Origin of the sequence: Pigmentiphaga sp., assembly GCF_033795525.1 — a bacterium.
GTDB lineage: Bacteria > Pseudomonadota > Gammaproteobacteria > Burkholderiales > Burkholderiaceae_B > Pigmentiphaga.
On sequence record NZ_JARYGM010000001.1, the window covers coordinates 790,128 to 846,426 of the forward strand.

Below are 56,299 nucleotides of genomic sequence, written 5' to 3' on the forward strand. Positions count from 1 at the left end.
CGCAATGTGGTGCTCGAGCGTTCCTTCGGCGCCCCCACCGTCACCAAGGACGGCGTCTCGGTCGCCAAGGAAATCGAACTGAAGGACAAGTTCGAGAACCTGGGCGCCCAGCTCGTCAAGGAAGTCGCTTCCAAGACCAGCGACAACGCCGGTGACGGCACCACCACCGCCACCGTGCTGGCCCAGGCCATCGTGCACGAAGGCCAGAAGTACGTGACCGCCGGCCTGAACCCGATGGACCTGAAGCGCGGCATCGACAAGGCCGTGGCCGCCGCCGTCGAAGAACTGAAGAAGCTGAGCAAGCCCTGCAGCTCCAGCAAGGAAATCGCCCAGGTCGGCTCGATCTCGGCCAACAGCGACAACTCCATCGGCCAGATCATCGCCGATGCGATGGAAAAAGTCGGCAAGGAAGGCGTCATCACCGTCGAAGACGGCAAGTCGCTGGAAAACGAACTGGACGTCGTCGAAGGCATGCAGTTCGACCGCGGCTACCTGTCGCCCTACTTCATCAACAACCCCGACAAGCAAGTCGCCGCGCTGGACGACCCGTACATCCTGATCCACGACAAGAAGATCAGCAACATCCGCGAACTGCTGCCGGTGCTCGAACAAGTCGCCAAGGCCAGCCGCCCGCTGCTGATCATCGCTGAAGACGTGGACGGCGAAGCGCTGGCCACCCTGGTGGTCAACAACATCCGCGGCATCCTGAAGACCACCGCCGTCAAGGCTCCCGGCTTCGGCGACCGCCGCAAAGCCATGCTGGAAGACATCGCCATCCTCACGGGCGGCACCGTCATCTCCGAAGAAACCGGCCTCTCGCTCGAAAAAGCCACGCTGCAAGAGCTGGGCCAGGCCAAGCGCGTCGAAGTGGCCAAGGAAAACACCACCATCATCGACGGCGCCGGCGACTCCAAGGCGATCGAAGCCCGCGTCAAGCAGATCCGCGTCCAGATCGAGGAAGCCACCTCGGACTACGACCGTGAGAAGCTGCAGGAACGCGTGGCCAAGCTGGCCGGCGGCGTGGCGGTGATCAAGGTCGGTGCCGCCACCGAAGTCGAAATGAAGGAGAAGAAGGCTCGCGTCGAGGACGCCCTGCACGCCACCCGCGCCGCGGTGGAAGAAGGCATCGTCCCCGGCGGTGGCGTGGCCCTGCTGCGCGCCAAGCAAGCCATCAAGGACCTGAAGGGCGACAACCCCGACCAGGACGCCGGCATCAAGATCGTGCTGCGCGCCATTGAAGAGCCGCTGCGCACCATCGTCGGCAACGCCGGCGACGAGCCCAGCGTGATCGTCAACAACGTGCTGGGCGGCAAGGGCAACTACGGCTACAACGCCGCCACCGGCGAATACGGCGACATGGTCGAATCCGGCGTGCTGGATCCCACCAAGGTCACCCGCACCGCGCTGCAGAACGCCGCTTCCGTCGCGTCCCTGCTGCTGACCACCGAAGCCACCGTGGTCGAGCTGGTCGAAGACAAGCCCGCTGCACCCGCCCCCGGCGGCATGGGCGGCATGGGTGGTATGGGCGGCATGGACTTCTAAGCAAGTCCCGCCCCTGCCTTTTCCGGCTTCGGCCGGGGAGAACCGCGCGGCATTCGCCGCGCGGTTTTTTTATGCTGCGGCTACTCGACCTTGGCGCCGGACGCCTTGACCACGGTCGCCCAGGTATCGACTTCCGACTTGATGAAGGCGCCGAACTCCGCCGGCGTGGTCTTGGCCGTGACCGCCCCGAGGTCCTTGAAACGCTGCTGCACATCGGGTTTGGCCAGCGCCTTCTGGACCGAGGCGTTGAGCTTGTCGACGACATCCTGCGGCGTGCCGGCCGGCGCGATGAGCCCGAACCAGGAGGACACGTCGAACTTGTCGAAACCCGCTTCCTTCATGGTCGGGATGTCCGGGGCAGTGGCGGAACGCTCGGCCGTGGTTACGGCCAGGGCGCGCAGCTTGCCCGCCTGTACGTGGGGCCATGCCGACGGCATGTTGTCGAACATCATCTGTACCTGGTTGCCGATCAGGTCCGTCATGGCCGGCGCGCTGCCCTTGTAGGGAACGTGCATGGCCTCCACGCCGGCCCGCAATTTGAACAGTTCGCCCGCCATGTGGATGGAGGTGCCGCTGCCGGACGACGCGTAGGCGACCTTGCCGGGGTTGGCTTTGATATAGCTCACCAGCTCTTGCACGTTCTTGGCCGGCACCGAGGGGTTGACCACCAGGATATTGGGCACCTTGACCACCAGGGCGACCGGCGCGAAATCCTTGACGATGTCGAAGCTCAGGTTCTTGTACAGGGTCTGGTTGATGGTGCTGGTGACCGCGACCATGTAGAGCGTGTAGCCATCGGGCTTGGCCCGGGCCACCAGTTCGGCGCCGATGTTGCTGCCCGCGCCCGGCTTGTTCTCGACCACGAAACTCTGCCCGAGGTCGTCGCCCAGCTCCTTGGCGATGATTCGCGCGGCGACATCGGTAGTGCCTCCGGCCGAAAAACCGACCACGATACGTACGGGCCGCTCGGGATACGCCGCCGCGGCGGCCGGGCCGGCCAAGCCCAGGGCGGCCAGCACGGCCGCGCAGGCCGGTAGGGGGGAATGCCTCATGAATGCGTCTCCTTGTCGTTCGATGCCTGGGTACCGTCCGGGCGGCTGGCATACAGGCCATTCCAGCCCGGGTTGTGGGCAATCTATGTCAACATTGCCCTCTTGCGCAGGCTATTGTTGCAAACCCCAAGCATGCGCCGCTCGCCCGATTCAAGGTATCCTCCGGGCGATCTTTCCGTCCCGGCGATCTTTCCGATATTCCTCTTCGATGACCGATCACCCACACTCCCCATACAAGAGTACCGGCGGCCTGCGGCGGGTTCTTCGCGCCTGCCGCTATTCGCTGCAGGGCCTGGGCGCCGCGCTCAAGTACGAAGCCGCATTCCGCCAGGAGCTCGCGCTGGTCGTCGTGCTGGTCCCGGCGGCGATCTGGCTGGGGCGCGATACCACCGAGATCCTCCTGCTGCTGTTCAGCATGCTGCTGGTGCTGGTCACGGAACTGCTCAATTCGGCGGTCGAGGCCCTGGCGGACGCGCTATCGGTGGAAACGCACCCGCTGCTGGGCCGCGCCAAGGACCTGGGCAGCGCAGCCGTGATGCTGTCCCTGCTGTTTTCGGGGGGACTCTGGGCCCATGTGGTGATCGGCCGCCTGACGGCTTGAGCCCGGACCGCCAAGGTCCGCGAGGGCGGCGGCCGGGCAGGTTCGCGCTACCGGCCGGTTGCTCCTACAATGGCGGGTCGATTCCGCTTCCGCCTTCCACGATGTCTTTCATCCGCAAGCTGACGCAGGCCTGGGCCGCGTCCGACTCCCTCCTGACCGTCGGCCTGGATCCGGATCCCGCCCGTTTTCCGGCAGAACTGCGCGGCCGGGCCGACCGGATCTTCGATTTCTGCCGTGCCATCGCCGACATCACGGCGCCTTACGCATGCGCCTTCAAGCCCCAGATCGCCTATTTCGCCGCGCGGGGCGCGGAGGACCAGCTCGAGGAGCTGTGCCGGCACATCAAGACGCACCACCCGGACATTCCGCTGGTGCTCGATGCCAAGCGGGGCGACATCGGATCGACCGCGGAGCAATACGCCATCGAGGCCTTCGAGCGCTACGGCGCCGACGCCGTCACGGTCAGCCCCTACATGGGGTCGGACTCGATCGAACCGTATTTCGCCTGGCCGGACCGCGGCGTGATCGTACTGTGCCGCACGTCCAATCCAGGCGGATCGGACCTGCAATTCCTGGAAACCGATGGTGAACCGCTCTACCTGCGCGTAGCCGGCCTGGTCGCGGACCAATGGAACCGCCATGGGCAATGCGGCCTGGTGGTGGGTGCCACGTTCCCCGCGGAGCTGGCAGCGGTGCGGGCCCGGATCGGCGCCGACATGCCGCTGCTGGTTCCCGGCATCGGCGCGCAGGGCGGCGACGTCCAGGCCACCGTCCAGGCCGGCTGCAATGCCGCCGGGACAGGCATGATGATCAACTCTTCGCGCGCCATCCTCTACGCCAGCGGCGGCGACGACTGGCGCGAGGCTGCCGCCCGCGTGGCGCGGGCAACCCGGGACGACATCAACCGCTTCCGTCCCGGCCGCAGCTAGCGGCCAGGACGGCCGCCGTCATTTCTCCACCCGGATGCCCGCGGTCTTGACGACCTTGGCCCAGCGCTCGCTTTCCGCCAGGATCAGCCGGCCGAATGCTTCCGGCGTGGGGCTGGGCACCACCTCGGCCCCCTCGTCCGCGATCAGCTTCTGCACTTCCGGATCGGCCAGCAAGGCGACGATTTCCTTGTGCAGCCGCGCCACGATGGGAGCCGGCGTGCCGCCGCGGGCCACGATGCCGAACCAGGTGCCGGTCTCGAATTCCATGCCGGCCTCCCGGAAGGTCGGAACCTCCGGCAGGTTGGGTGAGCGCCTGCCGGCCGCCACCGCCAGCGCCCGCAGCTTGCCGTTCTTGATGTGGGTCATGACCGGCACCAGGCTGGGGAAAAGCAGCCTGGTCTCGCCCGATAGCGTAGCCAGCACCGCCGGGCCGCCGCCCTTGTAGGGCACGTGGTAAAGCTTGACGCCGCTGCTCTGCTGGAATAATTCGGCGACCAGGTGCGGCGCCGTTCCCACCCCGTAGGACGCATAGTTGACCTGGCCCAGCCGTTCGCGCGCGTAGCCGATGAGCTGCTGCAGCGACGACACGGGCATGCCGGGATTCACCACCAGTACCGCCGGCGCATTGGCCAATTGCGACACCGGCGCGAAGTCCTTCTTCAAATCGTAGGAAATGGTGCTGTACAGGCTGCCGTTCGAGCTGATGGCCGTGGTCGCCATGAGCAACGTATAACCGTCGGGGGCGGACCGGGCCACGGCTTCGGCACCGATGATGCCGCTGGCTCCCGGCCGGTTGTCCACGATAACGGGCTGCCCCAGGCGCTCGCCCAGCTTCTTGCCCACGACTCGAGCGATCATGTCGGTACCGCCGCCGGGAGCGAAAGGCACGATCAGCCGCACGGGCTGGGTGGGATAATCCTGCGCGGCGAACGCGCATGGCGCCCAGGACAATGCAGCCGCGCAAGCCGATGCCGCCGCGGCCGGCAAAACTACGGATCTTTGCATGGGCGTGCCTCAGGTGGCAGAAGGCAGGTCGCGGATCGGCACGCCGCGGTCGATGGCCTCGCAGCGCGCGTCTTCGGCGGCGGCCCGCTTGCGCGACAGCTCCAGCACCTCGCGGGCCCGTTCCCGCGGGATGAAGCACACACCCGTGTCGTCGGCCACCACGACGTCGCCGGGGTTCACGCGTATCCCCTCGATCTGCACCGGGCCGTTGATCTCTATCGTTTCAATGCGCCACTTGCCGGTGATCGGCGACACCTCGGTCGCCCACACCGGAAAGCCGACCCGGCGCGAGTGCGCCAGGTCGCGCACGCCGCCCGATACGATGGCCCCGATCTCGCCCTGGCGCTTGGCCACCTGGGCGGAGATGCCGCCCATGTTGGAAAGCCCGGGCACCCCTTCGATGACCAGCACGTCGCCCGTCTCGGCAATGTTGTGCGCCTCGATTTCGGCCATGCCGTTCCGGTAGGCCTTGGCATTGTCGGTCGGGTGTCCCGACATCACGGTATTGCGCAGGGTCAGCGCCGGACCGACGATGGTAGCGCCGGCGATGGTGGGCTTGAGTAGCGAACCCGGCAGCGTCCCGATAATGCCGAGGTTGTCCATGACGTCCGACACGATGCCGGTGGCGTCGCCCAGTGCCTTGAAGCCCTCGATGAGATCCTGCGGCGGCCGTTCGATGTCGAGGCTCTTTACCCGTTCCGGCGCGAGCTTACCCAGCAGTGTCTTGGTCATGCGTTGTCTCCTGTGGAATCGAGCGGCACTGCAGTCGTGCCGCCATGTGTGAAAAATTCTCATCGCATTCCCCCGCTGCATCAATCGATTTATAGTCAATATCATTGACTTTTATTCAATTGAATGAGCGCTCGCCTTCCCCCTCTCAACCCGCTGCGTACCTTCGAGGCCGCGGCGCGCCACCTGAGCTTTACCCGGGCTGCGCGCGAGCTCCATGTAACGCCGGGCGCGGTCAGCCGCCAGGTGATGGTGCTGGAAGAATTCCTGGGCGCCCGGCTGTTCGAACGCGTCAACCGCGAAGTCCGGCTCACTGCCGTGGGTCAGCGCTATCTGGACGACTTGCGCGAGGTGTTCGACCGCATCGCCGGCGCCACCCATCGCGCCATGCAGGGCACCCGCGACAAGCCGCTGCATATCTGGTGCCCGATGACCTTCGCCATGCGCTGGCTGGTGCCGCGCCTGCCGGCCTTCCATGCCGCGCACCCGGGGCGCGACGCCGTTTTCACGACCTCGCTCAAGCCCGTGGATTTCACCGTGCACGACGCCGACGTAGCCATCCGCATGGGCCAGGGCGATTGGCCGGGCGTGATCTCGCGCTTCCTGGTAGGCATCGAACTGGTGCCGGTATGCCGCCCGCGGCTGCTGCAATCCGGACCGCCGCTCAAGCAGCCTCGCGACCTCGCCCATCACACACTGCAGCAATCCGTAGCGCGGCCGGACTACTGGCGCATATGGCTGGAGGCGGCCGGCGCCAGCGACATCGATCCCGACCGCGGGCTCACCTTCGAAAGCGTGAGCCTGGCCTACCAGGCGGCGCTGGAAGGGCTGGGCGTGGCGATGGGACAGCATGCGCTGGTAGCGGACGATCTGGCCGCCGGACGGCTGGTGGCGCCCCTCGGACCGCGTGTCCCGATCGACAACGCCTTCTACCTGATTTACCCGGAACGGCTGGAGCACGATGCCCATCTGTGCACGTTCCGCGACTGGATACTGGCTGCGGCGCAGTCCGACGAGGCGCGCCGCGCGTCCCAGGCCGGCTGAGGCAGGCCCGGCCTACGCGGCGGCCGATACGGCAGGCGTGGTTGCCGGAAACCGGACGCTGACGCGCAATCCCCGGCCATGCAGCCCGGTGCCGACCTCGACGGCCGCCGCGTGCAGTTCGGCAATCTGCGCCACCAGCGAAAGGCCAATGCCGCTGCCGCGCTCGGCGGTACCCGCCACGCGGTAGAAGCGGTCGAATATGCGCCTGTGTTCTTCCTCAGGCACTCCTGGACCGTCGTCGGCCACCGTGAGCACCACGTGGCTGGCCCCGGCGCCGGCATCGCGCCGGCACGAGATGGCAATGTGCGCATTGCGGCCGCTATAACGCACGGCGTTGTCGATCAGGTTGCGCACGAGGATGCCCAACGGATCGACCTGGCCACGCACCACGCACGCCTCCGTCTCGAGTCTGATGCGCTGGCCCCTGTCGGCGGCGCTGGTCTCGAAATCACGCGCGACCACCGAGACCACCGTGTGCAACGCGACCTCGGCATTGTCGCCGTCGCGGCCGTTGGCATCCAGCCTGGCCATGTCCAGCAGTTGCTCCGAGAGCCTGGCGCTGCGCTGTGTGGTCGCAAGCAGCTTGTCGAGTTCCGTGCGCAGCTGCTGCGGGTCCTCGCACCGCAACGCATTTTCGGTCTGCACGGTCATGACGGCGAGCGGCGTGCGCAACTCATGTGCGGCATCGACCAGGAAACGCCTCTCATTCTGCATGGCTTCGTCGAGCCGACCGAGGAGTCGGTTGAAAGACTCCACCAGCGGCCTGAGCTCGGCCGGCAAATCGCCGGTGGGCAGGGAGTGCAGGTCGGTCGGCCGCCGCCCCATGATCTGGCGCGAGATGCGGGTAACAGGACCGATAGACCAATGGACGACCCAGCCGACGACGCAGGCCAGCGCCAGCGCCAGCACCCCGACGAACAACAGGCCCCGCGTCAGTCGCTCGTGCAATTCCTCCCGCAGCATGGATTGCGGCTTGCCGACCTGGACCTGTATACGGCTTTCCGCGTCCGTCACGGCATAGACGCGCCATGGCTCGCCATCCACCAGCGTGGTGGAAAACCCGTCCTGCATGTCCGGTACGAGCGGAGCCTGGGGCGCCCCAGGAGAATGCAGAACGCTGAAGCCGTTCGCCAGGCTCCACGCCTGGAAAATCACACGCACCTCGCGGCTGTCCAGACGCTGCTCGTTCGGCAGCGCAAGACTGCGCTCGGCCACCGTGTTCTCCAGTCCGCTGGGCAAGGACAACAGCGTCAGGTAGGCGATCTCGCGCAGCACCGAGTCCCATTCGCCGGTACGTTCGCGCGTGACCTCGGCACGGTACCAGAGGAACAGGCCGGCGCAAGTGGCCAGCATGGTCGCCAGGATACCCACCATCAGCCGTGCACGCAGCGACTTCAACGCTATGCCCTCATCCGGTAGCCATAGCCGTGCACGGTCTCGATGAGGTCCTCCCCGAGCTTGCGCCGGAGCTGGTGCACGTACACTGCCACCGTGTTGCTTTCGATGACGCTGTCGGAGCCATAGACCGCATCCTCCAGCGCCGTGCGCGACAAGGCCTTGCCCGGTTTCTCCATCAATGCCAGCAGGGTCCGGTATTCGTGCGTACTCAGAGCAACCGGTACGCCGCTGCTGCTCACGGCGCGCGAGGCGGGATCGACGACCACGTCGCCGCAGCGCAGGACGGGCGCGACGCGTCCGAGGCTGCGGCGCAGCACGGCGCGCAGCCTGGCTTGCAGCTCGTCCACCGGGAACGGCTTGACGAGATAGTCGTCGGCGCCGGCATCCAGGCCCTCGATACGGTCGGTGAGCCGGTCGCGCGCAGTCATGATGATGACCGGCGTCGTATCGTAGCGCGCTCGCATGGAGGCCAGCACGGCGAGCCCTGAACCACTGGGCAGGCCGAGATCCAGCAGGACGGCGGCATAGTCGTGGTCCACCAGCGCCAACCGGGCCTCGGCCGCGTCGCGCGCCCAGTCGATTACCACGTCGCGCTGCCCCAGTGCGGTGGCGAGCGCATCGGCCAGCATGGCATCGTCTTCTACCAGCAATATACGCACGGCGGCTTTCCAGGAAAGGTCACGGGCATGGGCGCCTGCGGCTGCGGCTGCGAACCGCGGGGCAGGCCGGAAGAGTATGGCCGGCAGGTTTTAAAAAGTTCTTAAACCGCCGCCCCCAGAATGGCCTGCGGCGGTTGGTTCGCGCCTATGCCCGGGCCGGGCTGGCCGCCACCTCCCCCTTACATCGATCACCACGGCCGCGCCCGCGCGGCGCCGCGGCCCAGGAGAATATTGCATGATCAACGATCCACGCAGCCTCTGCCTTTGCTTCCTGCTGGGGACGGTTCCGCCGGCCATGGCGCAGGACCTGGTGGGCGGCGGCATTGCCGTGGCGCCCTGGTACCCCGGCGCGGACAGCTATCGCATTGTGCCGCGGCCCTTGGTCAATTTCCAGCGCGGCCCCTTCTTCATCTCGACCGGCCAGGGACTGCCGGGCGTCGGCCTGAAAATGAACGTGGCTCCGGACGTGGCCGTAGGCGTGCGGATCGGCCTCGGACTGGGACGCGATGAAAAACGGTCCGAGCGGCTGGAAGGCCTGGGCGACATCGACAGCCATGCGGAATACGGTGTGTTCGCCGAGTGGAAGCCTGGGCGGTGGAGCGCCTCGATCGCGTACAGCCAGGCGGCCAAGAGCGGCTATGGCGGCACGTTGAGCCTGCGCGGCTCTTACGCCATCTGGCAGCAAGGCCGGCACAACGTCCAGGTTGGCGCCGGTCTGGAATGGGGCAACAGCGACCATATGCAGACCTGGTTCGGCGTCACCCCGGAACAATCGGCGCGCAGTGGCGCCGGGCTGGCGACTTATCGGCCGTCGTCGGGATTGCGATCGGGCGTGGCCTTCGCGTCGTGGACCTACCGCCTGACCGAACGCTGGCACGTCACCAGCGTCCTGGGCGCGCAAACGCTGGTGGGCGACGCCGCCGACAGCCCTATCGTGGAACGCAAGACCGCCGCCTACGGCGGCGTGGGCCTGAGCTATTCGTTCTGACCGACCAGCCGGCAGTCAAGGCTGCAAGAGGCCCCGCAGCGCGATCTGCACCGCCTGCATCCGCACTTCGGCGCGATCGCCTTTCAACAAGTGCGTTGCCGTGCGCACCCGCACGCCGTCGTCCCCAGCCCAGGCCCAGCCGAAGCACACCATGCCGACGGGCTTGCCTGGCGTCGCGCCTCCCGGACCGGCAATGCCGGTCGTGGATACGGCCACCTGCGCGCCTGCGGCGCGCAGCGCCCCCGCTGCCATCTCCCCGGCGGTCTCCTCGCTCACGGCGCCGTGTGCTGCCAGCGTTGCCGGCGCCACGCCCAGCTGCGCCATCTTGGCGGCATTGGTGTAGGTAACGAAGCCGCGGTCGAACCAGGCGCTCGAACCTGCCACCGCCGTGACCAGGCCGGCTACCAGTCCGCCGGTGCACGACTCGGCGGCAGCCAGCATCTGGCCTCGCGCCAGCAGCACACGCCCGACTTCGGCGGAAAGCGCCATCGATTCGTCGTCGAACATGCGGCCTCCCTTGGCAGCGTTCAGCCTGCAATGCGCAGGTACAGGGCAAATACAAGCAGCGTATAGAACGCCGCGATGAGATCGTCCCACATCACGCCCAGCCCGTTCTTGAGCCGGCGGTCGAAGTGGGCAATGGGGGGCGGCTTGAGGATGTCGAACAGGCGGAACAGCAGGAAGCCGAAGGCCTGGGCAACCGTCGAGCCGGGAATCAGCCACAGCACGATCCAGAAGGCGACCATTTCGTCCCATACCATGCCTCCGTGATCGGGCACGCCCAGGTCCCGGCCGGCGCGGTCGCACGCCCAGACCCCGAGGGCGAAGGCGGCCAGCAGGAAGATGCCCTGGTGCACTGGGGCCTCCAGCACGCGCACGATGGGCAGCCAGAGCACCCAGGCGAGCAGCGTACCCCAGGTGCCGGGCGCGGGCCGCACCAAGCCGCTGCCGAGGCCGAAGGCGATCACGCGCGACAGGCGCGCCCGCATCCACGTAAAGCTGGGACTGGCCGGCAACACGCCGGGGGAAGAGATGTCGGTCATCGCGTCTCAAGCAAAATGATCGAATCCCGCATGCGGCAATCCGGGCAGCGGCGCGCCGGCGCCGTCCACCACCCGCAGCCCGCTGGCCGCTTCTATCGTGCCGATACGGGTAACAGCCGCACCCGTGTCCGACGCGGCCTCGGCAACGCGGGTCCGCGCCTCGGGAGGCGCGGTAAAACACAATTCATAGACGTCGCCGCCGGCGAGTGCGCACTGCCGCCGCCACGCCGGCGGCAAGGCCGACACGGCGGCCGACACCGGAACCTCGTCCGCGCACACGCGGGCGCCGCAGCCGCTCGCCGCCAGGATATGGCCGAGATCCTGCAGCAAGCCGTCGGAGATGTCGATGGCGGCGTGAGCCAGGCCGCGCAAGGCCAGGCCCAGCGCCACCCGCGGCGCGGGCCATTCGAGCGCGCGGCGGGTGGCGGCCAGCGCGGCGGCGCGGTCGTCCACCGGCACGGCACTGTCGCCGCTGAGCAAACGCAGCGCCAGGTCGGCATCGCCCAGCGGTCCCGATACCCAGATATCGTCGCCCGGCCGGGCGCCTGCGCGCCGCAGCGCGCCATCGGCCGGCACGGCGCCGAACACGGTGACCGAGATCGTCACGCCGGCCAGGCTGCGGGTCGTATCCCCGCCCACCAGCGGACACCCGTGGGCGTCAGCCAAGGCGAACATGCCCTGCGCGAAAGCCGATAGCCAGGCGTCGTCGATCCGCGGGAGGGCCAGCCCCAGCACGAAGGCCGTGGGCCGCGCGCCCATCGCAGCCAGGTCGGAAAGGTTGACGGCCAGCGCCTTGTGGCCTAGCGCGCGCGGGTCCACATCAGCAAAGAAATGGCGGCCTTCGATCAACAGGTCGGTGCTGACGGCCGTAGCGCAGCCCGTGTCCGGCAGCAATGCGCAATCGTCCCCCACGCCGAGCATGCCGGCGGGAGACGGGCGGGTGAAATGCCGCCGGATAAGGTCGAATTCGCCGCCCGCCACGATGTCCGCCTGCAGCCCTCAGCCGCGGCGCCCCGCCTGGACCTCGGCAGTCCGGACCTCGGCCGCGAGCTTGTCCAGTACGCCGTTGACGAACTTGAACCCGTCGGTGCCGCCGAAGGACTTGGCCAGCTCGACGGCCTCGTTGATCACCACCTTGTAGGGGATCTCCACATGATTGACCAGCTCGTAAGCGCCGATCAGCAGGATGCCGTGCTCCACCGGCGACAGCTCGGTCACCTGGCGGTCGAGGAAGGGTGCGAAACGCTCCCGCAGGCCGGCCGCATCGCGCGAGGCACCATAGAGCAGCGCCTTGTAATGGCCGAGGTCCGCTTCGGCGAACCCCTCGCTATCCTGCATATGGGCATCGATCTCGCCCATCTCGCCCGCGTCGCCGCCCTTGAGCAGCCATTCGTAGACGCCCTGCAAGGCGAACTCGCGCGCGCGCCGGCGCGCGCTGCGCCCGCTCTGGCGACTCGCTTCAGTCATCGCGGCCTTCCTCGTCGTCGAAGTCCTCATCGTCTTCTTCTTCGTCGTCGTCCCCGTCGTCTTCCTCCGGCTCGAGGGCAGCCAGCAGATTGGCCATTTCCACCGCGGTCTGGGCGCAATCCCGTCCCTTGGCGGCGGCCCGTTCCAGGGCCTGCGCCTCGGTATCGGTGGTGAGCACACCGTTGGCGATGGGAATACCGGTTTCGAGCGCGACACGGCTGATGGCCGCCGCGCTTTCATTGCTGACCACCTCGAAGTGGTAGGTCTCGCCACGGACGACCGCGCCGAGCGTGATCAGGGCATCGAACTCGCCGGTATGGGCCAGCTGCGCGAGCGTTACGCCGAGTTCAAGCGCGCCGGGGACCGACAGGACCATGATGTCGCGTTCGTCCACGCCCAGCTTGCCCAGCTCTTCAAGGCACGCCTGCAGCTGCTGTTCGCCGATGTTCTCGTTGAAGCGGGAGCGCACGATGCAGATATGCAGCCCTTCGCCATTCAGATCGGGAGTCATGGTATAGGGGTTCATGATGGGGCGCCGTCCTTGGTGGGGGGTTGTTCGTGGCCGGCCTCGTAGCCGGTCACGGTAAGAGAAAAGCCGGTCATGCTGGGCATCCGGACGGGACGCGCCAACAGCTTCATGTTGCCGACATGCAGGTCCCTCAGGATCTGTGCGCCGACGCCGTACGTGCGCAAGTCCATGCGCGGCGGCGCATCGCCGCACGCCGCGCCGGTACGGTCCTGCTCGATCAGCTGCTGGAACTCGGCCACGAGGTCGGAGGCCGTGCCGTCGCAGTTGAGCAGGATGACCACGCCGGCATCGGCCTGGGAAATGGCCTCGAGCGCACTGGGGACGCTCCAGCTGTGCGTGCTCCTTGCAACTTCGAGCACGTCGAGCAGCGAGGTCGGTTCATGGACGCGGACCAGCGTCTCGCGATCCGGGTGGATGTCGCCGTGGACCAGCGCGAGATGGGGCGCGCCGCTGGGCGTATCCCGGTACATCACCGCCCGGAAGGTACCGTGCGCGGTACGGATGGGGCGCTCGGCCACGCGATGGACGAGCGACTCGTGTTCGCTGCGGTATTGGATCAGGTCGGCGATGGTGCCGATCTTCAGGCCGTGCTGCTGGGCGAATTCGATCAGGTCCGGCAGGCGGGCCATGGATCCATCGTCCTTGAGTACCTCGCAGATCACCGCCGCGGGCGTGAGCCCCGCCATCGCGGTGAGGTCGCAGCCGGCCTCGGTATGGCCGGCGCGGGCCAGCACGCCGCCGCGGGCGGCCTTGAGCGGGAAAATGTGCCCCGGCTGCACGAGATCCGCGGGCTTGGCATCGCGCGCCACCGCAGCCTGGACGGTACGGGCCCGGTCGGCCGCCGAGATGCCGGTGGTGACGCCCTGCGCGGCCTCGATCGATACGGTGAAATTCGTGCCGTGCTTGGTGCCGTTGGCCGACACCATGAGCGGCAGGTTCAATTGCCGGCAACGGTCTTCGGTAAGCGTCAGGCAGATCAGGCCGCGGCCGTAGCGGGCCATGAAGTTGATGGCCTCTGGCGTGACGTGCTCGGCCGCCATCACCAGGTCGCCTTCGTTCTCCCGGTCTTCTTCGTCGACCAGGATCACCATGCGGCCGGCCCGCAGCTCGGCCACGATTTCCGGTACCGACGAAATGGCCGAGGAACCGCCAGGGGCGGGAACGGGAGAAATGAATGCAGACATGGCTGTCGTCCGGCGCGGGGTTGCTTGCGGTACCGGCCGGGGGGGCCGATACGGGAAACCGGGTATTTTACCCGGATGGCGCGAAAAATCGCCGAACGGGCGCCGAAATGCGAAGCGTGCCCGGCCGGTGGGCCGCCCGGGGCCGCTGCCACGCCCCGGCGGGGCTGGAATGCCTACGGGGACTCGGCCGGCTGGTCCATGCGCGGGCGCAGGTCCGGATCCAGCGCCTCCCTGCCGTCGAACACGAAACAGCTGCCGACGAAGCCCTCGCCGCCGGTTTCCTCGAAATATTTCAGGATGCCGCCCTCGAGCTGGTAGATGCGCTCGATGCCCGCTTGCGCCATATAGATGGCGGCTTTTTCGCAGCGGATGCCGCCGGTGCAGAAGCTCACGACGGTCTTGCCGGACAGCTCATGCTTGCGGGCCTGCACGGCAGCCGGAAACTCGGTGAACCTGGCGATGCGCCAATCGATGGCACCCTGGAAGGTGCCTTCGTCGACCTCGAACGCGTTGCGGGTATCGAGCATGACGACTTCGCGTCCCGCATCGTCCCGGCCCTCGCGCAGCCAGCGCGCGACTGTCCGGGCGTCCACGGACGGCGCTCGTCCGGCCTCGGGCCGGATCGCCGGGTGGTCCATCCGGATGATCTCGCGCTTGATCTTGACCAGCAGCTTGCGGAACGGCACGTGGCCAGACAGGCTTTCCTTGACTTCGATATCCACCAGCCGGCCGGCGAACCCGGGCCCGTGGCGCAGCCAGTGCAGCCACGCGTCGATGCCGTCGCGCGTTCCGGCCAGGAACAGGTTGATACCCTCCGGGGCCAGCAATACCGTGCCCTTGAGGCCGCACGCCAGCGCCTGTTCCCGCACCGCGGCTTGCAGCGCGGGAAGGTTCTCGAGGCTGAGAAAGCGATAGGCGGCGATATTGACGACAGCGGGCACGGCAACGGTCCGGAAACGACAAGGCGCGATAGTTTACGCGCTAGCCGTGTTCTCGAATTCCAGCGTACGGTAGCCGTAGCGCTCGGCGGTCATGTGCGCGAGGATGGCCACCGCGATCTCGGGTGGCGTCCGCGCGCCGATGCGCAGCCCCACCGGTCCGTGCAGCCTGGCCACGTCTTCAGGCGTGAGATCGAACTCCACCAGGCGCTCGCGGCGCTTCTTCTGGTTGGCGCGCGAGCCGATGGCGCCGACATAGAAGGCATCGGACTTCAGCGCCTCCAGCAATGCCAGGTCGTCCAGCTTAGGGTCGTGCGTCAGGGCCACGATCGCGGTATGCCGGTCCGGCCGCATCTCCAGCACCGTGTCGTCCGGCATGGTGGTCACCAGCCGGGCCCCCTGGACTTCCCACCCCTGCCCATACTCCTCGCGCGGATCGCAGACGATGACCTCGTAGTCCAGCGCCAGCGCCATTTGCGCAAGATACTGCGACAGCTGCCCCGCGCCGATGATCAACAGGCGCCAGCTCGGCCCATGCGTCGATACCAGCTCGGTATCGGTCAGCACCAGGGTGTCGGCGCGATCGCTCGCCGCTTCCAAAGTCGCTTTGCCGGTGGACAGGTCCAGGCGCCGCAATACCCGCCGGCCCGCGCTCAGTTCGGCAAGCAGATCGTCCACGCCGCTCTGGGTGCCGACGGGTTCCAACACCAGTTCCAGCGTACCGCCGCACGGCAAGCCGAAGCGGTTGGCCTCCTCGGCTGAAACGCCGTAGCGTACGACGCTCGGCGCCAGGCCGCTCCAGGCGCCCGCGCGCACCTTGTCCGAGAGGTCGTCTTCGATACAACCGCCCGATACCGAACCGGCAATGGCGCCGTCGTCGCGCACCGCCACCATTGCTCCTATGGGCCGCGGCGCCGACCCCCAGGTGCGCGTCACCGTGCCCAGCACGACCTTGCGTCCTTCCTGCCGCCATTGGACCAGGCGCCGCAAGACATCCAGATCGACGTTGTCCATCCTTCTTACCACTCCAGCTCGTTCGCAGAACGCCATAATAGTGCAGCGCGGGGGCAGCTGCCGAGAGCCCCGTGCGCCAGCCGCCGGCGGCGACGGCACCGGGGTTCCGGCCGCGCCGCCAGGCGCTACACTTCCCTGAGGTTGGACGCCACGCGCATCCGGACAAAGGCCGGGCGGCGGCATCTTCCAGGAGCGAACGCCATGACTGCCGACTACACGACATCCCTGCGCGACCGCGTGGTACTGATTACCGGCGGCACGCGCGGACTGGGGCGGGAAATGGCCCTGGCCCTGGTCGAGGCCGGCGCCCGCGTGGCCATTACCGGTGCCCACGCCTCGGACGCCATGCACGACACCATGGCGCAGGCCCAGGCGCTCGCCGGTATCGGCCGCATGTTCGCCATCGTCGCCGACGTGACCCGCTTCGACCACTGCGCCCGGGCCGTCGCGGAAATCCGCGAACACTTCGGCGCGCTCCATGTGCTGGTGAACAATGCCGGAATCGGCATGGGCGTCATCAGCAACACCTTCAACACCGAGCCCGCGCGCTTCTGGAAGACCGATCCGCAGGCATGGCGCGCCATCATCGACACCAACGTCAACGGCGCCTTCAACATGGCGCGGGCCGCCGCGCCACTGATGGTGGAACAGGGTTTCGGCAAGATCATCAACATCTCCACCAGCGACCTGACCATGGTGCGCCGCGGATACTCCCCGTACGGACCCAGCAAGGCAGCGCTCGAAGCGGCCTCGCGCATCTGGGCGCAGGACCTCGCCGGCACCGGCGTCGACGTGAACGTCTACTTGCCGGGCGGTGCTGCCGATACCGACTTCCTGCCGGCCGGCCCCGACAAGAAAGGCGCCGACGGCAACCTGTTGCCGCCTTCCATCATGCGCCGCGGCATCCTGTGGCTCTGTTCCGATGCCTCCAATGGCCGTACCGGGGAACGCTACATCGCGCGGCTCTGGAACGACTCCCTGCCGCCCGACCTGGCGGCCGAAGGCGCCCGCGCCCCGCACGCCGAGAAGCCGGCCATCATGTAGCGCCGGTCCGCGCTGCCGACTTCGCGCGCCGCCTCCCGGACGATGTCGCCGGACCGCTCGCCGTGCTAGTCTAAGAGGCTTGCCGCTGACAGACGGCTGGCCAGGCTGGGCCATTCCTTTCCCTAATCCTTTTTCGCTTTTGGCGACCGGGACCTTCGGCCGCCGCTCTCAGGAGACTGGCATGTATCAGGATCTCGCCCTTTACATCGATGGCGAATTCATTCAAGGCGGCGGTCGTCGCGAGCAGGATGTCATCAACCCGGCCACCCAAGAGGTGCTGGGCAAACTGCCGCACGCCACCCGCGAAGATCTGGACCGTGCGCTCGCCGCGGCGCAGCGGGCCTTCGAAAGCTGGAAGAAGACCTCGCCGATGGAAAGGTCGCGCATCCTGCGCAAGGTTGCCGAGCTGGCCCGTGAACGCGCCCAGGACATCGGCCGGAACCTGACGCTGGACCAGGGCAAGCCGCTGGCCGAAGCCGTGGCCGAAATCATGACCTGCTCGGAACACGCCGAATGGCATGCCGAGGAATGCCGGCGCATCTATGGCCGCGTCATCCCTCCGCGCACCCCGGCGGTACGGCAGTTCGTCGTGCGCGAACCGGTGGGCGTCTGCGCCGCGTTCACGCCCTGGAACTTCCCGTTCAACCAGGCCATCCGCAAGGCCGCCGCCGCCATCGCGGCCGGCTGCACCATCATCCTCAAGGGCCCGGAAGACACGCCCAGCGCCGTCGTGGCCATGGCCCGCCTGTTCCATGACGCCGGCCTGCCGCCAGGGGTGCTCAACCTGGTGTGGGGCGTACCGAGCGAGATCTCGACCTACCTGATCGAGTCGCCCATCGTCCGCAAAATCTCGTTCACCGGCTCGGTGCCGGTGGGCAAGCAGCTGGCGGCGCTGGCCGGTGCCCACATGAAGCGCACGACCATGGAACTGGGCGGCCATTCGCCCGTGCTGGTGTTCGACGACGCCGACGTCGAACCGGCGGCCGAAATGCTGGCGCGCATGAAGATCCGCAACGCCGGCCAGGTATGCGTGTCCCCCACCCGCTTCTACGTCCAGGAAAAGGCCTACGACAAATTCGTGGCGCGCTTTGCCGACGCCATTGCCTCCATCAAGGTGGGCGACGGCCTGGGCCAAGGCATAGAAATGGGCCCGCTGGCCCATGAGCGCCGGGTGATGGCCATGCAGACCTTCCTCGATGATGCCAGCCAGCGCGGCGGCAAGGTGGTGACCGGCGGTTCGCGCGTGGGCGACAAGGGCTATTTCTTCGCGCCGGCCGTGGTCACCGACATTCCCGACGACTCCAAGCTGATGACCGAAGAGCCCTTCGGCCCGATCGCGCCCGTGACCCGTTTCAAGACCACCGAAGAGGTCCTCAAGCGCGCCAACAGCCTGCCCTTCGGCCTGGCCTCCTACGTCTTCACCAACTCGTTGAAGACCGCCACCGAAGTGTCCAACGGCCTGGAAGCCGGCATGGTCAACATCAACCACTTCGGCATCGCGCTGGCCGAGACGCCCTTCGGCGGCGTCAAGGATTCCGGCATCGGCAGCGAAGGCGGGGTCGAGACCTTCGACGGCTATCTCGTGACCAAGTTCATCACGCAGGTCTGATGCGCGGGGGGCGCGGAACCTCGCGCCCCCTCACATTACCGACAATCCGCCGTCCACCATGACATGCGTGCCAGTCATGAAGGAAGCCTCGTTCGAGGCCAACCATAGAATGGGCCACGCAATCTCTTCCGGGGACGCCCAGCGCCGCAGCAGGGACGTATCGGTGCGCTCCTGCTTCAACTGCTCGACAGCCTTGCCCCGCGCCTGCGCCCGGCCGACGTGGAACTCGGTCAGCGTCGACCCGGGACACACGGCGTTCACGCGCACGCCATGCGGCGCTTCCTCGAATGCCAGCGTGCGCGTCATGGCCAGCAAGCCCGCCTTGGTTGCATCGTAGATGCCCATGCCCGCCCGGCCCGTAACTGCATAGCAGGACGAAACGATGACGATGCTGGCGCCGGCGGCGGCACGTAGGGCGGGCAGCGCGGCGCGGCAGTAATTAGCCGTGCCGACCAGGTTGACGTCGACCATGGCGTGCCATTCCTCCGGCTTGGCCTGCGCCAGCGTGGAGTAATTGCGCATGGCTGCGTTGCACACCAGGATGTCCAGCCCGCCCCAGGCTCGCGCCGCCATGTCCGCGGCCCGCTGCGCGGCGTCTGCGTCCGACACGTCGGCGGCCAGGCATTCGACGCGCGCGCCCGGGTGGGCCTCCCGCAATGCGGCCGCCGTACCCGACAGCGCCTCGGGATCGCGGTCCACCAGCAGCACGGCGGCGCCTTCCTGGCAGAACAGCCGGGCAGTGGCGGCGCCTATGCCGGATGCGCCGCCGGTAATCAAGGCCTTGCGATCGGATAGTCGGGCCATGACCTAACCCGCCTTCGCGCCGGTGGACTTGATGACCTTGCCCCAGCGCTCGACTTCGGTCCGTATCCACGCGCCGAACTGTTCCGGCGTATTGCCCACGACTTCGAATTCCATGTCGCGCAGCTTCTGCTGGACGTCCGGCATGTGCAGGACCTTCACGATTTCCTTGTTGTAGCGGTCGATGATCTCGCGGGGTGTACCGGCCGGGGCAAGAAAGCCTATCCATGACGTGGCGACGAAGCCGGGATAGCCGGACTCGATCATGGTGGGCACGTCCGGCGTGCTGGGGAAGCGCTTTTCACCGGTCGAAGCCAACAGCTTCAAGCGCCCTTCCTTGACGTATTGCTGCACGTTGCCGGGCACGAGGAACGCCGCCTGCACATTGCCTGCGACCAGGTCCACCAGGGCCGGCGATGCGCCGCGATAAGGAACGTGCGTAGCTCCAAGCCCGGCCGCCTCGTTGAGCATTTCCATGGTCAGGTGCGACGCGCTGCCGGTCGCGACCGAACCATAGGACAGCTTGCCCGGGTTCGCCTTGGACCATGCCACGAGGTCGGTCACGGTCTTGACCGGCATATTGGGATTGACCACCAGATACTGCGGCGAACTGACCGCCAGCGTAATCGGGGCGAGGTCCGTTACCGGGTCGTAAGGCATGTTGTCGAACAGGGTCTTGTTGATGGCGATCGGCCCGTTGTAGCCCACCAGCAGGGTATAGCCGTCGGGTGGCGACTTGGCGACCAGGTCGGCGCCGATATTGCCCCCCGCGCCGGGCTTGTTCTCGACGATGACGGGCTGCCCGAAAATGCCTTCGAGCTTGGATGCGACCAGTCGTCCCAGGACGTCGTTGGTGCTGCCCACGATGGGCACGATGATACGCACGGGCTTGGTCGGCGCCCACTCTGCGGCTGCGGCGGCCGTATGGATGGCGGTACAGGCGGCGAGCGCCCAGGCCGCCTTGCGGAACAATGCAAGCATGAAAGTCTCCTTACCCTCTCGTTATGGGAACAGCGGCCAATGGCCGCGCCGCTACACGCTGTAGACGGGTTGGTTCAGCCCGTCCGCCAGGTGCTCTTTTGCCCATGCCATGGGATCGGCCGAACGCTCCAGCAATACGCCGGCCGCGCGCACCCGCTGTGTCGCGCCGTCCAAGGCTGGCGGCTCGATGCCGTCGCGCAGCCCGAGCGCGGCCTCGTGCAGCATGCGGCGCGCCATGACGATGGCGCGATCAGTCGGCAGCAGACGCTCGGCTTCGTGGTTCTGGATCGGCCCCATGCTTTCCTGCAGCGAGGCATCCTGCATGGCGAAGCCGAACACGCCGCTATAGCTGCGCTTTTCCTTCTGGGCCTGGCGATCGATCAGGTAGTCGTTGTCCTTGTTGGCCAGCGGCCGGAACGTCACCGGATCGCAAGGCGCATGGATGCCCTTGCCCGCTTCCAGGTCCGCGCGCTCCTGGGCCGACAGCGGCTTGTCGGGATGGAAGTTGATGCTCCATGCCCAGCAGTTGTGGTCATCGATGGGCACCCAGACGTGGCCGCCGAGAGCGTGGTTGCCGAACGGCGGGATGAGCGTGAACCACGGAAACAGCCACTGCGTGATCCGCCAGTAGTAGGAGTCCGGTTCGCCGTTGCGCCGTCCGTAGAGCGTGAGGCCGAAGTCATTCTTCTCGATGTCGAAGACCACATTGCCGTCGGCCTTGATGTAGTCGTTGGCCTTGGTGCCCTGGTGCAGAGGATCCACGTCGACTTCGTAGCGGTGCACGTAGGAAACGTGGCTGGTATCGATGCCGCCTTCCATCGCCTGGAGGTAATTGCATTCCTGCAGCCGCTTGGAGACATAGATATGGCTTTCCGGCAGGCTGCACCACTCGACTTCCGGCAGGCTGGGCTGCAGCTCGGGAGGCCCCATGTAGGCCCAGACGATCGTGCCGCGCTCGATGCAGGGATAAGCCTTGATGCCCATGCGGCTGCAGCTTTGCGGCGCCGAAGGCACGTCCACGCATTCGCCCATGCGGTTGAACTTCAGTCCATGGTAGGCGCAGCGGATGCCGTCTTCTTCATTGCGGCCGAAATACAGCGACACGCCCCGGTGGGAACAGAACTCGTCGATCAGTGCCGGACGGCCGCTGCTGTCGCGAAAGGCCAGCAGCTTCTCGCCCATGATCTGCACCCGTACCGGCGGACAGTCCGGTTCGGCGATCTCGCTGGATTTGAGAATGGGTACCCAGTACCGGCGCAACAAATTGCCCATGAGGGTACCCGGCCCCGTACGCACCAGGATTTCCGACGTTTCCTTGTTCATGACTCCTTAGCCTCCTGACATATGTCCATTGTGTGATAATTAAGTCCATTCTACGGACACACATCGTTTTGTCAACAGAGGGCAGGCAACAAGGACGAGCCCCGGCTCGGCTACGATGTCGGGCTTGACGGACAGACAGCGGGGAAAGGCGTGGCCGAAACCGAAAAACTTGGCGACAGCGTGCGGGCCGTGGACCGGGCCCTCGAAATCCTGCTGGCCTTTACGGCCACGGACTACGAACTAACGGTGGGGCAGTTGCTCAAGCGGGTGGATTTGAGCCGGCCGACCTTGTATCGCCTGCTGTACACCCTGGAGCAGCGCGGCTTCGTCGTTTCAGAGGGCGATCCGCAAAAATTCCGCCTCGGTCCCGCGGTCGGCCAACTGGCGCACGTATGGACCTCGAGCCTGGACTTGAGCGCGCTGGCCGCGCCGCTGATGGAGAAACTGCAGGAGCAAACCGGCGAAACGGTGGCCTTGTTCGTGCTGGAAGGCGGCGACCGGCTGTGTATCGCCGAACTGCCCAGCGCCCAGCCCCTGAGCTTCAAGCGGGGCATCGGCTATCGCGAGCGGATTTCGGTGGGGGCAAGCGGCCGGGCCATCCTGGCCCATATCGGTGCGAACGACGAAGAGCGGCGCCGCTACGCTGCCGAACGCGGCGTGGACGTCGCGAACCCCGTGGAGGACCTCGACATGGTCAAACGGCGCGGCTATGCAGTCAGCAAGGACGAACTGATCCAAGGTGCGGTCGCGATCGCTGCGCCCTTCTTCGACCGCAGCGGGCAGGTGGCCGGCTCGCTGGGCGTGTTCGGACCGAGCGCCCGGCTGCATGCCGACCGGATCCGGCAATTCGGCGAAATGCTGATACAGGAAGCGGCGGTACTGTCCCGCACGCTGGGCAAGCGCGAGTCTCTGTAAGCGGGCCGCCCTGCCCGGCTAAGCGCGCAAGGCGGGCGTTGCCGCGGCGCTTGCCTGGGCCAGGCGGGCCGGGTCCTGCGCCCGGACGCGGATGTCCGCACCAATGCGGCACACGTCGATGAACTCGAAACGGCGTGCCTGCTCGAGCGCTTCCAGCACCGGCAAACGGGCCATGCCCGCGCCTTCGCCGAGCAGCATAGGCGCCATATAGACGAGAAGCTCGTCGACGCACCCGGCCTGCAGCAAGGCGCCGGTAAGGGTAGCGCCCGCTTCGGCATGGACTTCATTGATCTCGTGCTGGCCCAGCCAACGCATGACGGCCGCCAGGTCGACACGGCCGGCGGCATCGGGCAGGCAAATGATCCGGGCATTGCGCGCAGCCAGCTCCGCTGCCCGGCCCGCGTCCTCGCGGGCAGTGAAGATCCAGGTTTCGGTTCCATCCAGCATGCGCGCGTCCGGCGGCATCCGCAACGTCGAATCGAGCACGATCTTGCGGGGCGGGCGCGTGGTGGTCACATGCCGGACATCCAGCCGCGGATTGTCGGCCAGCACGGTGTCGATCCCCGTCAGGACCGCGCAACTGCGCGCCCGCCAGTGATGGCCGTCGGCGCGGGCCGCTTCGCCGGTGATCCATTGCGACCGCCCGTTCGGCAAGGCGCTGCGGCCGTCCAGCGAAGCGGCCATCTTCGCCCAGAGCCACGGCGTACCGCGGCTCATGCGCGCCACGAAACCGATATTCAATGCCAGCGCTTCGTCCCGGCATACGCCGGCCGCCACGGCGATCCCCGCAGCGCGCAAGCGCGCCAAGCCCTCGCCATTGACGCGGGGATTGGGATCGCCCATGGCCACCACCACGCGGGCGGGGGCGGCCGCGATCAACGCATCCACGCAAGGCGGCGTGCGCCCATGGTGGCTGCACGGCTCCAGCGTGACGTAGACGGTGGCGCCCTGCACCGACTCGCCGCGCGCCTGTGCATCGCGCAGCGCGCACACCTCCGCGTGCGGCCCGCCGACCGGCTGAGTCGCGCCTTCGCCAATGACGCGGCCATCGCGCACGATCACGCAGCCGACGCGCGGATTGGGCGAGGTACGGTACATGACGCCCTCGGCGAGCGCGAGCGCCCGCCGCATCCAGGAAGCGTCGCCGGCTTGTTCGGTAGGGTCGGGAATCATGCGGGAAAACGTCAGGACTTGGCGCCGGGAAGCGGCGGCCCCTGGATTTCGCGGACGACGTCGGTGAATTCGTCGACGTCCTCGAAACTCTTGTAGACCGAGGCAAAGCGGATATAGGCGATCTTGTCGAGCTTCTTGAGCTCCTGCATGACCAGTTCGCCCACGCGCTCGGACGGCACCTCGCGCAAGCCGCTGGTCATCAACGCTTCTTCGATGCGCGCCACCGCGGCTTCCACCGCGTCGGCACTCACGGCGCGCTTGCGCAGCGCCAGCATCAGACTGCCGCGCAACTTGCCCTGGTCGTATTCGGAACGGCTGCCGTTGCGCTTGACCACCGTCGGCAACGACAGCTCCACCCGTTCGTAGGTCGTGAACCGGCGATCGCACTGGGAGCAGCGGCGTCGGCGGCGGATGGCACTGCCCTCTTCAAGCACCCGGGTATCGATCACCTGGGTGTCGTCATGACGACAGAAAGGACACTTCATGCGCCGTTCTCCATAACATGACGTGCATGCTAATTCCCTTGGCCCACGCACCATCCGCGCAGCATGGGCTTCATCTTCAGCCGTAGACGGGGAACTTGGCTGTCAACGCGTTCACGCGTTCGCGTACTGCGGCGATATGGGCCTCGTCGCGCGGATTGTCCAACACGTCCGCAATGAGATTCGCCGTCAGCCGGGCCTCGTCTTCCTTGAAGCCGCGCGTGGTCATGGCCGGCGAGCCGACCCGGATGCCGCTGGTGACGAACGGCTTTTCCGGATCGTTGGGGATGGCGTTCTTGTTGACCGTGATGTGGGCCTGCCCCAAAGCGTGCTCGGCTTCCTTGCCGGTGATGCCCTTGGCGCGCAGGTCGACCAGCATGACGTGGCTCTCGGTACGGCCGGACACGATGCGCAGGCCGCGCTCGACCAGGGTCTCGGCCATGACCTTGGCGTTGGCCACGACCTGGGCCGCGTATTGCTTGAACGACGGATCCAGCGCTTCCTTGAAGGCCACCGCCTTGCCGGCGATGACGTGCTCCAGCGGACCGCCCTGGATGCCGGGGAAGATGGCCGAATTCACGGCTTTCTCGAACTCGGCCTTGCACATGATCAGGCCGCCGCGCGGGCCGCGCAGCGACTTGTGCGTGGTCGAGGTGACGAAATCGGCGTGCGGCACGGGATTCGGGTACACGCCGCCGGCGACCAGGCCCGCGTAGTGGGCGATATCCACCATGAACAGCGCACCGTTGGCCTTGGCGATCTCGGCAAAACGCGCGAAGTCGATGCGCAGCGAATAGGCCGAGGCCCCGGCCACGATCAGCTTGGGCTTGTGCTGTTCGGCCAGGCGGGCGACCTGGTCGTAGTCGATTTCTTCCTGAGCGTTCAGGCCGTAGGACAGGAAGTTGTAGAGCTTGCCCGAGGCGTTGACCGGCGAGCCGTGCGTCAGGTGGCCGCCCTCGGCCAGGCTCATGCCCAGCACGGTATCGCCGGGCTTGAGCACGGCCATGTACACGCCCTGGTTGGCCTGCGAGCCGGAGTTGGGCTGGACGTTGACGGCGTCGGCGCCGAAGATCTGCTTGGCGCGGTCGATGGCGAGCTGCTCGACGATGTCGACGAACTCGCAGCCGCCGTAGTAGCGCTTGCCGGGATAGCCCTCGGCGTACTTGTTGGTGAGTTGCGTGCCCTGGGCCTGCATGACGGCCGGGCTGGCGTAGTTTTCCGAGGCGATCAGCTCGATGTGCTGTTCCTGGCGCTGGTTTTCCAGCTCGATGGCGGACCAGAGCTCGGGGTCGGTTTGGGCAATGGTGCGGCTGCGGTCGAACATGTCGGTTTCCTTCCTGTGCAGAGCGAGGCCAACCGGCGGATTCAACGCGACCGGCCAGCCGATATGACGGAAACCGCGCCACATCGCCCTGGCGGCGCCTGCGCGGCAGGACAGCCGAAACGAAGGACGGTGACGCGATCTACGAATCTGCCTAACGGCTGCCCAGGCGAACGGCGGGCGGCCGGCGGCCCCGGATGGGACGAACCGAACCGCCGAAACCCTGCGCTTCCTTGTGGTAAACCCACCTAGGCGCGAAGCCTAGAGTCGCCAGTTACGCAGGGTGAAGGCAGCCTGTAGTTTACCCTAGACCGACGCCCCCGAGAACTTCACGACCTCGGACCACTTGCGGCTTTCTTCCTGGACCTTGCGCGCGTACTCCGCGGCTCCACCCAGCAGCGGCTCGGCCCCCTCGATGCCCAGCTTGGACTGAAATTCGGGGGTAGAGGCCACCTTCAGGATGTCGGCGGCAAACTGCGCCACCTCGGCCTGCGGCACGCCCTTGGGTGCCAGGATGCCGTAGGTGAGCGTGCTCTCGAAGCCGGCAAGCGCCGGCACGCCGGCCTCGGCCACGGTCGGCACGTCCTGCAGCAACGCCAGCCGTTTCGCGCTCGTGACTGCCAGCGCCCGCAGCTTGCCCGCCTTGACGAGGGCCATGGCGGCGGGGATCACGCTGAAGCTGAAATCCACCTGGCCGCCGGCCACGTCAGCCAGCGACGGCGCCGTGCCCTTGTATGGCACATGGACGGCGCGCGCGCCCAGCGCATGCAGGAACATCTCCGCCGTGAGGTGCCCGCCCGTGCCGGCGCCGCTGGACGCGTAGGACAGGTCGGCGTTCTTGGCCTTCAGCGCGTCGGCCAGTTGCGCGACGCTCTTGATCGGCGAGGAGGCAGGCACGACCAGCAGCAATGCCGACGAGGCGAACATGGCAACCGGCTGCAGGTCCGTGGAGGCGTTGAACGACAGGTTCTTGTAGAGAGCCGGGTTGATGGCGATCGTGCCCGTATGGCCCAGCAGGAAAGTATTGCTGTCGGCCGGGGCGCGCACCACCAGTTCCGTGCCCAGGTTGCCGCCGGCACCGGGCTTGTTCTCGACGATGACGTCCTTCTGGCCCATCGCGTTCAGGCTGTACGCGAGCTGCCGCGCAAACACGTCGTTCCCGCCTCCCGGCGCGAACGGCACGATGATACGGGTTACCCGCTTGCGGCCCTGGGCCCAGGCGTGAGGGGCGGCGGCAGCCAGGCCGAGGGCCGGCGCGGTAGCCAGCAGGCGGCGGCGGGTGGGACGGAATGCAGTACGGGAGAGGAAGGTCGCCATATCCAGAGGGTGCGTGGGAATCGGGGGACCAAGCATAGCCCATCCCCAACCGCTGGGGGTCGTCTCATGCGCTCTCCATCAGGTGCCGCACGTCGACCTGCGCGCCGGCCGCCCCCGCTTCGGCCCAGGTCTCGGGCGCGGACCAACGCTCGTCCAGGATTACCTCGACCCCGTTCAAATGCCCGGCGTCCTGGATGGTGCTCATCAATACTTCGAGGATGCGGCGGGTATTGACGGAAAAAGAGCGTAGGTGGCGAGTGGCCAGGCAGACCTCGCGGCAAATGCGGGGTTCGCACAGCTCCCGGAACTTGAATTCATTCAAGGGACTGGCCTGGGCCGCCAGCGCCGGCACGACCGAGATCTTGCCGCCCAGGCCCAGCATGGCGTAAAGCGAATTGGTACTAGATACGTTGTCATGCAGGCGAGTCTTCTCGTGCAGCCCGAGCTCGGGATAGGTTTCCAGGAAGGCGCCTATGCCGGTGTCCCCGGTCAGGCCGATGTAGTCGTAGGGCGCCAAATCCGACCATTTGATCGGGCCGTTGGTAAGCGCCAGCGGGTGGTCGTTGGGAAAGATCACGCCGAACGGATCGGCCAGCATGGGCACGTAATCGAGCTCGGGATAATTATTGAGACGGCTGCACAGGCCGAAATCGACCTCGCCCTCCAGCACCGCGCGCTCGATCTTGTCCGATCCGCCATCGCGCACTGAAACGGTGATCGCCGGGTAAGCCCGGCGGAACGCCGCGAGTGCCGGCGTGAGGATCAGCACGATCAGCGACGGCGCTGCCGCGATGCGCACGTGGCCGCGCTGACTCTTGGCGATGGCCTGCAGATCGCCGATGGCGTTGTCGAAATCCCGCAGGATGCGCTCGGCCACGGCCTTGAAGCGGACCGCGTCATCGGTCAGGACCACCCGGCGCGTGGTACGGTCGAACAGCTTGAGGCCGACTGCTTCTTCGAACTGCTGGATGGTGGCCGTCAGTGACGATTGGGTGTGGAAGAGCCGGGCGGCGGCCAAGGTGAAGGAACCGGTTTCCGCTATGGCGACGAAGCACCGCAGGTGACGCAGGGAAAGCTTTCTCATGATTGCGAGCCCTCTGAAGACACCGCTCGAATCGGCTTGGGCATACTGCCAAGCAGCATCCGTGCCAAGCCCCGCCATGCGGCGTGGGCGGGTCAGGTCTGACCCGCCGTGACTGCCGTCTCGAAACGATCGAAGAACTCCCCCGCGAGTTTCCTCGCTACCCCTTCGATCAGCCTCGCGCCCACCTGGGCCAGCTTGCCCGCGACCTGAGCCTGGGCATCATAGGTCAGGAGGGTACCGCCGTCAGCCGGCGCCAGCACCACATCGGCGCCGCCCTTGGCCAGTCCCGCCGCTCCGCCACTGCCCTCGAACACCAGCCGGCAGCGCGCCGGCGCCTGCGCATCGGCAATGGCGAAGGTGCCGGAAAAACGCGCCTTGACCGGACCGATCGACATCACGACCACCGCCTTGTAGCGCGCCTCGTCCTCGCGCTCGACCGATTCGCAGCCCGGTATGCACTGCTGCAGGATGGCTGGGTCGAACAGACTGTCCCAGGCACTCTGATTATCGACGGTCAGTTGCCGTTCTCCCGTAATTTTCATCGATGCAACGCCCTTCTGTTATGAGTGGGTAACACCGGAGCGATCGGTCCGGGCCAGCCGGTCCCGCGCCATCCCCGTCGCCTTGACGATGCCGGCGTAGCCGGTGCAGCGGCACAGGTTGCCCGCCAGCTCGTTGCGGATCTCGTCCTCCGACCGGCAGCGGCCACGCGCCAGTGCATCGCGCACCATGATGACCATCCCCGGGGTGCAAAAGCCGCACTGCAGGCCGTGCGCTTCGGAAAAACATTCCCGGATGACAGCCATCGCCGCATCGTCCTCCAGACCCTCGATGGTCACCACCTCGCGGCCTTCGACCGCCCCCGCCAGCGTGATGCATGCGCGTACCGGCTCGCCGTCCACCAGCACCGAGCAGGCGCCGCATACGCCGTGTTCGCAACCCAGGTGCGTGCCGGTAAGACCGCAATGATCGCGGATGAAATCGGCCAGCGTCAGGCGATCTTCGATCTCGGCGGCTACCTGCGCGCCGTTCACCGTCAATGCAATTTTCATGCGTGCTCCCGTAAGCGCGCACAGGCGCGCAAAGCCATGGTTCGATGCAGGTGGAACTCGTAGGACGACACGGCCAAGCCCGTGGCCTCCCGTACATCTTCATCCACCGCCAGCGCCATTTGCGGCGCAGCCGGCGGCTCGTCGCCCAGCAACAGCGCCGATGCGCGTTCCAACCGAAACGGTTTGTCCCCGGCCGCACCCAGCACCACCTCCGCCAGTCCGCGCGCCGGATCGCAGACGACGGCGGCGATGGAATGGGCAAACTCGCCGGATTTGCGACAGAACTTCTGGTAGCTCCAGCGGGCATGGCAGGACAGCACGGGCACCGACACGCCCAGCAGGATCTCGCCCGGCTCCAGCGCGGTCTCCATCAACCCGAGCTGGAACTGCGCCAGCGGCAGCCGGCGTTCGCCGCCCAAGCCGCGGATGACGGCGTCGGCGCCGAGCGCCAGCAGCGCGGCGGGCCAATCGGCCGCCGGGTCGGCATGCGCGAGACTACCGCCCAACGTGCCACGGTTGCGTACCGACCGGAAGGCGATGCCGCCAGCCACATGGGGCAGATAGCCGCGCGACGGATCGGCGATCTTGCCGTCCTCGAGCATGGCATGCGTAACGCCCGCGCCGATGAAAATCCGGTCTCCTTCCCGGGCACAGCGCCGCAGCTCACGCAGGTTGGAGATGTCTATCATGATGTCCGCCAACGTCAGCCGCAGATTCATCATCGGCACCAACGATTGGCCCCCTGCCAGGAAGCGGGCGGTTTCGCCGCCTGCGGCCAGAGCCTCGTCCAGGGTCGAGGCACGGCGATAAGAAATCGGCGCGGCCTTCATTGCATCACCTCGTCGGCGCGGCGAACCCGGGTGGTCTCCTGCCTACATCCCGCGGCGACGATGGCGGCGCGCACGCGTTGCGGGGTCATGGGCGTCTCGTTCAGTTCGGCCCCCATTCCGCGCAGCGCATCGCGCACCGCGTTGGCGATCGCTGCCGGCGGCGGGATGGCACCGCCCTCGCCCATGCCCTTCATGCCGTACTCCGTGTGCGGCGTGGGCGTCACCATATGGCCGATCTTGATGGGAGGCGCCTCGGGCGCGCCCGGCATCAGATAATCGCCCAGCGTCGTCGCCAGCGGCTGCCCGTTCTCGTCATAGGGAATTTCTTCGTACAGCGCCGTGCCTATACCCTGCACGATGCCGCCGATGATCTGACCGTCGACGATCATGGGATTGACCACGGTGCCGCAGTCCTCGACGCAAGCGTAGTCGAGCAGGTCGACTTTGCCGGTGTCCGGATCCACAGCCACTACGGCCGCGTGGGTTGCGTAGGTGAATACGCCGGTATCCACCTGCGGCTCGTAGGTCGTCGTCACGTCGAGCAGGGGCTCCATACCCGGCGGCAACGCCTCCTGCCGCAGGTGCGCGATGCGGCCGATCTCGTCGAAGCCCATCGACCCTTCGGGACCGTGCACGCGCCCGTCCTCGAAGCGCAGCGCCTCGGCTTCGCATTTGAGCGTGTAGGCGGCAATCGTCGCCATCTTGGCGCGCAGCAGCCGGCACGCGCGTGCCACTGCACCGCCCGACATGACCATGCTGCGCGACGCGAATGTTCCCATGCCGAACGGCGACACCTGCGTGTCGCCATGTCGCACCGACACATGGGCGGGATCGATGCCCAACTCCTGGTGGGCGATCTGGGACAAGGCCGTCTCCAGCCCCTGTCCGTGCGACACGATGCCCACCATGAGCATTAGCGAACCATCGGCCATCATCCGCGCCGTGGCCGATTCGTAGCCCGGGATCACCGGGGTGCCGCGCGAGACCCACTCGCCGCAGCCATGCGCCGTCTGCTCGGTGAACGCCGCAAAGCCCACGCCTATCAGGCGGCCGTCCGCTTCGCCCCGCTTCTGGCGTGCGCGCACCGCGGCCAGACCGATCAGCTCGGCCGCGCGCCGCACCGACTCGCTGTAGTTACCGCTATCGAAGATCAGATTGGTAATCGAGCGGTAGGGCATGGCGTGCTCGGGCACCATGTTCTCTACCCGCACTTCCCAGGGCTCCCGCCCCACGGCATGGGCGATCTCGTCTATGGTCCGCTCGATGGTGAAGCAGGCGGCTGGACGGGCCACGCCCCGATAGGCACCGATGGGCGACTTGTTGGTGGCCACGGTGTAGCTTCGGCAGCGGTAGCTGGGCACGTCGTAGGGGCCGGGAATGTTCTTGGCCACCATGCCGGTTTCCATGAAGGGACTGTTGGGCCAGTGCGAATAGGCGCCGGCGTCCACGTACACCTCCACGTCCAGGCCCAGGATACGACCCCGTTCGTCGGCGTAGGCCTTCACTTTGTGATGATGCTCGCGGCAATGGATGGCACTGAGCAAATGTTCCCGCTTGTCGTCCAACCAACGGACCGGACGCTTGAGCTTGAGCGCCAGCGCAGCCACCATCAGTTCCTCGGGATACAGTACGCGCTTGGCGCCGAAACCACCCCCCATATCGGGCGAGATCAGGCGTAGCCGACGCTCTTCGATGCCGAGCGCCTGCGCCATGCCGACCCGCGTCTGGTGCGGCGACTGGCTGCCCGTGTAGACACACAGCTCGTCCAGCCGGTCGTCCCATACCGCCAGGATCGCCCGCCCTTCCAGCGGCACGGCGGACTGGCGGTTCATCCTGTACTCACGTTCGATCACCACCGCAGCATTGCGCCGGGCAGCGGCCAAATCGCCGAACTCGGCGTCGCGCGCGACGTACACGTTATCGCCCCAATCCTCGCGGATCAGGGGCGCCCCCGGCAGCGTGGCCGCCACCGTATCGACCACGGCCGGCAGCTCCTCGATGTCGACGAACACCGAGTCGGCGATGTCCTCGGCCATCGCCCGCGTGGGCGCGGCGACCATTGCCACCGGTTCGCCGGCAAAACGGACGCGGTCGGTCGCGAGCGCCGGATGCTCGGAATACTTGAAGCCGTCTATCTTGGGCACCGCCACGATGGGTTTGACGTCCGGGAAGTCCCTCGCAGTAAACACCTGATGCCGGTATTCCTCCGGAATAACGATGTCGCGTAAGATGCCGTGGGCGCTCGGACTGCGAACGAAAGCAACGTCCAGCGTACCCGGCACGCGGATATCAGCCACGAACTGTCCGCGCCCCCGCAAATGCCGCCAGTCTTCCCGGCGGCGCAGGCGCGCGCCCACCCCCTTTTCCGTCATCGCGGCCGAGCCGCTGGTGTCCGTATCCGTCATCAGTCGCGCTCCAGTCCCATTTCCTTGACCAGCTTGCGGTAGGTGGCGGCATCCTGGCGGCGCAGCGCCGAAAATTCGCTGGAACTGATCAGATACGGTTCCGCTCCCAGGATGGCGAGCTGCTTGCGCATTTCCGGTGACTCCACCGCCTTCCGGATGGCGGCATTGAGCTTTTCCACCACGGCGGGCGGCATGCCGGCCGGCCCTTCTATGCCCATCCAGAAGTTCATCGTCGCCGCCGGGTAACCGGCTTCAATGGCAGTAGGCACATCCGGCAGTATCGACGAGCGCTCCTTGGACATCACCACCAGCGGCCGCACCTGGCCGGCGCGGACATACCCGATAGTAGACGGCAGCGAATCGAACACCATGGATACCCGTCCGGATATCACGTCAGGAAAGGCCAGGCCCGACGACTTGTAGGGTACGTGCGTCATGACGATGTCCATCGCGTTCTGCAGGATCTGGCCCGACAGATGGCCGGTGCTGCCCGGCCCGGCCGATGCGAAACTGAGCTTGTTCTTGCCGTCGCCCTTGGCGTAGGTTGCCATGTCGGCCAGCGACCTGACCGGCAATTGGTTGTTGACCGCGAGGATGTTGGGCGTGGTGACCAGCGTGCCGATCGCGGTGAAATCGTCGATCGCGTGATAAGGCAGATTCTTGAGCAGGACGGGCGCCACCGCCACCATGGGCGGACTGGTCAGCAGGATGGTGTAGCCGTCGGGCGGCGCGGCGGCCACGACTGCGGCGCCTATGGTGCCTCCCCCGCCACCGCGGTTCTCCGCCACTACCGACTGGCCCAGCACATCGCTCATGGATTTTGCCAGCACCCGGCCGATCGAATCCGAAACGCCGCCGGTCGCGTACGGAATCACCAGCCGGATCGGCTTGCTGGGGAAAGCGTCGGCAGCCGCCGCCGGGGGGGCGACCCAGGCCACGCATGCCATGGCCACGCCGGCCGCGGCCCATCCTGCCTGCATGAAGGACCACGATCGGGGCTTACGCGCCTTCGTGATTGGCGACTTCACCATACAACACCTGCCAGAGTTTCTCTCGATCATCTCAGCCTCACGTGTTTAGGGAACCAACGGGATGTCGCCTCCTCCATCCGCGAATCAACCTCAGACGGCGGCTACCACCACGATCTCGACCCGGCACGCCGGGTCATTCAGTTCGACCTTGCCGCAGCAACGGGTGGGGGTCTGCCCGGGCACGACCCAGGCATCCCACACGCCGTTCATCGCCGCAAAATCGTCCATGGTCTTCAACCAGATCTGCGCACTCAGCACCCGGCTCTTGTCGGTACCCGCCAAGCCGAGCAGTTCGTCGACCTTGGCCAGCACCTGTCGGGTCTGGCCGGCGACGTCCTGGGTACGGTCGTCAGGCACTTGGCCCGACAGGTAGGCGATGCCGTTGTGGACCAGCGCCCGGCTGCGCCGCGCGTTCTGGTCGATTCGTTTGATCCCGCTCATGCTTCCTTCTCCAGTGATCCATAGGCGCCGCCACCGGCGGTCTCCATCAATACGCGGTCCCGGGCGCGCAGCACGCGCGGCTCGGTGGGATCGACGATCTGCCCGTTGATGGCCAGCCGCCCTGGCTGGCCCGCACCGCCGCCGGCCAGTCCCTCGGGCGCGGACTTGAGCTGGGTCATCAGGAACGACGCCGTCGCGTCGGGTGCGTCGGCCAGCAATTCGTACTCGAAGCGGATACCGCAGCCACCAGGCTGGCGCCCCACGCCGCCGCTGCCGCGGCGAATCTCGCGCCGCAGTACGCGGATGGGCGCCAGGGTCTCCATCATCTCGACCGGGGTATTGCCCAGGTTCGCCGGGAAGCTCAACGCCGAGAAGCCGGGCCGGCGCGCATTGGCGCCCTGCCCGGCGTTCAGGAAATTCACGACGGCGTAGCGCTTGCCACGGTATTCGCCCGACATGGTCATCGACGAATTGGGTGAGCCCGAGGCCCATACCTTTTCAGGCAGCACCTCGGCCAAGGCCTTGAAGACGGCCCCCGGCAGCAAATGACCGATGGCGCTGCGCCCCCCCGACGCGGCGGGATAGGTAGGATTGAGCAGCGATCCAAGCGGCGCCCGCGTCGTGATCGGCAGGAAGCTACCTTCGTTGTTGGGGATGTCCGGACACAGCAACGCCTTCAATCCGTACACGGTGTAGGCGAATACGTAGATCGGCACCACGTTCAGCGCACGCGGCAATTGGGCGGACGTACCGGCGTAGTCGATGTCGATACGGTCGCCCGACACGGTCAACTGGCAGCGGATCACAGTGGGCTCTTCGAAACCATCGTGCTGCACGGTGGAGCGATAGACGCCGTCGGGCAACGCGCGGATGGCCTCGCGCATGGCTTGCTCCGAGCGCCGGCGCACCTCTGCCCCGAGTGCCTCGAGATCCACCGTTTCGAGCGGCCCCTTCAGGCGGTCGGCCATCATCCGGCATGCCGCGACCTGTGCCCATATATCGCCCATGCCCTGCTCCGGCACGCGGATGTTCTGGCTGATCATCTCGATCAGCACCTCGTTGGGTCTACCGTCGTCCAGCAGCTTCATCAGCGGGATCTGCAAACCCTCCTCGTAGATTTCGCGGCTGCTGTTGCTGCGCAGCTTTCCGCCGATGTCAGGCAGGTGGGACACCACTGCGCCAAAAGCCACCAGCCGGCCATCGAAAAAAATGGGAGTGACCGTGGTGACGTCGTGGACGTGGCCCGAGCCCTTCCACGGGTCATTGGTAATGAAGACGTCCCCCGGTTTGATGGTGTCGGCCGGGTACTTGTTCAGAAAATGGCGCACCGTGGCGGGCAGGCAGCCGATGAAGCCGGGCAGGCTCATGGCCGATTGCGCCAGCGAGCGGCCTTGGGCGTCGGTCAGCACGATGGCGAAGTCGTTGCCGTCCCTGACCAGCGTGGAAAAGCAGGTGCGCACGAACGCGGCGGCCGCCTCGTCGACGACGCTGATAAGCCGCTTCCACAGGATCTCCAGCTCGACGGCGTCGAAGCTCGTCTGCCGGGCGGCCGGGCGCGGCCAGGAGGGAGTCTTGTCCATTATTCGAATTCCTTGATGGTGACGGATACGGTCAGGTCCCGAAGGATCGCCACGTCGGCCTCAACGGCGACCACGATGGTGGATTCACGCTCTTCCAGAATCAGCGGTCCCTGCAGGGTGGTTCCGGCCGGCAGCGAATAGCGGTCATGCACCGGCACTTCGCCATATGCCTTGCGCAGCGGCAGATAGATCGGCCGGGAACCGGCCGGTGCCCCAACGCCGCTTGTGCGCGTATCGCCCCACTCGAAATGGCTGCCCTCGGTGCGCGCCTTGCCGACCAGGCGCCAAGTCGTGACCTGCGGCCGCGCATTCGGCACCAGCCGGCCATATAGGCGCTGGTATTGCTCCTCGAAGGCGGCCAGCACGCGCGCGCCGGTGCCGGCGTCGACCTCGGCGTAAGGAATCGAGACGGGTACCTCGGCCCCCTGGCCGTAGTAGCGCATGTCTGCGCCGATGCGCCACTCCACATCGCTGGCCCCCACCGACGCCAGCTCGGCTTCGCCTTCGCGCTTCAGATCGCTCAGCACGCGCGCGACCTGGTTCCAATCGGTCTCGGAGAGCAGTTGCGGGTTGGACCAGGCGCGGTCCACGCGGGCCGGAGCGGCCAGCATGCCCAGGCAGGATCCGGCGCCGGCGGCGATGGGCACCAGCACGCTCGGGATGCGCAGCTTGCGCGCCACATCCACCGCGTGCACCGGCCCGGCACCTCCCGTCGCGACCATAGAAAGATCGCGCGGATCGTGGCCGGTTTCGGCGATGTGGATACGCGCCGCGCTCGCCATGTTCTCGTTGACCATGTTGCAGATGCCCCAGGCCGCGCTTTCGGCGGGCATCTCGAGCTGCTCGCCGAGCCGGGCCATGGCCGCGCGGGTCGCGTCCAGGTCCAGCTCCATATCGCCGCCCAGAAAATTGCCGGGATTCAGATAGCCCAGCAGCAGGTCGGCATCGGTCACCGTCGGCTGCGTGCCACCGCGGCCATAGCACACGGGACCGGGAACGGATCCCGACGACTCGGGGCCCACATTGAGCAGGCCCAGCCGGTTGCAATAGGCGATCGAGCCCCCGCCTGCGCCGATCTCGATCAGCTCGATGCTGGGAATCAGAATGGGCAGCCCCGAGCCGCGCTTGAATCGCTCCACCCGCGCGCACTCGAAGCTGTGCGCAACCGGCGCCTCGCCGTCGATCGCCACGCAGGCCTTGGCCGTGGTGCCGCCCATGTCGAACGCCAGTACCTGATCCACGTCGTTCTGCCGGGCGGTATTGAGCGCTGACAGCACGCCCGCGGCGGGACCCGACTCGAGCAGCATGATGGGCGACTCGGCGCCCGCACGGGCCGAGGTGAAACCGCCGCTCGACACCATCACCCGCAGCGGGATACCCCGGCGGATATCGCCGATGCGCGCCTCAAGCTGCCGCAGGTAGTCGGCCACCACCGGCTTGACGTAGGCATTGGCGGTGGTGGTAGAGGTACGTTCGAACTCGCCGATCTCGCGGGCCAGCGACGACGAGATCGACACCGCGATGTGCGGCAGGTGCTGTTTGATCGCGGCCTCGATGCGCCGCTCATGGCGATCGTCCATGTAGGCATGCAGCAGCGACACCGCGATGGAGGCCACCCCCGCATCCGCCAGCGCCTGGATCGCTGCCGCGACCTCCGCGTCATCCAGCGGTTCAAGCACGTCCCCATGCGCGCCCAGACGCTCGGACACTTCAACGCGCCATTCGGGCGGCACCAGCGGCTGGGGCAGCACGATATCCAGATCGTAGGGGTCATAGCGCCATTCGCGTCCGATGTCGAGCGCATCGCGCATGCCGGCAGTGGTGACAAGCCCGGTGGCGGCCCCTTTGCGCTCGATCAGCGTGTTGGTGACCAAGGTCGTGCCGTGCAGCACTTCGCCCAGCGGCGGCGCCGCCTCGTCCATCGCGCCGGCGACCTGCCGCAACAGGTCGGCGATGACGGTAGAGACCGCCTCGCCGGGGTCCGCCGGCGTGGTCGGCGTCTTGCCGACCCAGATCCGGCCCTGCGGATGCAGGGTCGCCACACCGTCGGTGAAGGTCCCGCCTATGTCAACGGCGACGCGCAAAGTACTGGAACCTGCAGCAGATGTATTCACGCTCTGTCTATCCCATTCAGTTTGAATCGAAGCCGGACCCGCAAACCGGCTAGTAGGCAATGGTGATCAGCCGCTCCTCGGTCATTTCCCGGACCGCGTAGGCCGGCCCTTCTCGACCGTGGCCGCTGTCCTTGACGCCACCGAACGGCATGGCGTCTACCCGTGCACTGGACGCCTCGTTGATGTGCACGCCGCCGAAACGCAAGGCCAGCGCCGTGCGCAGCGCCGTCCGCAGGTCGGCGGTAAACAGTCCTGCCGCCAGGCCGAAATCGCTGGCATTGGCGCCGGCCACCGCCTCGGCGATGTCGTCGAACTCGATGATGGACAGCACCGGCGCGAAGATCTCCTCGCATACGACGCGCATGTCGCGGCGCACGTCGCGCAGGATCGTCGGCTCGAACACGCGTCCGCGCCGGGTGCCGCCGGTCAGCAAGCGCGCGCCTTGACTTACGGCCTCGTCCACCCATGAGGCCGCCCGCCGGGCGTGGTGTTCGCTGATCATGGGACCGATCACGGTGCGGGGATCGGCCGGATCGCCGGCCGGCGTGGCGCGCGCGGCTGCCACCAGCCGCGGCACGAAATCCGGAGCGATACGCCGGTCAACAAACAGCCGCTGCACAGAGGTGCAGACCTGACCTGCCTTGCGAAAGCCGGCGTTGATGATCTTGGGAACCGCCCTCCCGATATCGGCGTCGTGGCACACGATGGTGCTGGCGATGCTGCCCAATTCGAGCTGCGTGCCGCGCAAGCCGACGGCCTGCTGGATCTCGCGCCCCACCTGGGTGCTGCCGGTAAAGGCGTAGTACGCAATGCGCGGGTCGGCCAGCAATTGCCGCCCCAGCGATCCACCTGGCCCGTGCAGCAAGGTCAGCAGCTCCGGAGGTACGCCGGCGTCGATCAGCGCCTTGCACAACTCCACCGCAGATAGCGGTGTGAAGGTCGACGGTTTGATGACCACCGCGTTGCCGCCGGCCAGCGCCGGCCCGACTTTGTGCGCCAGGGTGTTGAGCGGCGAATTGAAAGGCGTGATGGCGCAGATCACCCCGCGCGGCACGCGCACGGTGAACCCCAGCCGATCCTTGACGCCCCGACCGGCTTCCATGGGAATCAAGTCTCCCACCAGCCGCTTGGCCTCTTCGCCAGACAACTCCAACGTCTGGGCGCAGCGCCGCACCTCGTTCTCGCTGTCGGCGCGGGTAAAACCGGCCTCGTCGCGCAACAGGTCGATGAACTGCCGCATTCGGCTTTCGATGATCCGGGCCGCGCCGGTCAAGGCCTGATAGCGTGCATAGGGCTCCATGCGCACGGTCTCGACGGCGCGCTGGGCGGCACCCACTGCCTCGTTGACCTGGGCGGCCGAAGCCACCGCCATCGTGCCGTATGCGCGGCCTTCGTATTTGTCGGTAAGTTGCTCGGTGGACTCTCCATCCACCCAGCGGCCATTGATCAACAGTCTGGACATGGTCTCGCTCCTCAGGCCACCACGCCCAGACCCTGCATGAAACGCAGGCGTATCTTGGCCGGATCGCGTTCGGTCGTGCCGGCGGGCTTTTCAGCGTCAATACGTGCGCCGATGAGCCACGGACCGTCCCCGCTGATCGCCTCTGCGACCAAAGCTTCGAAATGGGCTTCGTCCAACGCCCAGGAAGAGCGTTCCAGCCCTGCGGCACGCGCCATTCCGACCAGGTCCACCGACGAGGAGGTCAGCGTCTTCTGCGATCCCGTGATCTGGTAGATGCCGTTGTCCCAGACGACGATCGCCAGGTTGCGCGGGGCGAGCGCAGCCGCCGTTCCCAGCGAACCCAGCTCCATCAGCAACGAACCATCGCCCTCCAAGGCGAAGACCCTGCGCTCCGGCTGAGCCATGGCCACCCCCAGGGCGATAGGTACCGCCAGCCCCATGCTGCCGAGCATGTAGAAGTTCTGGGGCCGTTGCCCGCTGGCCCACAAATCGAAATTGCTATTGCCTATGCCGCCGACAACGGCCTCTTCCCGTTCCAGCCTGGCTACCAGGCGGCGCGTCAGGTCAGCACGATTCATGACCTTCGCGCTGTTACGGGAAATCGCCCTCAGTTCGCTGTTCTTCATGCGCGTCTCCATCAACGTGCCGCCGCAGCCGCGGGCGTAGGGGGCTTCTTGGTCAACAGCGGCGACAAGATCATCGCGGCCGGCTCCTGGGTGGCGTAGGCCTGGCTGATCATGCTGCCCACGACGAACTCCACGTCATCGCGCCGCTCGATGGCAAAGTGAGGAATACCCAGCGCCGTCAGCACCGGCCGCATCGTGCGGCAGACCATGACCTGACCGAGCTGAAAGTCGCCCATTGCGCCGCGCTCGGAAATCATCATCGGTACCGGAATGCGGTACGGGCTCAGCAGGGAGGCCAGTACGTTGGGCAAAGTGGCGAAGCCGCTGGTCTGCATCAGGACAATGCCGCGCATGCCTCCCATGTACGCGCCGGCCGCAATACCCACGGCCTCTTCTTCGCGAGCGGGACAGACCACGGTGAAATACGGATCGTCGTGGACCAGCCGGATCAAGGGTGCCAGTACGTTGTCCGGCACATAGGTCACCAGCTTGACGTCATTGGCCTTGAGGGCTCGAACAACGGCCTCGTACCAGCTTTCGGCGGAGGAATCGGCCGACATGGATACTCCCTGTCTGATTGGATGAACAAGGGACCGTGTGCCGCAAGGCACCGGCAGTGCCCGCTGGTTCCGCATCGAGGCGGCACGCCGGACAGGCAAGGGCATCCTAAGTTCGAGGCTTTCATCAGCACAAACAATTCGTTTTTGTCCATTCTTCACTTTTGCCGATAGATGGCCGCCGGCCTCTTGCGCCGGGGTGCTACGCACGATCTATCGTCAACGGCGAACAATCCACCAAAACTAGTAATTTGTATTGATCAAAGTCGACTCTTACGATTCCTTCGCCATTCGCGTATCGGACGCAATGCCGGTACGCAACGTCCCGCCTCCCGGTGCGCCGCATGGCGCGCATGCGGCAGGCCCTACTACGCAAGGAATCTATGACTACGACGATGAGAGTGATCGCGCTCAACGAACACGGCGGCCCGGAGCAGTTGAAGCTGGAGCGATGGCCGGCGCCGCGCCCCGCGACGGGCCAGGCGCTGGTGCAGATCAAGGCGTGTGGCCTGAACTACATGGACGTGTTCGTGCTGCATGGCATGCCCGATCTGCACACGACCATGCCGCGCATTCCCGGCGGCGACATCGCCGGCATCGTGACCGACGTGGGTGAAGGCGTACCCCGACACTGGGTCGGCAAACGCGTGGCGTTGTTCCCGCGCTTTCCCGAAGGTGGCGTGCTGGGCGAGCACGGCAATGGCGGGCTGTGCGAGTACATCGCGGTGGACCAGCGCCAGCTGATCGAGATTCCCGAAGGAGTGGACTTCAATGAGGCCGCCGCCCTCCCGATCGCCTACGGCACTTCGCATCGCATGCTGTTCACGCGCGGCCGGATCCAGGCGGGAGAAAAAGTATTGGTGCTGGGCGCAAGCGGCGGGGTTGGCGTCTCCTGCGTGCAGTTCGCCAAGATGGCCGGTGCCGAAGTCATCGCCTGCACCAGCAGCGAGGAAAAGGGCCGCAAACTGCGCGACCTCGGCGCCGACCACATCGTCAACTACGCCGAGCATCCCGACTTTTCCAAGCCGGTCTGGGCCGCCACCGGCAAGAAAGGCGTAGATGTAGCCATCAATTTCACCGGTGGCGATACCTGGATCCCTACACAGCGCTGCATGGCCGTGAACGGCCGCATCCTGACTTGCGGCTCGACCGCCGGCCATCTCTGCCCCATCGACATCCGCTATGTCTGGCACCGCGAGATCGACATCATCGGCTCGCGCGCCTATCTGCCGAGCGACATCGAGGCCTGCCTGTCCTACGTCGCCGCAGGCCGGCTGGCCCCGGTCATCGAGACCATTCTCCCGCTCGAGCAGGCACCCGAAGGTGTCAGCCTGCTCGAGAGCCGCCGCATCTTCGGAAAGGTGATCGTCAACCCATGAACGCGCCCATCAAGAACCTCGGCTGCATAGGCAGCGAATTCCGCAACGAATTGCGTCCCGCGGTCATCGACCTCTGGGATCCGGACCATCCGCGCGAAGTCGACTACCCCACCTTCCACGCCTCGTGCGACGCCATCGCTCGCGGGTTGCTCAGGTACGGCCTCGCGCCGGGCGAGCGCATCGGCATCCTGTGCTCGAACCGGCTCGAATTCCTGGAAATATTCTTCGGCGCAATGCGGGCCGGGGTCATTCCGGTGCCGATAGGCATCCTGCAGCCCAAGGCCACCGTCGAATGGATGGTGCGCGACGCCCAGGTGCGCCTGGTGTTCTGCGACGACACGCTGCGACCGAACGTACCGGAGGACGTGCCCTGCGTCGACGTCGACGAAGACGGCCAGCGGACCTACGAGGCCTTCAAGGACGCCGGACCATTCGAGCCCTATGCTCCCGCCTACGACGACGTCGCCTTCCAGCCCTACACCTCCGGCTCGACCGGGCGGCCCAAGGGCGTGCTGCTGTCCCACCGCGCCCACACCTGGGTAGCCGAGACTATCTCGCACGACCGCGACTTCTGCCCTACCGACCGCATGATCGTCGCCGCGCCGCTCTATCACAAGCATGCGATGAACTCGATCAAGTGCGTGCTGGTAGGCGGCTCGGCCGTGATACTGATGCGCAAGTTCGAGCCCCGCCGCTACATCGAGGCCATCACCCGCCACCGCGTGACCGTGCTGTCAGGCGTGCCGACGATCTTCGCCATGATTCTGCAGCAACGCGACCTGATCGAGGGCCAGGATTACTCTTTCGTGCGGCTTGCCACCATGGGCGGCGCACCGGCTTCGGACGTGCTGATCGATGAGGTCGCCCGCGTGTTCCCGCGCGCCGAGATCGTCACGATCTTCGGTACGACGGAAACGAGTGCCGCGCTGTTCGGCCCGCACCCTGAAGGCAGGCCGCGCCCACGCCACTCCGTAGGCTGGCCGGTGCCCGGCAACAGTTTCCGTCTGGTCGGTGGTGACGGCAACTTCGGCACGCTCTACGTCAAGGGACCCGGCATGATGAACGGCTACTACAACAACCCGGAGGAAATGGCCCGCCGTATGAAGAACGGCTGGTTCGACACGGGGGACGTCCTGCGCCGCGATACCGAAGGCTGGTACTACTTCGTAGGCCGTGCCGACGACATGTTCGTCTCCAGCGGCCACAACATCTATCCTGGCGAAGTCGAGCTGATGCTGGAACGCCATCCCGACATCGACCAGGCGGTCGTCGTGCCCGTGCCCGACGATATCAAGCACCGCATTCCCTACGCCTTCATCGTCAAGCGCGCTGGATCGACGCTCACCGCAGACGAAGTCAAGGCCCATTCCCTGGAGAACGCGCCGCCCTACCAGTACCCGCGGCGGGTGATCTTCGTCGAGGCGCTGCCGCTGAACGGTGTCGGCAAGATCGACCGCAAGGCGCTCGAGACCCGAGCCCGCGAACTGAGCGAACAGACCCGCCCGGTCGACGCCTGACCCGCACCCAACCGGCTCATTGAAACGGAGAGGCGCATGACACTACCTGAGATGCAGGATCTGATCGCGCGCGGTCCCTACCTGAACTGGCTGGGACTGGAAGTCCTTGCCCTGGACGAGGACAGCATCGAAGTCCGGGCCAAATGGCGCGAGGAATGGGTGGCCAGCACGCGGCTGATGCAGACGCACGGCGGCATACTGGCTGCCCTGATCGATTTTGCCGCCGACTTTGCCCTGGTCTGCCGCATCGGCCACGGCGTTCCCACCATCGACCTGAGGGTCGACTACCACCGTCTCGCCAAGCCCGGCGACCTTGTCGCCAAAGGACGGGTGATCAAATTCGGACGGCAGTTCTCCACGTGCGAAGCCCAGGTCACGCAGGACGGAGCACTGATCGCCAGCGGCCGGGGGACCTACATCACCGCCCCTCTCCCCGGTAAGCCCCCGGGCGCCTGACGCGCGGCGGTTTTCTCCTTCCCATATCAAAGCGGCATAACAGATCTCCATCAAAGGGCCTATTGCCCGCCGGGCTCCGGCGGCCACAATGCCTCCAAGCGGGACGACACCGCACCGTGGCCATCAGGCCAGACGATCAGGAGACATCATGGACCGCCCTTCATGCCTGCCCGGCCGCGCGCGCCTCGCCGCCCTGCTGCTCGCGCTCCCGGTGCTTCTAGCCGCACCTTGTGCCTGGACGCAGTCCTTCCCCCACAAACCGGTCAAGATCGTCGTGGGCTTCGGCCCCGGCGGCCTGGGCGACACAGTCGTGCGCACCCTGGCACAGAAAATGGCCGAGTCCATGGGCCAGAGCGTCATCGTCGAAAACGCGCCTGGCGCCGGGGGCATCACCGCGGCCTCCATGGTCGCCCGCGCCGCGCCGGACGGCTATACGCTGCTTCTGGTCAGCGGCCAGAACGCCTTCAGCCCCTATCTTTTCAAGTCGCTGCCCTACGATCCGGTGGAAGACTTCGCCATGATCTCCACCATCGGGACCTTCCACTTCCTGCTGGTCGCGGACGAGGACAGTCCGCTCAAGACCGTCGCCGACGTGGTAGAGGCCGCCCATCGCGACCCTGCCCGCTTCAACATCGGTACGATCAGCGTGGGCAGCGCGCAGCATCTGTCTGCGCGTCTGTTCGCGACCATGGCAGGACTCGACGTTCCCATCGTGCCGTTCAAATCCACTGGCGATGTGATCGCGGCGCTGCGCGGACGCAATGTGCAAGTAGCCATGGAGACCGTGACCGGAGCGCTGGGCCAGGTCCGCGGCGGTTCCCTGCGGGCCATCGCCACAACGGCTCCGGCGCGGATCAGCTTTCTGCCAGAAGTGCCGACCATCGCCGAGAGCGGCGGGCCGGCCCTTTCCCGATACGTGTCCGAATCGTGGAACGGCATTGTCGCCCCGGCTGGCACCCCCGCCCTGGTCGTGCAGAAGCTCAACCGCGAAATCTCCAAGGCGCTCGAGGCACCGGACGTGCGGCAGCGATTCGTCGCACTGGGCATAGAACCGCGCGCCAGTACCCCGGAAGCCCTTAAAAACGTATTCCTGAAAGATGCGGCCAAGTGGCGGGTCGTCATCGAAGAAGCCCGCATCGAGAAGCAATGAAGCTCGCCATGGAGGACAGAGTCAAGATGAATAGCGCCGCACTCCCACCTACGCCGAACACCGCCTTCCACCCTTCCATCACCGATGCCGAGCGGCAGGTGCGGACGGACCTGGCGGCGTGCTACCGGCTGATCGATCTGTTCGGCATGAGCGACATGATCCTGAACCACATTTCGGCGCGCGTCCCGGGTGCGGAGGAGCATTTCCTCATCAACCCCTTCGGCATGATGTATGAAGAGATCACTGCCTCGAGCCTGATCAAGGTCGATCTCGACGGCAACATCATCCACAACCCGAACACCAATTACACAATCAACCTGCCCGGCTACGTCATTCATAGCGCCATTCACGGCGCGCGGCCGGATGTGGCATGCGTGCTGCATACCCATACCCCTGCCGGCATGGCGGTCTCGGCGCTCGAATGTGGACTGCTGCCGCTGAACCAGACGGCGATGCGGTTTGCTTCAGGGGTTGGCTATCACGAGTTCGAGGGCGTGGCGGTCGACGTCGACGAACGGCAGCGTCTGGCCGGCAACCTGGGCGACAAGGATGTCATGGTGCTGCGCAACCACGGTTTGCTGGCCGTAGGCCGAACCGTGGCCGAGGCTTTCGTCAACATGCATAGACTCGAACGGGCCTGTCAGACGCAACTCCTGACGCTGTCGGCCGGCAGCGCCCTGCACATGCCTTCCCCGACCGTCGTAGAGCGCGCCTACCAGCAACTGCGCCGCGCGCCTACGCCGAACCTGGACGGCACCCATCCCCCGCACGGCGAACGCGAGTGGCCCGCGCTGCTGCGGATGCTGGACCGCCGAGACATGAGCTATCGTGCCTGACGGCGCGCCCGTCGCCCTCCGACCACAAGGACTTCCACCAATGAAACACCGCATCCTGCAGATCGGCCCCATTACGCCTTCCGTCGATGCCCGCCTGGCGCGCGACTACGATGTCACCCCGCTCTGGCAACAACCGGAGCCCGCGGCCTTCCTGGCCGAACACGGCGCCCGCTTCGAAGGCGTCGCTGTGCATTTGCGCGACGCCTGCGGGGCGCCCCTCCTCGAGGCGCTTCCCAACGCCAAGGTCGTCGCCAACTTCGGCGTGGGGTACGACAAGATCGATGTCGAAGCGGCCAAGCGCCTGGGCATGCAGGTCAGCAACACGCCGCGGGTCCTGGATGGCTGCGTCGCCGACCTTGCCATGGGCCTGGCCATCGACGTCGCCCGGGGCATTTCCACCACGGATCGTTTCGTGCGTGCCGGCGGCTGGAAGTCGGGCCAGCGGCCGTTGATGACGCGCGTGCACGGCAAGAACATGGGTTTGCTGGGATTCGGCGGCATCGGGCAAGCCGTTGCGCGGCGGGCCGCGGGGTTCGACATGGCGGTGCGCTACCACAGCCGCCGGCCGGTGGAAAACGCGCCCCAACGGCACGAACCGTCACTGGTGGAGCTGGCGAAATGGGCCGACTTTCTCGTCGTGGCATGCCCGGGCGGTCCGCAAACACGGCATTTGGTCAATGCCGAGGTCATGGACGCCCTGGGCCCGGCCGGCATCCTGATCAACATTGCGCGGGGCAGCATCGTGGATGAAGCAGCGCTGGTCCGCGCGCTGCAGGCAGGGCGGCTGGGCGGCGCGGGCCTGGACGTGTTCGAAAACGAACCCCACGTACCGGAAGCCATGCTGGACATGGACAACGTGGTCGTCCTCTCGCACATCGCCGGTTTTACGCGTGAATCACGCGCAGATATGGAGCGGCTGGTCTGCGACAACCTCGATGCCTATTTCCGTAGCGGCCACGTCATGACGCCGGTCTGACTGCGGCACGAGCCACGACCATGCCCCGCTTTGCCGCCAACCTCACCATGCTCTATCCCGACCGGCCGTTCCTGGACCGGTTCGCCTGCGCGGCGCGGGACGGTTTTACTGCGGTGGAGTTCTTTTTCCCCTACGCCTATCCTGCTGCCGAACTGGCGGCACGGCTGTGCGACCATGGGCTCCAGCTGGTGTTCTTCAATGCCACGCCCCGTACCGATCCGGCCGAGCGGGGAATCGCTTGCCTGCCTGGCCGCGGGCACGAGTTCCGCGACGGCTTTCTACGCGCACTCGACTATGCCGAGGCACTCGGCTGCGCACGCCTTCACGTCATGCCCGGCCGGATGCCTGCCGATGCAGACCGCCGCCGCTTGCATGCCACCTATGTCGAAAACCTGGCCTGGGCCTGCGGACTTGCCGCGCACGGCCGCCGCACCGTGCTGATCGAACCCATCAATCCACGCGATGTCCCGGACTTCTTCCTGACCCGGCAGGACCAAGCCCATGCGATCGTCCAGGAGGTCGGCTCGCCCTGCCTGAAGGTCCAGATGGACCTCTACCACTGCCAGATCGTGGAGGGCGACCTCGCGGCCAAACTGCGCGAACATCTTCCCACGGGACGCGTGGGGCACTTGCAGATTGCCGGCGTGCCGGACCGCCACGAGCCCGATAGCGGCGAAGTGAATTTCGCCTATCTGTTCGACGTGATCGACTCGCTCGGCTACGACGGCTGGATAGGCTGCGAATACCACCCACGGCAAGGCGACGCGCCTGGCGGCACCTCGGCCGGGCTGGGCTGGCTGCACCGCTCCCGGCGGCCTACATATCCAGACCCAGGACCAGTTCGCGGATGATTTGCTGCATCGCCTGTTGGGTACGGGTCGCCGGCCGCTGTGCGCTGACCGCCAGCGCCAGCTTGCTGCGCAACCGGGGCTTGACGATGGGAATCGCATGGAACACCTCGTCGCGACCCGAGGTGCGCACGGCGTTGACCGACAGCACCGCCGCGCCCACGCCTTCGGCCACCAGGTCCAGGATGGCCGCGATGCCGTCTATTTCCATGGCGATGGTGGGATGGCGGCCGATGTCCGCGAGCTCGGATTCAACCAGCATGCGTATGGTGTTGGGCCGCGTCGGAATGACCAGGGGTTCGTCGGCCAGCTCTCGAACACTGATCGATTTGCGGGCCGGTCCCGGCCCGCGACGAGTAACCAGGTAGAAGTCCTCTTCCAGCAACACGACGCTATCGACATCCGGCGAGGGCACCGGGTTGTACAGAAGCGCGATATCCAGGCGGCCGCTGACCAGCGATTCCTGCAGGCTGGTCGACAGGTTCTCGGAAATGGACAAGGCAGCCTCGGGCAGCCGCTGCCTGACGGCCCGGGTCAACGGCACGGTCAGCATCTTGGCGAAACGGGGCGGCAAACCGATGGCCACGCGGCCCGCCAGCACGCCGCGCACCCGCCCCAGTTCTTCGCGCGTACGCGCGATCTGGTGCAGGATGCCGCGCCCGTGTTCGAGCAGCACCTTGCCCGCTTCGGTAGGAACGACGCCACGTCCGTTGCGTCTCAGCAAGCTTTGTCCCAGCTCGATCTCGAGCTGGCGTACCTGGCGGCTCAATGCGGGCTGGGCGATATTCAGGGCGATGGATGCGCGGGTGAAGCCGCCCAGTTCGGCTACGCGTACGAAATACTCGAGCTGCTTCAGGTCCACAGCGCGCGGCGACGCGCTAGGCCGCGTCGGCCGGTTCTTCCCAGGCGTCGTGCTGGGCCCCGTCCAGGTGAGCCACGTCGCCCCACCCATCCACCCGCCAGCCGGTTTCTTCGACCACCAGGCGGTTGATGCTGACGTTATGCAACGAGTGCTTGCGCTCGGCCCGCAACGAGAGCCCCTGCGCATGGCGATAGGCCGTATCCAGCACGCCGCTGTGCGTGAATACCAGCACCCTCTGGCCGGCGTGCGCGGCGGCAATGCGGCCCAGCGTTGCCACGACGCGCAAGTGGAACTGGCGCAGCGACTCGCCGCCGTCCAGTTCGTAGTCCGGATGCCGCTCCCGTACCGCGACGGCGGCCTCGGGAAAACGCTGAGCCAACTCGTCGAAACTGAGTCCCTCGAATACGCCGTATCGCCGCTCGCGCAGCCCCGGTTCGAGCCGCACTTCCAGTCCCAGCCGGGCGGCCGTGGGCCGGGCCGTGTCGTGCGCCCTGGCGAGGTCGCTGCTATAGACGGCATGCACCCGGTCGCGCGTGGGCACGAAGCGCGCGGCGACGCGCTCTGCCTGCTTGCGCCCGAGCGCGTTCAGCCCGATATCCAGCGTCCCTTGTACACGGCGCGCCTTGTTCCATTCGGTCTCGCCGTGACGAATCAGCCAGAGTTCAGTCATCGGCGGCGATCTGCTTGGGCGCCAGCGCGGGGTTCAGCGTATAGGTCCCCGTGAGCGCTGCCTGCGCCAGCACGTGCTTGTCGATGGCGCGGCGCACGTCGGCGCCGCTGAACCGGCCTTCGACCTCCACCTTGGGCACGTCCAGGGCATAGACCGTGAACACGTAGTGGTGGACGATGGAATCGTTCCATGGCGGGCACGGTCCGTCGTAACCGTAATAGTCGCCGCTCATGTCGTGATCGGCGGCGAACCACCCGGTGTAGTCGTTGACGCCCTGCCGCGTACCGCCCGGCGCGGTGGGGCCCGCCTTGCCGCGCGGCGTGACGCCGTTGCTGAACTCGCCTTCCTCGATTTCGGTCTTGGAGGCGGGCAGGTCCACCAGCACCCAGTGGAAAAAATCCACGCGCGGCAGGTCGGCGGGCACCTGCTTGCCCAGCTGGTTCACGTCGTCGCCTTTGCTGGGCACGTCATAGTCGTGGCAGATGACCGCGAACGATTGCGTGCCGGCCGGTACATCTTCCCACGCCAGGTGGGGGTTGACGTTGTCCGCCAGCGTCACCTGGGTCTTGGGATCGATCTTGCCGAAGGCATAGCGCGCAGGGATGGGTTGGCCATCCAGAAAGGAATTGCTCCTGAGCTTCATCGCGATACTCCTAAAAATCGTTCAGCACGGCGTGGTCTGCCGGCCCGGCGCAAGGCGCGACCGCCCCGGCGGGCCCCGAAAGGCGATTCCGGCCCCTCATCGTACCGTGACGCGCGCAAACTTTCGTTTACCAACTTGTACGACGTAGGTGCCGGCGCCGAGCTTCAACCCCTTGTCCTCGATCTTTACCGTGTCGATGCGCACGCCGCCTTGTTCGACGTTGCGCTGCGCTTCCGAGGCGGAGGCGCACAGCCCCGCCTCGCGCAGCACCTGCAGGATGCCCAGCGGCGCCCCCGCCAGCGACACCTCGGGCATCTGGTCGGGAACGGCCTTCTGCTTGAAGCGGGCTTCGAAATCGGCCAGGGCCTGGTCGGCGGCGGCCGCGGAATGAAAACGTGTAACGATTTCCTGCGCCAGCATCACCTTGATGTCGCGCGGATTGCGTCCCGCCTCGGCCTCGCGCCGCAGGCCGGCGATCTCGTCCAGCGACTTGAAGGACAGCAGCTCATAGTAGCGCCACATCAAGGTGTCGGAAATCGACATCAGCTTGCCGAACATGGACTCCGGCGTTTCCGAAATGCCGATGTAATTGTTCTTGGACTTGGACATCTTCTCGACGCCGTCGGTACCCTCCAGCAGCGGCATGGTCAAGATGCACTGCGGCTCCTGGCCGTATTCCTTCTGCAGCTCGCGCCCCACCAGCAGGTTGAACTTCTGGTCCGTGCCGCCGAGCTCCAGGTCGGCCTTCAGCGCCACCGAGTCGTAGCCCTGCATAAGGGGGTACAGGAATTCATGGACCGAGATCGGCACGCCGTTCTTGAAGCGCTTGGTGAAGTCCTCGCGTTCCAGCATGCGGGCCACGGTGTAGCGCGACGCAAGCTGGATCATGCCGCGGGCGCCGAGCGGGTCGCACCATTCGGAGTTGTAGCGGACCTCGGTTCGGGCCGGGTCCAGCACCAGGCTGGCCTGGGCGTAGTAGGTCTGCGCGTTCGCCTCGATCTGTTCCCGGGTCAGCGGGGGCCGCGTGGCGTTGCGGCCGCTGGGATCGCCGATCATGGAGGTAAAGTCGCCGATCAGGAAGATGACGGTGTGGCCCAGCTCCTGCAGCTGCCGCATCTTGTTCAGCACCACGGTGTGGCCAAGGTGGATGTCCGGCGCCGTCGGGTCCAGCCCCAGCTTGATGCGCAGCGGCACGCCGGTGGCCCGGCTGCGCGCCAGCTTGCGGGCGAATTCGGCCTCGACCAGCAGTTCGTCGCAGCCCCGCCGGACCACGGCCAGATCGCGCTCGACCTCCGGCGTAACCGGATATGTCTCTCCCGCCCCGGACCTGCCTGAGGAAGAAACTGCGGAGAAATCGGGCGATTTGGTATCGGACATGGCGTGAACAGCTCAGAAAAGTGTGTAAATTGTAATTAATCGTATTGGCAGGACACGGCGACTTTCTATATACTCAGCCAATTCCGGCCCCACCCCGTTGTTACAAATGTGTAGGCGCGGTTCGACCCGTTCGAGCCCTGCGACGCCTTTTGTTGTGCCGCGCGTGAACGTTGCCGCATCGCAACGGTCCAAGGTCGGAACCCACCGCGCTTCGGACCCGCACTCCGGAGCAATTCTAGCCCAACCGACCCCAGGGGCCAGGACGCATGAATCGTAAGTTTCCCGGCATCGCCGGGGCGATGCTCAAGGGCATTGCCCAAGCGGTGCGACAAGTTCTATCCCGCATTTCCGCCCATCCCGCCACGCTCACCCTCACCTCGTCGCCCCTCAAGCGCCGCATCGTCATCGGCACCGGTGCCGCCGGGCTGTTCGTGACCGCAGCCGCCATCGGCGTCGCGCCGCTGGCTCCTGACGCCGCACTGCTGCCCACGACCCGCATCGTCCAGTCGCTGGAGCTGCCGGATCTCACCGAGCAGGTCGCGCAACAGGAAGCCGATGCCCCCGATTTCATCCGCGAAGAACGCGTCCAGCGCGGCGATTCCGTCGCCACGCTGCTGAACCGGCTCGGCGTGGACGATGCCGAACTCGAGCGTTTCATCCGCGGCTCGTCCGAGGCTCGCAGCCTCTATCAGCTGTACCCGGGCCGCGTGGTCCAGGCGTCTACCGACGCCCTGGGCGAGATCCGCTGGCTGCGCTATATCCATACGCCGGGCACGGAAGCGGGCGGCAAGGTGGTCTCGCGCATGCTGCAGATCGAGCGCACCGAGCAAGGCCTGACCGCCAAGGACGTCGAACTCGATACCGAGCGCCAGACGCGCACCGCCCACGGCGAGATCTACAGCTCGTTGTTCGGCGCTACCGATGCCGCCAACATCCCGGACTCGGTCGCCACGCAGATCGCCGAGATCCTGTCCAGCGAAATCGACTTCCACCGCGACCTGCGCCGCGGCGACCACTTCAACGTGGTCTACGAAACCTACACCCACCAGGGCAACTACGTCCGCGCCGGCAAGGTGCTCGCACTCGAGTTCGTCAACAAGGGCACCCCCTACCAGGCCGTATGGTTCGACCAGCAGCCCGGCGTAAGCGGCGGCTACTACACGTTCGACGGCAAGAGCCTGCGCAAGGCCTTCCTGCGCTCGCCCATGGAATTCACGCGGGTCACCTCGGGATTCTCGCGGCGCTTCCATCCCATCCTCAAGACCTGGCGCGAGCACAAGGGCGTGGATTATGGCGCGCCCAAGGGCACCCCGATCCGCAGCACGGCCGATGGCACCATTGACTTCATCGGCAGGCAGAACGGCTACGGCAACGTGGTTATCGTCCGCCACCACGGCCAGTACTCCACCCTCTACGCGCACATGAGCGCGTTCGCGCCCGGACTGAAGAAAGGTGCGCGCGTGTCGCAGGGCCAGTTCATCGGCCGCGTGGGCTCCACGGGCTGGGCCACCGGGCCGCACCTGCACTATGAATTCCGCATCGCCGGCAAGCCGGTCGATCCGCTTACCGTCGCGCTGCCCCAGGCGCCGGAACTCAATGCCCGCGGATTGGCGCTGTTCAAGAAGCAGACCGAACCGCTGCGCCACCAGATGAGCCTGCTGGCACAGCTGAAGGACTTCAGCATGCCCGCCGACGATACGGTGGCCAGCCAGTAAGCGGCATGGCCGGGACTGGACGGTACATCGGCCTGATGTCCGGCACCAGCCTGGACGGGGTGGATGGCGTGGCCGCCGAATTCTCGGGCGACACGCCGCGCATACTGGCGCATGCCGACCTCCCGCTGCCAGCGGATCTGCGAGCAGAGCTGCTCGCCCTCAATACCCCGGGCCACGACGAAATCGGCCGGATGTCGCGCGCCGCGCAGGCGCTGGCCGATCTCTACGCCGAAGTGGTCGGCCGCCTGCTGTCCCATACAGGGCTTACGGCAGCCGATTTCCGCGCCATCGGTGCCCACGGCCAAACCGTCCGCCATCGCCCGGACCTGGGCTATACCGTGCAGCTCAATGCGCCGGCCCGGCTGGCCGAACGCACCGGCATCGCCGTCGTGGCCGACTTGCGCAGCCGCGACATTGCCGCGGGCGGACAAGGCGCGCCCCTGGTGCCCGCCTTCCATGCGGCGGTGTTCGGCACCGACCGACCGCAAGCCGTCGTCAACCTCGGCGGCATCGCCAACATCACCCTGCTGTCGCCTTCCGGCGTCATCGGCTACGACACCGGACCGGCCAACCTGCTGCTGGATCTCTGGTGCCATCGCCATACCGGCCGCTCCTACGACGAAGACGGCCGTTATGCGGCATCCGGACAAGTCCAGGATGCCTTGCTGTCCGAACTGATTGCCTCGGAACCCTGGCTGGCGGAACCGCCGCCCAAATCTACGGGGCGCGACCTGTTCAATGCGCCATGGCTGGACCGGCGCCTCGCGGACTGGGAAACACGTCATGGCCCGGTCGGCGCGGCGGACGTGCAGGCCACGCTGCTGGCCTTGACCGCAGAAACGGTCGCCCGCGAGATCCGTCGGCAGATGCCCGATTGCCAAGCCGCCTGGATCTGCGGCGGAGGCGCCCGCAATCCGGTGCTCATGAGTGCCCTGGGCGCCGCGCTGCCCTGCCCGGTCGCCCCTACCGACCAGGCCGGCATCCCGGCCCAGCAGATGGAAGCGCTGGCCTTCGCCTGGCTGGCTCACCGCCACGTCCAGGGCGAAGCCGGCAACCTTCCGGCTGTCACGGGAGCGGCGGGGCCGCGAATACTCGGCGCCTATTATCCAGGCCAGGTCAGGTAGCCTGAACCGGGGTCAGCGCCCAACCGCGACCGCGGCCGCCGCACATTCCGGCAACTCGCCATGATCATGCGTCTCGAAGCGCTCTGCATGCCTGCCGGCGTCGGCCAGGAACAGCGCGCGCGTAACGCCGGCGATGATGCGAGGCGCGGTGTATTTGATATTGCTGTTGGACGCCGCGCTGGGTCCCATAGACAGCGTGGCCGCCCGCGTGATGGTGAACAAGCTGTCCAGCCACGGTGCCGAGCCGGGCGTTTTTTCAGTGAATTGTCCGTACCGCCCCAGGTAAGGAAACCGATCGAGCCGCGGCTCGGCCAACTCAGGCGGCGGCTGATATCGATCGGACCATAGTGCGATATAGGGCAACAACCCCGCAAACTCCGGACGCGCCGACAGATCCACGAATGCGCCGGTAGCCGCGAAGACGAAGTCGAAACGCTCCTCACCGCGGGGCGTGCTGGCCACAACCTGCCCCTGCTCTTCGCGCACGGCCAGCCACGGGGTGGCCGGCCGCATCTCGAAGCCTGGCAGCGCAACGGCCCGGTCGAAGGTGGGTTGAGGCGGAGGCTGGCCGATGTCGTACAAGCGCTGCAAGTACATCCAGCGCTGCGCATCGGGCAACTCGGGATAGTGAGCGAGGAAACCGGCGAATTCCATCCAGCGCCGTGGATTCGATAGCGGCAGGCGGTCGCGGCGGAAACACAGCACAGCCTCTCTTGCGCCGGCCTCGAGCGCGGCAATGGCGGTATCGAAAGCGGCCGCTCCCGAGCCCAGCACACCGATCCGCTTGCCCGCGAATCGCGTGAAATCGATGGGCCATTCACTGGTGTGGGCATACAGGTCCGGCGGCAATGCAGACTCGATGAAATCGGGCACGCTATGGCCGCCCGACCCTTCCGCGCCGCTGGCGAATACCACCGTGCGAGCCCAGGCCAGGCGTTTGCCCTCCGGCGTAGCGAGCGTGAGCCGGAACAGGCTGCAAGACTGGGCATCCGGCCAAGGCTGCACGTCGACCACCTCGACGTCATTGACCATGTCCACGCCCGTCACCTGGCGGTACCACGCCAAGTAGCCCTGCCAGTCCTCGCGCGAAATCCGGAACAGGCGTTGCCAGCCGTCGGCGCCATGCAGGGCCTCGTACCAGGCGCGGAATGTCAGGCTGGCGTTGCCAAGATCGTGTCCCGTGAGGTGCTTGGGCGTGCGCAGCATCTTCATCCGGGCAAACGTGGTCCACGGCCCCTCGCGGCCGCGGGGATTACGGTCAAACACGCGGACCCGGTCGACGCGCTCGCGCCTCAGTCCATGGGCAATGGTCAAGCCGAACTGGCCTCCGCCTATGATCGCGCAATGCAGGACGTCCTGCGGAGCCACCCCGGGCGCGATCTCGGCAAGCTTGCGCTCATCCAGTTCCAGTACCCAGGGCTGGTCGGGATAGGCCAGATATTCCAGGTCACGCCGCACCCTTGATTCCAGCGCAGCCAGTCCTTGTTGCTCCATGTCATTCTCCGTGAAGATGCGGATAGGTCACCCGCGTACAGTCGTCGCGCTTCACCGGCTGTTCCCGGCCAGTGCGATAAAGCGTGCGAGCGTTTGTGAATCGTTGTCCTCGCGCCAGGACAGTGCCAGCTGCGCGGCGTTCTTCCCCTCGGCCAAGGGGCGGTAGATCACATCACGGACCTCGAGGTCGCGCAGCTCGTCGGTAACAATGCCTATGCCCATGCCCGCGGCCACCAATCCCAGTACAGTCGGCATGTGCGTCGCCTCATGGGCAACCTGGAGATGCAGCTTGGCCTTGCTGAGCATGGACAGGAAATGGGAATGGAAGCCCGGGCCGGGCCGGTGCTGGGGCGTGATCAGCGGTTCGTCGCGCAGGTCGGCCAACGAAATCTCTCTATGGCGCGCGAGGGGATGCCGGAAATGAAGCGCAGCGATAAAGGAGCGCTGCGCGATGACGCGCGATACCAGCCCGGGCTGGCCGCTCAGCGGCCGGCCCACGCCGACGTCTATGCGCCGGGCATACAAGCCTTCGATCTGCTTGTCGGTAAGCATCTCGATCATGCGGACCGACAAGTCGGGCAAAACCTCGCGAGCCCGCTGCAACATGCCGGGCAACACATCGAACACACTGGAACCGGTAAACCCTAGCAGCAACTGGCCGGCTGCGCCCTGCGCGGCACGCCGGGTGGCCGCCTTGGCTTCGGGCACGCGTTGCAGGATGTCGCTCGCCTGCCTGGCGAACTCGCGCCCCGCATCGGTAAGCAGGCTGCCGCGCGGGCCGCGGGTCAGCAAGGCCATGCCCAGCTCCGCTTCAAGCTCCTTGACTGCCTGGCTCAGCGACGGCTGGGAAATGTGCAGTGCGGCCGCCGCGCGCGTGACGTTGCCAGCCGCGGCAATGGCCTCGAAATAACGGAGGTGTCTCAGTTCCATCGACGCTCCGGGCTCAGGGCCCGTCCAGACTAAAGGGAACCTCGGCCAGGCC

Annotated in this window: 55 protein-coding genes and 1 riboswitch (1 of these 56 running past the window's edge); of the genes, 17 read left to right on the forward strand and 38 right to left on the reverse strand. The window is 66.5% G+C overall.

Annotated elements, in window-relative coordinates; all coding sequences use genetic code 11:
- A protein-coding gene (groL, locus tag QHC78_RS03755; protein ID WP_319742517.1) for a chaperonin GroEL crosses the window boundary here: on the forward strand, positions 1-1,542 show its 3' portion. The gene continues 105 nt to the left of window position 1, outside the view; only the last 1,542 of its 1,647 coding nucleotides appear in the window; its start codon lies beyond the left edge, outside the window; its stop codon occupies positions 1,540-1,542.
- Between the two features lie 80 nt (positions 1,543-1,622).
- On the opposite strand, the gene QHC78_RS03760 is transcribed toward groL, so the two are convergent.
- Entirely contained in the window at positions 1,623-2,594 is a 972-nt protein-coding gene (locus tag QHC78_RS03760; RefSeq protein WP_319742518.1) for a tripartite tricarboxylate transporter substrate binding protein, read from the reverse strand.
- A 208-nt stretch (positions 2,595-2,802) separates the two neighbouring features.
- On the opposite strand from QHC78_RS03760, the gene QHC78_RS03765 reads away from it, so the two are divergent.
- Complete coding sequence (locus tag QHC78_RS03765) at positions 2,803-3,195, forward strand: diacylglycerol kinase (RefSeq protein WP_319742519.1); 393 nt, start codon at positions 2,803-2,805, stop codon at positions 3,193-3,195.
- 101 nt (positions 3,196-3,296) lie between these two features.
- Positions 3,297-4,124: an orotidine-5'-phosphate decarboxylase gene (gene pyrF, locus QHC78_RS03770; protein WP_319742520.1), complete on the forward strand. Its 828-nt coding sequence runs from the start codon at positions 3,297-3,299 to the stop codon at positions 4,122-4,124.
- Positions 4,125-4,142: 18 nt separating this feature from the next.
- Here pyrF and QHC78_RS03775 read toward each other — a convergent pair whose 3' ends face one another.
- Complete coding sequence (locus QHC78_RS03775) at positions 4,143-5,129, reverse strand: Bug family tripartite tricarboxylate transporter substrate binding protein (protein WP_319742521.1); 987 nt, start codon at positions 5,127-5,129, stop codon at positions 4,143-4,145.
- Positions 5,130-5,138: 9 nt separating this feature from the next.
- A complete protein-coding gene (locus QHC78_RS03780; protein ID WP_319742522.1) occupies positions 5,139-5,861 on the reverse strand; it encodes an RraA family protein in 723 nt (240 codons plus the stop codon).
- Positions 5,862-5,984: 123 nt separating this feature from the next.
- Here QHC78_RS03780 and gcvA point away from each other — a divergent pair, with 123 nt between their 5' ends.
- A complete protein-coding gene (gene gcvA, locus QHC78_RS03785) occupies positions 5,985-6,902 on the forward strand; it encodes a transcriptional regulator GcvA (RefSeq protein ID WP_319742523.1) in 918 nt (305 codons plus the stop codon).
- A 12-nt stretch (positions 6,903-6,914) separates the two neighbouring features.
- Here the strand turns inward: gcvA and QHC78_RS03790 are convergent, their stop codons facing one another.
- The gene (locus QHC78_RS03790) at positions 6,915-8,300 is read right to left on the reverse strand and encodes an ATP-binding protein (protein WP_319742524.1); all 1,386 of its coding nucleotides are present in this window, start codon (positions 8,298-8,300) and stop codon (positions 6,915-6,917) included.
- 2 nt (positions 8,301-8,302) lie between these two features.
- A complete protein-coding gene (locus QHC78_RS03795; protein WP_319742525.1) occupies positions 8,303-8,959 on the reverse strand; it encodes a response regulator transcription factor in 657 nt (218 codons plus the stop codon).
- Positions 8,960-9,194: 235 nt separating this feature from the next.
- Between QHC78_RS03795 and QHC78_RS03800 the strand changes: the two genes are divergently transcribed.
- Entirely contained in the window at positions 9,195-9,947 is a 753-nt protein-coding gene (locus QHC78_RS03800; protein WP_319742526.1) for a MipA/OmpV family protein, read from the forward strand.
- A 15-nt stretch (positions 9,948-9,962) separates the two neighbouring features.
- On the opposite strand, the gene QHC78_RS03805 is transcribed toward QHC78_RS03800, so the two are convergent.
- The 8 genes from QHC78_RS03805 to QHC78_RS03840 all read right to left on the reverse strand — a co-directional run bounded on the left by QHC78_RS03805 (position 9,963) and on the right by QHC78_RS03840 (position 16,122).
- Entirely contained in the window at positions 9,963-10,454 is a 492-nt protein-coding gene (locus tag QHC78_RS03805; protein ID WP_319742527.1) for a CinA family protein, read from the reverse strand.
- A 20-nt stretch (positions 10,455-10,474) separates the two neighbouring features.
- Positions 10,475-10,990 carry a phosphatidylglycerophosphatase A family protein gene (locus QHC78_RS03810; RefSeq protein WP_413816404.1) on the reverse strand — a complete coding sequence of 172 codons (516 nt, stop codon included), beginning with the start codon at positions 10,988-10,990 and terminating at the stop codon, positions 10,475-10,477.
- A gap of 6 nt (positions 10,991-10,996) precedes the next feature.
- Positions 10,997-11,986: a thiamine-phosphate kinase gene (gene thiL / locus QHC78_RS03815; RefSeq protein ID WP_413816413.1), complete on the reverse strand. Its 990-nt coding sequence runs from the start codon at positions 11,984-11,986 to the stop codon at positions 10,997-10,999.
- 3 nt (positions 11,987-11,989) lie between these two features.
- A complete protein-coding gene (nusB, locus tag QHC78_RS03820) occupies positions 11,990-12,457 on the reverse strand; it encodes a transcription antitermination factor NusB (RefSeq protein WP_319742529.1) in 468 nt (155 codons plus the stop codon).
- Positions 12,450-12,983 carry a 6,7-dimethyl-8-ribityllumazine synthase gene (ribH, locus tag QHC78_RS03825; protein ID WP_319742530.1) on the reverse strand — a complete coding sequence of 178 codons (534 nt, stop codon included), beginning with the start codon at positions 12,981-12,983 and terminating at the stop codon, positions 12,450-12,452. The genes nusB and ribH overlap by 8 nt, the downstream gene beginning before the upstream one ends.
- Complete coding sequence (ribBA, locus tag QHC78_RS03830; protein ID WP_319742531.1) at positions 12,980-14,170, reverse strand: bifunctional 3,4-dihydroxy-2-butanone-4-phosphate synthase/GTP cyclohydrolase II; 1,191 nt, start codon at positions 14,168-14,170, stop codon at positions 12,980-12,982. Before ribBA ends, ribH begins: the two co-directional genes overlap by 4 nt.
- Positions 14,171-14,343: 173 nt before the next feature.
- The gene (locus QHC78_RS03835; protein ID WP_319742532.1) at positions 14,344-15,111 is read right to left on the reverse strand and encodes a sulfurtransferase; all 768 of its coding nucleotides are present in this window, start codon (positions 15,109-15,111) and stop codon (positions 14,344-14,346) included.
- A 33-nt stretch (positions 15,112-15,144) separates the two neighbouring features.
- Positions 15,145-16,122: an XdhC family protein gene (locus tag QHC78_RS03840; RefSeq protein ID WP_319742533.1), complete on the reverse strand. Its 978-nt coding sequence runs from the start codon at positions 16,120-16,122 to the stop codon at positions 15,145-15,147.
- A gap of 201 nt (positions 16,123-16,323) precedes the next feature.
- On the opposite strand from QHC78_RS03840, the gene QHC78_RS03845 reads away from it, so the two are divergent.
- On the forward strand, positions 16,324-17,166 hold the full coding sequence (locus QHC78_RS03845; protein WP_319742534.1) for an SDR family NAD(P)-dependent oxidoreductase: 843 nt from the start codon (positions 16,324-16,326) through the stop codon (positions 17,164-17,166).
- Positions 17,167-17,347: 181 nt separating this feature from the next.
- Entirely contained in the window at positions 17,348-18,775 is a 1,428-nt protein-coding gene (locus tag QHC78_RS03850) for an NAD-dependent succinate-semialdehyde dehydrogenase (protein WP_319742535.1), read from the forward strand.
- 30 nt (positions 18,776-18,805) lie between these two features.
- Here the strand turns inward: QHC78_RS03850 and QHC78_RS03855 are convergent, their stop codons facing one another.
- The 3 genes from QHC78_RS03855 to QHC78_RS03865 are packed head-to-tail and all read right to left on the reverse strand — an operon-like array spanning position 18,806 to position 21,880.
- Entirely contained in the window at positions 18,806-19,579 is a 774-nt protein-coding gene (locus tag QHC78_RS03855; protein ID WP_319742536.1) for an SDR family NAD(P)-dependent oxidoreductase, read from the reverse strand.
- A gap of 3 nt (positions 19,580-19,582) precedes the next feature.
- Complete coding sequence (locus tag QHC78_RS03860) at positions 19,583-20,557, reverse strand: Bug family tripartite tricarboxylate transporter substrate binding protein (RefSeq protein ID WP_319742537.1); 975 nt, start codon at positions 20,555-20,557, stop codon at positions 19,583-19,585.
- 51 nt (positions 20,558-20,608) lie between these two features.
- The gene (locus QHC78_RS03865) at positions 20,609-21,880 is read right to left on the reverse strand and encodes a Rieske 2Fe-2S domain-containing protein (RefSeq protein WP_319742538.1); all 1,272 of its coding nucleotides are present in this window, start codon (positions 21,878-21,880) and stop codon (positions 20,609-20,611) included.
- Between the two features lie 150 nt (positions 21,881-22,030).
- On the opposite strand from QHC78_RS03865, the gene QHC78_RS03870 reads away from it, so the two are divergent.
- Complete coding sequence (locus QHC78_RS03870) at positions 22,031-22,795, forward strand: IclR family transcriptional regulator (RefSeq protein ID WP_319742539.1); 765 nt, start codon at positions 22,031-22,033, stop codon at positions 22,793-22,795.
- Between the two features lie 18 nt (positions 22,796-22,813).
- On the opposite strand, the gene ribD is transcribed toward QHC78_RS03870, so the two are convergent.
- The 16 genes from ribD to QHC78_RS03950 form a co-directional block, all read right to left on the reverse strand.
- Positions 22,814-23,968, reverse strand: coding sequence for a bifunctional diaminohydroxyphosphoribosylaminopyrimidine deaminase/5-amino-6-(5-phosphoribosylamino)uracil reductase RibD (gene ribD / locus QHC78_RS03875; protein ID WP_319742540.1), 1,155 nt, complete (start codon positions 23,966-23,968; stop codon positions 22,814-22,816).
- A gap of 11 nt (positions 23,969-23,979) precedes the next feature.
- Positions 23,980-24,453, reverse strand: coding sequence for a transcriptional regulator NrdR (gene nrdR, locus QHC78_RS03880; RefSeq protein ID WP_319742541.1), 474 nt, complete (start codon positions 24,451-24,453; stop codon positions 23,980-23,982).
- A gap of 76 nt (positions 24,454-24,529) precedes the next feature.
- On the reverse strand, positions 24,530-25,774 hold the full coding sequence (gene glyA, locus QHC78_RS03885) for a serine hydroxymethyltransferase (protein ID WP_319742542.1): 1,245 nt from the start codon (positions 25,772-25,774) through the stop codon (positions 24,530-24,532).
- A gap of 153 nt (positions 25,775-25,927) precedes the next feature.
- A riboswitch (ZMP/ZTP riboswitch) is annotated at positions 25,928-26,059 on the reverse strand.
- 18 nt (positions 26,060-26,077) lie between these two features.
- Complete coding sequence (locus tag QHC78_RS03890; RefSeq protein WP_319742543.1) at positions 26,078-27,124, reverse strand: Bug family tripartite tricarboxylate transporter substrate binding protein; 1,047 nt, start codon at positions 27,122-27,124, stop codon at positions 26,078-26,080.
- A 28-nt stretch (positions 27,125-27,152) separates the two neighbouring features.
- On the reverse strand, positions 27,153-28,172 hold the full coding sequence (locus QHC78_RS03895) for a LysR family transcriptional regulator (protein ID WP_319742544.1): 1,020 nt from the start codon (positions 28,170-28,172) through the stop codon (positions 27,153-27,155).
- Between the two features lie 92 nt (positions 28,173-28,264).
- Positions 28,265-28,714, reverse strand: a complete 450-nt coding sequence (locus tag QHC78_RS03900) for an SRPBCC family protein (RefSeq protein ID WP_319742545.1) — start codon at positions 28,712-28,714, stop codon at positions 28,265-28,267.
- Between the two features lie 18 nt (positions 28,715-28,732).
- Positions 28,733-29,224, reverse strand: coding sequence for a (2Fe-2S)-binding protein (locus QHC78_RS03905; RefSeq protein WP_319742546.1), 492 nt, complete (start codon positions 29,222-29,224; stop codon positions 28,733-28,735).
- Entirely contained in the window at positions 29,221-30,054 is an 834-nt protein-coding gene (locus QHC78_RS03910) for an FAD binding domain-containing protein (RefSeq protein WP_319742547.1), read from the reverse strand. The genes QHC78_RS03905 and QHC78_RS03910 overlap by 4 nt, the downstream gene beginning before the upstream one ends.
- The gene (locus QHC78_RS03915) at positions 30,051-32,459 is read right to left on the reverse strand and encodes a xanthine dehydrogenase family protein molybdopterin-binding subunit (protein WP_319742548.1); all 2,409 of its coding nucleotides are present in this window, start codon (positions 32,457-32,459) and stop codon (positions 30,051-30,053) included. The genes QHC78_RS03910 and QHC78_RS03915 overlap by 4 nt, the downstream gene beginning before the upstream one ends.
- On the reverse strand, positions 32,459-33,439 hold the full coding sequence (locus QHC78_RS03920; RefSeq protein ID WP_319742549.1) for a Bug family tripartite tricarboxylate transporter substrate binding protein: 981 nt from the start codon (positions 33,437-33,439) through the stop codon (positions 32,459-32,461). The genes QHC78_RS03915 and QHC78_RS03920 overlap by 1 nt, the downstream gene beginning before the upstream one ends.
- A gap of 141 nt (positions 33,440-33,580) precedes the next feature.
- Positions 33,581-33,931 carry a RidA family protein gene (locus QHC78_RS03925; RefSeq protein ID WP_319742550.1) on the reverse strand — a complete coding sequence of 117 codons (351 nt, stop codon included), beginning with the start codon at positions 33,929-33,931 and terminating at the stop codon, positions 33,581-33,583.
- Positions 33,928-35,511: a hydantoinase B/oxoprolinase family protein gene (locus QHC78_RS03930; RefSeq protein ID WP_319742551.1), complete on the reverse strand. Its 1,584-nt coding sequence runs from the start codon at positions 35,509-35,511 to the stop codon at positions 33,928-33,930. The genes QHC78_RS03925 and QHC78_RS03930 overlap by 4 nt, the downstream gene beginning before the upstream one ends.
- Entirely contained in the window at positions 35,511-37,625 is a 2,115-nt protein-coding gene (locus tag QHC78_RS03935; protein ID WP_319742552.1) for a hydantoinase/oxoprolinase family protein, read from the reverse strand. The genes QHC78_RS03930 and QHC78_RS03935 overlap by 1 nt, the downstream gene beginning before the upstream one ends.
- A gap of 49 nt (positions 37,626-37,674) precedes the next feature.
- On the reverse strand, positions 37,675-39,087 hold the full coding sequence (locus tag QHC78_RS03940) for an aldehyde dehydrogenase family protein (protein WP_319742553.1): 1,413 nt from the start codon (positions 39,085-39,087) through the stop codon (positions 37,675-37,677).
- 11 nt (positions 39,088-39,098) lie between these two features.
- Entirely contained in the window at positions 39,099-39,713 is a 615-nt protein-coding gene (locus QHC78_RS03945; RefSeq protein ID WP_319742554.1) for a thiamine pyrophosphate-dependent enzyme, read from the reverse strand.
- An 11-nt stretch (positions 39,714-39,724) separates the two neighbouring features.
- Positions 39,725-40,273: a thiamine pyrophosphate-binding protein gene (locus QHC78_RS03950; RefSeq protein ID WP_319742555.1), complete on the reverse strand. Its 549-nt coding sequence runs from the start codon at positions 40,271-40,273 to the stop codon at positions 39,725-39,727.
- A gap of 380 nt (positions 40,274-40,653) precedes the next feature.
- On the opposite strand from QHC78_RS03950, the gene QHC78_RS03955 reads away from it, so the two are divergent.
- The 7 genes from QHC78_RS03955 (at position 40,654) to otnI (ending at position 47,435) form a co-directional block, all read left to right on the forward strand.
- Positions 40,654-41,649 (forward strand): quinone oxidoreductase family protein, encoded by a 996-nt coding sequence (locus tag QHC78_RS03955; RefSeq protein ID WP_319742556.1) that lies wholly within the window; start codon positions 40,654-40,656, stop codon positions 41,647-41,649.
- A complete protein-coding gene (locus QHC78_RS03960) occupies positions 41,646-43,166 on the forward strand; it encodes a class I adenylate-forming enzyme family protein (RefSeq protein ID WP_319742557.1) in 1,521 nt (506 codons plus the stop codon). The genes QHC78_RS03955 and QHC78_RS03960 overlap by 4 nt, the downstream gene beginning before the upstream one ends.
- Before the next feature lie 36 nt (positions 43,167-43,202).
- Positions 43,203-43,622, forward strand: coding sequence for a PaaI family thioesterase (locus tag QHC78_RS03965; RefSeq protein WP_319742558.1), 420 nt, complete (start codon positions 43,203-43,205; stop codon positions 43,620-43,622).
- Positions 43,623-43,770: 148 nt separating this feature from the next.
- On the forward strand, positions 43,771-44,772 hold the full coding sequence (locus tag QHC78_RS03970; protein ID WP_319742559.1) for a Bug family tripartite tricarboxylate transporter substrate binding protein: 1,002 nt from the start codon (positions 43,771-43,773) through the stop codon (positions 44,770-44,772).
- Entirely contained in the window at positions 44,769-45,608 is an 840-nt protein-coding gene (locus tag QHC78_RS03975; RefSeq protein ID WP_319742560.1) for a class II aldolase/adducin family protein, read from the forward strand. The genes QHC78_RS03970 and QHC78_RS03975 overlap by 4 nt, the downstream gene beginning before the upstream one ends.
- Before the next feature lie 40 nt (positions 45,609-45,648).
- Complete coding sequence (locus tag QHC78_RS03980; RefSeq protein ID WP_319742561.1) at positions 45,649-46,584, forward strand: 2-hydroxyacid dehydrogenase; 936 nt, start codon at positions 45,649-45,651, stop codon at positions 46,582-46,584.
- A gap of 20 nt (positions 46,585-46,604) precedes the next feature.
- The gene (gene otnI, locus QHC78_RS03985; protein ID WP_319742562.1) at positions 46,605-47,435 is read left to right on the forward strand and encodes a 2-oxo-tetronate isomerase; all 831 of its coding nucleotides are present in this window, start codon (positions 46,605-46,607) and stop codon (positions 47,433-47,435) included.
- On the opposite strand, the gene QHC78_RS03990 is transcribed toward otnI, so the two are convergent.
- The 4 genes from QHC78_RS03990 to tyrS form a co-directional block, all read right to left on the reverse strand.
- The gene (locus QHC78_RS03990; protein WP_319742563.1) at positions 47,401-48,294 is read right to left on the reverse strand and encodes a LysR substrate-binding domain-containing protein; all 894 of its coding nucleotides are present in this window, start codon (positions 48,292-48,294) and stop codon (positions 47,401-47,403) included. The two genes, otnI and QHC78_RS03990, sit on opposite strands and share 35 nt — an antisense overlap.
- Before the next feature lie 16 nt (positions 48,295-48,310).
- Complete coding sequence (locus QHC78_RS03995; protein ID WP_319742564.1) at positions 48,311-48,964, reverse strand: histidine phosphatase family protein; 654 nt, start codon at positions 48,962-48,964, stop codon at positions 48,311-48,313.
- On the reverse strand, positions 48,957-49,607 hold the full coding sequence (locus tag QHC78_RS04000) for a YbhB/YbcL family Raf kinase inhibitor-like protein (RefSeq protein ID WP_319742565.1): 651 nt from the start codon (positions 49,605-49,607) through the stop codon (positions 48,957-48,959). The genes QHC78_RS03995 and QHC78_RS04000 overlap by 8 nt, the downstream gene beginning before the upstream one ends.
- Positions 49,608-49,703: 96 nt before the next feature.
- Positions 49,704-50,984 (reverse strand): tyrosine--tRNA ligase, encoded by a 1,281-nt coding sequence (gene tyrS / locus QHC78_RS04005; RefSeq protein WP_319742566.1) that lies wholly within the window; start codon positions 50,982-50,984, stop codon positions 49,704-49,706.
- 299 nt (positions 50,985-51,283) lie between these two features.
- Between tyrS and QHC78_RS04010 the strand changes: the two genes are divergently transcribed.
- Both QHC78_RS04010 and QHC78_RS04015 read left to right on the forward strand, forming a co-directional pair.
- Positions 51,284-52,699, forward strand: coding sequence for a peptidoglycan DD-metalloendopeptidase family protein (locus tag QHC78_RS04010; protein ID WP_413816414.1), 1,416 nt, complete (start codon positions 51,284-51,286; stop codon positions 52,697-52,699).
- 5 nt (positions 52,700-52,704) lie between these two features.
- Complete coding sequence (locus QHC78_RS04015; RefSeq protein ID WP_319742568.1) at positions 52,705-53,823, forward strand: anhydro-N-acetylmuramic acid kinase; 1,119 nt, start codon at positions 52,705-52,707, stop codon at positions 53,821-53,823.
- A gap of 12 nt (positions 53,824-53,835) precedes the next feature.
- Here QHC78_RS04015 and QHC78_RS04020 read toward each other — a convergent pair whose 3' ends face one another.
- Positions 53,836-55,317, reverse strand: coding sequence for an NAD(P)/FAD-dependent oxidoreductase (locus QHC78_RS04020; RefSeq protein ID WP_319742569.1), 1,482 nt, complete (start codon positions 55,315-55,317; stop codon positions 53,836-53,838).
- A gap of 51 nt (positions 55,318-55,368) precedes the next feature.
- Positions 55,369-56,247: a LysR family transcriptional regulator gene (locus tag QHC78_RS04025; RefSeq protein WP_319742570.1), complete on the reverse strand. Its 879-nt coding sequence runs from the start codon at positions 56,245-56,247 to the stop codon at positions 55,369-55,371.
- Between the last annotated feature and the right edge of the window lie 52 nt (positions 56,248-56,299).

Coding starts and splice junctions, on each gene's coding strand:
- QHC78_RS03760 (WP_319742518.1), bottom strand. CDS start 2,594: ATGAGGCATTCCCCCCTACCGGCCTGCGCGGCCGTGCTGGCCGCCCTG.
- QHC78_RS03765 (WP_319742519.1), top strand. CDS start 2,803: ATGACCGATCACCCACACTCCCCATACAAGAGTACCGGCGGCCTGCGG.
- pyrF (WP_319742520.1), top strand. CDS start 3,297: ATGTCTTTCATCCGCAAGCTGACGCAGGCCTGGGCCGCGTCCGACTCC.
- QHC78_RS03775 (WP_319742521.1), bottom strand. CDS start 5,129: ATGCAAAGATCCGTAGTTTTGCCGGCCGCGGCGGCATCGGCTTGCGCG.
- QHC78_RS03780 (WP_319742522.1), bottom strand. CDS start 5,861: ATGACCAAGACACTGCTGGGTAAGCTCGCGCCGGAACGGGTAAAGAGC.
- gcvA (WP_319742523.1), top strand. CDS start 5,985: ATGAGCGCTCGCCTTCCCCCTCTCAACCCGCTGCGTACCTTCGAGGCC.
- QHC78_RS03800 (WP_319742526.1), top strand. CDS start 9,195: ATGATCAACGATCCACGCAGCCTCTGCCTTTGCTTCCTGCTGGGGACG.
- QHC78_RS03805 (WP_319742527.1), bottom strand. CDS start 10,454: ATGTTCGACGACGAATCGATGGCGCTTTCCGCCGAAGTCGGGCGTGTG.
- QHC78_RS03810 (WP_413816404.1), bottom strand. CDS start 10,990: ATGACCGACATCTCTTCCCCCGGCGTGTTGCCGGCCAGTCCCAGCTTT.
- nusB (WP_319742529.1), bottom strand. CDS start 12,457: ATGACTGAAGCGAGTCGCCAGAGCGGGCGCAGCGCGCGCCGGCGCGCG.
- ribH (WP_319742530.1), bottom strand. CDS start 12,983: ATGAACCCCTATACCATGACTCCCGATCTGAATGGCGAAGGGCTGCAT.
- ribBA (WP_319742531.1), bottom strand. CDS start 14,170: ATGTCTGCATTCATTTCTCCCGTTCCCGCCCCTGGCGGTTCCTCGGCC.
- QHC78_RS03840 (WP_319742533.1), bottom strand. CDS start 16,122: ATGGACAACGTCGATCTGGATGTCTTGCGGCGCCTGGTCCAATGGCGG.
- QHC78_RS03845 (WP_319742534.1), top strand. CDS start 16,324: ATGACTGCCGACTACACGACATCCCTGCGCGACCGCGTGGTACTGATT.
- QHC78_RS03850 (WP_319742535.1), top strand. CDS start 17,348: ATGTATCAGGATCTCGCCCTTTACATCGATGGCGAATTCATTCAAGGC.
- QHC78_RS03855 (WP_319742536.1), bottom strand. CDS start 19,579: ATGGCCCGACTATCCGATCGCAAGGCCTTGATTACCGGCGGCGCATCC.
- QHC78_RS03860 (WP_319742537.1), bottom strand. CDS start 20,557: ATGCTTGCATTGTTCCGCAAGGCGGCCTGGGCGCTCGCCGCCTGTACC.
- QHC78_RS03865 (WP_319742538.1), bottom strand. CDS start 21,880: ATGAACAAGGAAACGTCGGAAATCCTGGTGCGTACGGGGCCGGGTACC.
- ribD (WP_319742540.1), bottom strand. CDS start 23,968: ATGATTCCCGACCCTACCGAACAAGCCGGCGACGCTTCCTGGATGCGG.
- nrdR (WP_319742541.1), bottom strand. CDS start 24,453: ATGAAGTGTCCTTTCTGTCGTCATGACGACACCCAGGTGATCGATACC.
- glyA (WP_319742542.1), bottom strand. CDS start 25,774: ATGTTCGACCGCAGCCGCACCATTGCCCAAACCGACCCCGAGCTCTGG.
- QHC78_RS03890 (WP_319742543.1), bottom strand. CDS start 27,124: ATGCTTGGTCCCCCGATTCCCACGCACCCTCTGGATATGGCGACCTTC.
- QHC78_RS03895 (WP_319742544.1), bottom strand. CDS start 28,172: ATGAGAAAGCTTTCCCTGCGTCACCTGCGGTGCTTCGTCGCCATAGCG.
- QHC78_RS03900 (WP_319742545.1), bottom strand. CDS start 28,714: ATGAAAATTACGGGAGAACGGCAACTGACCGTCGATAATCAGAGTGCC.
- QHC78_RS03905 (WP_319742546.1), bottom strand. CDS start 29,224: ATGAAAATTGCATTGACGGTGAACGGCGCGCAGGTAGCCGCCGAGATC.
- QHC78_RS03910 (WP_319742547.1), bottom strand. CDS start 30,054: ATGAAGGCCGCGCCGATTTCTTATCGCCGTGCCTCGACCCTGGACGAG.
- QHC78_RS03915 (WP_319742548.1), bottom strand. CDS start 32,459: ATGACGGATACGGACACCAGCGGCTCGGCCGCGATGACGGAAAAGGGG.
- QHC78_RS03920 (WP_319742549.1), bottom strand. CDS start 33,439: ATGCAGGCAGGATGGGCCGCGGCCGGCGTGGCCATGGCATGCGTGGCC.
- QHC78_RS03925 (WP_319742550.1), bottom strand. CDS start 33,931: ATGAGCGGGATCAAACGAATCGACCAGAACGCGCGGCGCAGCCGGGCG.
- QHC78_RS03930 (WP_319742551.1), bottom strand. CDS start 35,511: ATGGACAAGACTCCCTCCTGGCCGCGCCCGGCCGCCCGGCAGACGAGC.
- QHC78_RS03940 (WP_319742553.1), bottom strand. CDS start 39,087: ATGTCCAGACTGTTGATCAATGGCCGCTGGGTGGATGGAGAGTCCACC.
- QHC78_RS03945 (WP_319742554.1), bottom strand. CDS start 39,713: ATGAAGAACAGCGAACTGAGGGCGATTTCCCGTAACAGCGCGAAGGTC.
- QHC78_RS03950 (WP_319742555.1), bottom strand. CDS start 40,273: ATGTCGGCCGATTCCTCCGCCGAAAGCTGGTACGAGGCCGTTGTTCGA.
- QHC78_RS03955 (WP_319742556.1), top strand. CDS start 40,654: ATGACTACGACGATGAGAGTGATCGCGCTCAACGAACACGGCGGCCCG.
- QHC78_RS03960 (WP_319742557.1), top strand. CDS start 41,646: ATGAACGCGCCCATCAAGAACCTCGGCTGCATAGGCAGCGAATTCCGC.
- QHC78_RS03965 (WP_319742558.1), top strand. CDS start 43,203: ATGACACTACCTGAGATGCAGGATCTGATCGCGCGCGGTCCCTACCTG.
- QHC78_RS03970 (WP_319742559.1), top strand. CDS start 43,771: ATGGACCGCCCTTCATGCCTGCCCGGCCGCGCGCGCCTCGCCGCCCTG.
- QHC78_RS03975 (WP_319742560.1), top strand. CDS start 44,769: ATGAAGCTCGCCATGGAGGACAGAGTCAAGATGAATAGCGCCGCACTC.
- QHC78_RS03980 (WP_319742561.1), top strand. CDS start 45,649: ATGAAACACCGCATCCTGCAGATCGGCCCCATTACGCCTTCCGTCGAT.
- otnI (WP_319742562.1), top strand. CDS start 46,605: ATGCCCCGCTTTGCCGCCAACCTCACCATGCTCTATCCCGACCGGCCG.
- QHC78_RS03995 (WP_319742564.1), bottom strand. CDS start 48,964: ATGACTGAACTCTGGCTGATTCGTCACGGCGAGACCGAATGGAACAAG.
- QHC78_RS04000 (WP_319742565.1), bottom strand. CDS start 49,607: ATGAAGCTCAGGAGCAATTCCTTTCTGGATGGCCAACCCATCCCTGCG.
- tyrS (WP_319742566.1), bottom strand. CDS start 50,984: ATGTCCGATACCAAATCGCCCGATTTCTCCGCAGTTTCTTCCTCAGGC.
- QHC78_RS04010 (WP_413816414.1), top strand. CDS start 51,284: ATGCTCAAGGGCATTGCCCAAGCGGTGCGACAAGTTCTATCCCGCATT.
- QHC78_RS04015 (WP_319742568.1), top strand. CDS start 52,705: ATGGCCGGGACTGGACGGTACATCGGCCTGATGTCCGGCACCAGCCTG.
- QHC78_RS04020 (WP_319742569.1), bottom strand. CDS start 55,317: ATGGAGCAACAAGGACTGGCTGCGCTGGAATCAAGGGTGCGGCGTGAC.
- QHC78_RS04025 (WP_319742570.1), bottom strand. CDS start 56,247: ATGGAACTGAGACACCTCCGTTATTTCGAGGCCATTGCCGCGGCTGGC.